This window comes from Pseudonocardia sp. HH130630-07, from assembly GCF_001698125.1.
Lineage (GTDB): Bacteria > Actinomycetota > Actinomycetes > Mycobacteriales > Pseudonocardiaceae > Pseudonocardia.
In genome coordinates this window covers 6088477-6145475 of record NZ_CP013854.1, presented here as the reverse complement: position 1 = coordinate 6145475, position 56999 = coordinate 6088477, and the positions used below count along the sequence as shown (strand labels likewise).

Below are 56999 nucleotides of genomic sequence, written 5' to 3'. Positions count from 1 at the left end.
TAGGCGTCCGCGGGATCGCGGTCGTGCCTGTCCGACCCGCCGAACCCGCGCAGGTCGGGGACGACGACGTCGTGCGTCCCGGCCAGTTCCGCGGCGACCGCGGCCATGTCGGTGCGGTCGCCCGGCCAGCCGTGCAGCAGCACGACCGGCGGTGCACCGGGCTCGCCGTGGCGGTCGTAGGCGAGCTGGAAGCCGTCGAGTGCGGCGGAGCGCGGCATGCCCGAGTTCTACCGCGGAACGACGGGTGCGGGCGACCTTCCGCGAACCCCCCCGATCCGGTTACTGTCCGACGATCGTCCGGAGCCACCCGAGGGGGTCCCGTGTCCCAGCACCCGGCCGGTCCGGCCACCGAGCGGCACCGGCTCCCGGTGCGGACCCTGGTCGCGGCGTCGATCGGGAACGCCGTCGAGTGGTACGACTGGACGATCTACGCGACGTTCAGCATCTACTTCGCGACCCAGATCTTCCCGCCGGTCAGCGGCGCGCTCATCGCCACGCTGGCGACCTACGCGCTGGCCTTCTTCTTCCGCCCGCTCGGCGGGCTGCTGCTCGGCCGGTTCGCCGACCTCTGGGGCAGGCGCACCGCCATGCTCATCACGATCCTGCTGATGGCGGGCGGGTCGCTGGTGATCGGGCTGCTCCCGACCTACGACATGGTCGGATGGCTGGCGCCGGTGCTGTTGCTGCTGGCCCGGATCGCGCAGGGGATGTCGCTCGGCGGGGAGGTGTCCAACGCCTCGGCGTACCTGGCCGAGATCGCGCCGCCGGACCGGCGCGGCCGCTACTCGTCGTTCTTCTACATCTCCACCGGCACCGCGGTGCTGGTGGCCTCGCTGATGGGCTTCGTGCTGGCCGCGACGCTGGAGAAGGCCCAGCTGGAGTCCTGGGGCTGGCGGATCCCGTTCCTCGTCGGCGGGGTGCTCGGCCTGATCGGGATGTGGATGCGCCGGCAGATGGCCGAGACCGAGCAGTTCGAGCAGAACAAGGAGACCGCGGCCCGGATCCGGAACCCGCTGCTGCTGACCCTGCGCGAGCACCCGCGGGCCGTGGCCCAGCTCATCGGCTTCACCGTGCTCAGCACGCTGTGCTACTACACGTTCTTCTCGTCGCTGACGCCGTTCGCGACCCAGTACCGGGGTGCCGACGCGACCGAGGTGTTCCTGGCGCTGTCGATCGCGACCCTGATCTTCGTCCTGCTGCAGTACCCGATGGGCGCGGCGGCCGACCGCTACGGACGGCGGCCGCAGCTGCTGATCTGGTCGGCGGCGACGGCCGTCCTCATCGTCCCGCTGTCCACGCTGATCGGGCCCGGCTTCGGGAACATGCTCGTGGTGTTCACCGTCGGTCTCGGGCTCTACACGATGATGACCTCCGTCGCGCCGGCGATCATGAGCGAGCTGTTCCCGACGTCGTTGCGCGGCCTCGGGATCGGGGCCTGGTACAACCTGACCGTCGCCGTGTTCGGCGGGACGGCGCCACTGCTGGCGACGTCGCTGCAGGCGGCCGGGCTGGGCACCTGGTTCTTCGTCTACGTCGCCGTCGGTGCGGCGATCGCCTTCGTGGCCGTGCTGACCCTGCCCGAGACGAAGGGCTCCGTGCTGCGCTGACGGCGCCGGCCGGGCCTTGACAGCGGTCTCCGGCGCCCGGCACCGTGTTGCGGACAGTCCTTCGCTGTTGCGCATCGGGCAACGTTTCGACATTCCGGGTGAGCCCATGACCGCATCCCCGCGCATCGTGATCATCGGGGCGGGTCTCGTCGGCTGCGCACTCGCCGACGCGCTGGCCCGCCGGGGCGGGGCCCGGGTGACCGTGCTCGACCGGGGCCCGCTCCCCGGCACCGGCGGGGCCACCGGGCACGACGCCGGGCTCGTCCGGCAGCTCGGCCCGGACCGGACGCACACCCGGCTCGCGACGGCGACCCGGTCGGCCTACGCCGCGCTGCGCGACGCCGGGCGTCCGGTCCTGACCCGCTCCGGTTCGCTGGAGGTGGCCGCCACCGCCGACGGGCTCGACGAGCTGCGCCACCGGCACGACCGGGCCACCGCGGCCGGCCTCGACTGCCGGCTCCTCGACCCGGAGGAGTGCGCGGCGCGGCACCCGCTGCTCGACCCGGCACGGGTGGCCGGCGGACTGCACGTCCCCGGTGACGGCACCGTCGATCCGGTCGCGGTCGCCCGGCTGTACGCGGCGGGGGCGGCCCGGCACGGGGCCGCCGTGCTGGGGCACCGCACGGTTACCGCGCTCGAGCGCAGCGGCGGCCGGGTCATCGCGGTGCGCTGCGCCGACGAGCGCCACCCGGCCGACGTCGTGGTGTGCTGCGCCGGGGTGTGGACTCCCGCGGTCACCGCGCCGGCCGGGGTCACGGTCCCGCTGGCCGCGGTGACCGGGCGGTACGCGAGGACCGATGCGCTCGGGGCGCTGGAGACGATCCACGCGCTGGAGGCCGCGTCGGGCCGCGCGGACCCGGCGCTGCCGGTGCTCGTCGACGCCGCGGCCGGCGTCGCGATCCGGACCCACGGGCACCGGATCGGGATCGCGGCCGCGCCGGACCGGCACCGGGGCACCGCGGTGTCCGGGGGTACCGCACCGGCCGCGCCGCGGTCCACCCCGGAGGACCTCGACCCCGCGTGGGACGTCGCGACGGCCCTGCTCCCGCTGCTGCGCGACGCCAAGGTCGCCGAGGGCGTCGACGGGCTCGTCGCCGCCACCCCGGACGGAGCGCCGCTGCTCGGCGAGCACCCGGACCTGCCCGGACTCTGGATCGCCGGGGCCGTCCCGACTGCGTGCGCGGCCGGTGCCGCCGAGGTGCTGGCGGAGTGGATCGGCACCGGTCGCCCGGCGCTGCACGGCGCACCGCTCGACCTGTCCGGGATGCACCTCGACCGGTTCGAGCCCGGATCCGTCGACCCGTCGACGGCGCTGCCACTCGCCGTCGGGTCGCCGTTCCACTCCCGCCAGGTCGAGCTGCGGGCCCGGTTCGCCCCGGCGCACGACCCGGCCCCGGCGTGGTTCGGCGCGAACGCCGCACTGCCCGAGGTGTGCGAGATCCCCCGGCCCGCGGGCGCCGGGGAGGGCGCACCGGTCGCGGGGGCCGAGGCGCTGATCGCCCGCCGTGCCGCGGGGATGACGGACCTGTCGGCCGGTCGCCGGGTCGAGGTGACCGGGCCGGGCGCCGCCGGGTTCCTGCAGCAGCGGACGACGGGCGACGTCGACCGCCCGGTCGGCGAGATCGTCGAGACCCTCCTGCTGGACGACGACGGCGGGTTGCTCGCCGCGCCGCGGGTGACCCGGCTCGGGGCGGACCGGTTCCTCGTCGGGCTCGCCGACCGTCTGCAGGTCGCCGAGCTGCGCCGGGCCGCGACCGGCCGGGCCGGGGACGTCGGGATCGTGGACGTCGGGATCGTCGACGTCAGCGCGGTCACCGCCTGCCTCGGCCTCCGGGGACCGCACGCCGGGGCGATCCTGGGGGCGCTCGCCGCTGGTGGGGCACCGGGCCCCGGCCGGGCCGGACCGCGCACGCTCGGCGCCGTCGCGACGACCGTTCTCCGGCCGCGCGACGGGTGCTGGGAGATCGTCTGTGCGGCCGCGGACGCCGAACGGCTCTGGGACGCGGTGCGCGCCGCGGGCGCCCCGTACGGCCTGGCCGCCGTCGGCCGTACGGCGGCCGACGCCCTGCGGGTCGAGGACGCGGACCCGCGGGCCGGCGCGGAGATCTCCGCGGAGCACGGCCCGGACGCGGTGGGTCTCGGGGACCGGGTCGATCCGGCGAAGCCCGCGTTCCCGGGCCGGGCCGCGGTGCTGGCGCTGCGTGCGGCGGGCGGGCCGGCCGAGCGACTCGTGACGCTGGTCCTCGACCACGCCGGTGCGCTGCTGCGCGGCGGCGAACCCGTGTACGACCTGCCGCGGGCCCGCCGCCACTCCCGCGACCCGGTGCTGCTCGACGGCGGTGCGGCCGGCGCGGCCGGTCCGGACCTGCGTCGCGGCCCGGTGATCGGCCGGGTCACCGCGGCCGTCTCCGGCCACACGACGGGCACCGCCCTCGCCAGGGCCTGGCTACCCGCCGTCCGGGCGGCCGCCGGGACCCGGGTCGGGATCGAGCTGGCGGGCCGCAGCCTGACCGCACGGGTGGCGGCGGGACCGCTCGACCGGCAGTACAGTCCGACGGCATGACGACGAGCGCCCCGGTCGACACGCTGCGCCACCTGGAGTACGGCGCCACCATCGAGGAGACGCTGGCCTTCTTCGACGCGCTGCCCCCGGTCGGCGTCGGCGATCTGCTGGGGGAGTGGTCCGGCGGGGAGATCCCGACCGGCAACCCGATGGACGGGCTGCTCGGCCGGTTCGGCTGGCACGGCAAGCGGTTCGACGGACCCGACGACGTCCATCCACTGGTGATGGACCACCCCCGCGGCGGCCGGTACAGCCTCAACCCCGCGCTGGTGCCGCTCCCGGCGCTGCTGCGCCACCCGGCCGCGCTGCGGAACGCGGCGGTGAGCCGGATCGCCGCCCGGACCGGCCCGGCGCTGGCCACCCGGTCGTCGCGGGCCCGGCTGCGGATGACCGAGTACCGCGGGGTCGTGAGCGCCACCATGTGCTACGACGACCTCCCGATCCACGACGTCTTCCACCGGGTCGACGAGGACACCGTCCTCGGCCTGATGGACATGCGCGGCCTGGAGCGGCCGTTCGTGTTCTTCCTGTGCCGGGAGTGAGTGCCGGGTGCGACCCGTGACCCCCACCCGGCGGTCGCGCCCCGGACCGCGTTAGCGACGATGGTGCGGTGACAGGCACGGCACCCCCGGACACCCGGCAGCACCGCTCCATCAACCAGCGCATCGCCGACGAGCTCGGCGCCCGGCCGGACCAGGTCGGGTCCGCGGTGGCCCTGCTGGACGAGGGCTCGACGGTCCCGTTCGTCGCCCGGTACCGCAAGGAGGCCACCGGCGGCCTCGACGACACCCAGCTGCGCACCCTCGAGGAACGCCTGCGTTACCTGCGTGAGCTGGAGGAACGCCGGGCCACCGTGCTCGACTCGATCCGCTCGCAGGGCAAGCTCGACGAGGCGCTCGAGGCCACGATCTGGGCCGCGGAGTCGAAGGCCCGGCTCGAGGACATCTACCTGCCCTACAAGCCCAAGCGCCGCACCAAGGCGATGATCGCGCGCGAGCAGGGCCTGGAGCCCCTCGCCGACGCACTGCTGGGCGACCCCTCGCTCGACCCGCACGCCACCGCGGCCGGTTACGTGACCGGTGAGGTCGCCGACGCCGGGGCCGCCCTGGAGGGCGCGCGGGCGATCCTGGTCGAGCGGATCGGGGAGAACGCCGACCTGGTCGGCGGTCTGCGCGAGCGCATGTGGGAGAACGGCCGGCTCGTCACCACGGTGCGCGACGGCAAGGAGAACGACCAGGCCGCGGCGAAGTTCTCGGACTACTTCGAGTTCTCCGAGAAGTTCACGACGCTCCCCTCGCACCGGATCCTCGCCGTGTTCCGCGGCGAGACCGAGGAGGCGCTCGACGTCACCCTGGATCCCGGGGCGTCGGAGGAGGAGCCGACCCCCTACGAGCGGGCGATCGCCGCCGAGTACGGCGTGGCCGAGAAGGGCCGCGCGGCGGACGCCTGGCTGCTCGGCGTCGTCCGCTGGGCCTGGCGGACCCGGCTGCAGACCGCACTGGGCATCGACATCCGCGTCCGGCTGCGGGCCGCCGCCGAGGAGGGCGCCATCGGCGTCTTCGCGGCGAACCTGCGTGACCTGCTGCTCGCCGCGCCGGCCGGGACCCGGGCGACCATCGGGCTCGACCCGGGGCTGCGCACCGGGGTGAAGGTCGCCGTCGTCGACGCGACCGGCAAGGTCGTCGACACCGCGGTGATCTACCCGCACGAGCCGCGCAACGACCACGCCGGTTCGCTGAAGGTCCTCGGTGCGTTGTGCGCCAAGCACTCCGTCGAGCTGGTGGCGATCGGCAACGGCACCGCGTCCCGGGAGACCGACGCCCTCGCCGGTGAGCTGATCAGGCAGAACCCCGGCCTCAAGCTGACCAAGGTGATGGTGTCCGAGGCGGGTGCCTCGGTGTACTCGGCGTCGGCCTACGCATCGGCCGAGCTGCCGGACATGGACGTCTCGCTGCGCGGCGCGGTGTCCATCGCCCGCCGGCTGCAGGACCCGCTGGCGGAGCTGGTCAAGATCGACCCGAAGTCGATCGGGGTCGGTCAGTACCAGCACGACCTCCCCGAGTCGTCGCTGTCGCGCTCGCTGGACTCCGTGGTCGAGGACTGCGTGAACGCCGTCGGGGTGGACCTCAACTCGGCGTCGGCGCCGCTGCTGCGCCGGGTCTCGGGGATCTCGGAGTCCCTGGCCGGGGCGATCGTGGCGCACCGCGACGCCAACGGGCCGTTCCGCTCCCGCACCGCGCTCACCGACGTGCCCCGGCTCGGGCCGAAGGCCTTCGAGCAGTGCGCGGGCTTCCTGCGGATCCGGGAGGGCGAGGAGCCGCTGGACGTCACCGGCGTGCACCCGGAGTCCTACCCGGTGGTCCGGAGGATGGTGGAACGCACCAAGATCGACGTCGCCGCGCTGATGGGCAACGCGGCGCGACTGCACCAGGTCAAGCCCAAGGACTACGTCGACGACACCGTCGGGCTCCCGACCGTCACCGACATCCTCGCCGAGCTGGAGAAGCCGGGCCGCGACCCGCGCCCGGCGTTCCGCACCGCGACGTTCGCGGAGGGTGTGCACAAGATCTCCGACCTGCGGGTCGGGATGCTGCTCGAGGGCGTGGTGACGAACGTGGCCGCGTTCGGTGCGTTCGTCGACGTCGGTGTGCACCAGGACGGCCTGGTGCACGTCTCGGCGATGAGCAAGGACTTCGTCTCCGACCCGCGCGACGTCGCCAAGTCCGGTGACGTCGTCAAGGTGAAGGTGCTGGAGGTCGACGAGGCCCGCAAGCGGATCTCGCTGACCCTGCGCCTGGACGACGAGCCGGGCGCCGGGAAGCAGGGTGGCGGCCGCCCCGAGCGCGGCGGTGGGCATCGCGGTGACGGGCAGCGTGGCGGCGCACAGCGCGGCGGTCCCCGTGGCGGCGGCCAGGGCGGCGGCGGTCGCGGAGCGGACCGCGGCCGCGGCGGCCGGGGCGGGAACCAGGGCGGCGGCCGGGCCGGGAACCAGGGCGGCGGCAAGCCCGCCCCCGCCAACGACGCCATGGCCGAGGCCCTGCGCCGGGCGGGCTTCGGCAAGAGCTGATCCCGGGTACCCCGCAGGACGGAACGCGACCTCGCAGCGGCTGCGGCTGCTGCGGGGCCGGGGGAGGGACTGCGAGGTCCGACGGGCCGGGCGGGTGGGGGTGATCACGTCCCACCCGCCCGACGCGTCCGGTTCGGACGTGGAAGAATGGTCAGTCGGTGGCCGGCGCGGAGTCGCGCGGCCACGAGCCCCGGAGGTCTGGGTTCACCGGCATCTGACTTCGATGTGCCGCGCGCGGGCCTGGCGGGCTGGGAGCGGGCGAGAGCCGCCCGCCGACGATGCGCATCCCGTGCGCGACCCTGAGGACCGAGTGAACACCCTGCTGGAACAGCACCCCGACCTGCACGCTCTCGAGAACGAGATCGACACCCCCGAACCCCGCGTGGACGACGCCACCCCGTCGTTCGCCGACCTCGGCCTGGCCCCGCAGCTGCTCGCCGCGCTGGCCGAGCTGGGCTACGAGACCCCGAGCCCGATCCAGGCCGCCGCGATCGGCCCGCTGATCGCCGGCCGCGACCTGCTCGGGCAGGCCGCCACCGGTACCGGCAAGACCGCCGCGTTCTCGCTGCCGATGCTGCAGCGCCTGGCCGACGGCCGCGGCACCCGCGAGCGCGGCTCCCGGCCCTTCGGCCTCGTGCTGGCGCCGACCCGCGAGCTGGCCATGCAGGTCGGCGAGGCGGTCACCCGCTACGGCGCCACCCTCGGCGCCACCGTCGCCTGCGTCTACGGCGGTGCCCCGATCGGCCCGCAGCTCGGTCAGCTGCGCCGCGGCGTCGACGTCGTCGTCGCCACCCCGGGCCGGGCGATCGACCTCATCAACCGTGGTGCGCTCGCGCTCGACGCGATCGAGGTCGCCGTCCTGGACGAGGCCGACGAGATGCTCGACATGGGCTTCGTCGAGGACATCGAGACCATCCTCGGCGCCACCCCCGCGGACCGGCAGACCGTGCTGTTCTCCGCGACCATGCCCGGCCGGATCCAGAGCCTGGCGCGCACCCACCTGACCGATCCGGCCGACATCCGGATCAAGCGCGAGGCCACGCCCGAGGGGGAGGCCCCGAAGGTCCGCCAGACCGCGTACCACGTGCCGCGCAGCCACGTCACGGTCGCGCTGGGCCGGGTGCTCGAGATGGAGCAGCCGACCGCGGCGATCGTCTTCTGCCGGACCCGCGCCGACGTCGACGCCGTGACCGAGACCCTCACCGCGCGCAGCCTGCGCGCCGAGGCGCTGCACGGCGGCATGGACCAGGAGCACCGGACCCGCGTCGTCGAGCGGCTGCGCTCCGGGCGCACGGAGCTCCTCGTCGCGACCGACGTCGCGGCCCGTGGGCTCGACATCGACACGCTGACCCACGTGGTCAACCACGACGTGCCGTCCTCGCCGGAGTCCTACGTGCACCGCATCGGCCGGGTCGGCCGGGCCGGTCGTGAGGGCGTCGCGATCACCCTGGTCACCCCGGGTTCGGTGCGGCACCTGCGCAACATCGAGCGGCTGGTCGGCGCCCCGGTGCCGAGTGCCCCGGTCCCCACCCCCGACGACCTGCGCAGCGTGCGGCTGGCCCGCACCGCGCTGGCACTGCGGGACCAGGCCGGGCAGGACGCCGACACCGCCGTCGAGGACGGTGTCGACGAGCTGGTGCTGGAGCTGGCCCGCGACCACGACCTCGCCTCGGTCGCCGCTGCGGCGATCCGGCTGGCCCGGTCCGACAACTCGGTGCCCGACGACGAGATCGAGATCCCGCAGGTCCGCCCGCGCGGTGGCCGGGAGCGCGGCGGTCCGTCCGACCGCGGCCCGCGCCGTGACCGCGACGGCGGTGGCCCGCGCGGCGCCCGCGGCCAGGGCTCGCGCCCGCCGAAGGCCGGCACCACCCGGCTGTTCGTCTCGGCCGGCCGGTCCTCCGGCATCCGCCCGCAGGACATCGTGGGTGCGCTGGCGAACGAGTCGCGGCTGTCCGGCCGGGACATCGGGGCGATCCAGATCCACGAGCGGCACGCGCTGGTCGAGGTCCCCGAGCACGCCGCGGAGGACGTCCTGCGCTCGCTGCGCGGCGCGACCACGCTGAAGGGCCGCAAGGCGAACGTCCGCCGCGACCGGGACGCCGCCGCCGACTCCCGCTGACCGGCACGACGAGGGGCCCGCACCGATCGGTGCGGGCCCCTCGTCGTGTGTGGCGTGCGTGGGCGAACCGGGTCAGCGCACCTCGACCCGGGCGTTCTGGTCGAGCTTGCCGAAGAACACCGTGGCGTCGTGGCTGCGGAGCTTCACACAGCCGGCGGAGGTGGAGTTGCGGTCACCCTCGTGGAACGCGATGCCACCCGGGGCGAAGAACACCGACCACGGCATCGGGGCGCCGTCGAACTCCGCGGAGTAGTGGTCGGCGTCCTTGTCGTAGACCGCGAAGTCACCGGTCGGGGTCTCGGTGCCCTGCCCGCCGTGGCTGATGTCGACCGGCCCGTAGGTGACGGCCCCGTTCTCGATGATCCAGGCCTGGTCGCTCGCCAGGTCGACGCAGGCCTGCGCGGCCTCCGAGCACGGGGTGCCGGGGACGGTGGTCGTGTCGGGGACGGCGAGCGCGGTGCCCGCGGCGCCCAGGCCGAGGAACAGTCCGGCCGCGGTCACGGCCAGGGCGCGGCGGCGACGGGTGCGGCGCGCGGTGCGGGAGTCGATCTCAGCCACTACGGGGTAGTCCTCTCACGGGTGAACGGCAGGCCTTGCCACAGTGATCAACGGTGACGGGGCGCAACGGTTACGGCCGTTCGGGCGCGAGATCTCACCCGGCCGGTGAGCGGCTCCTGCGGCAGGATCGCACGATGACCACACCGCCCGTCACCACACGGCAGAGCTCCGCCCGCAAGCCGCGCAGCCACCAGGTCACCGACGGTCTCGGCGCCACCGCCGCGCGCTCGATGCTGCGCGCGGTCGGGATGCGCGACGACGACTTCGCCAAGCCGCAGATCGGCATCGCGTCGTCGTGGAACGAGATCACCCCGTGCAACCTGTCGCTGCAGCGGCTCGCGACGGCGGCCAAGGAGGGGGTGCACGCCGCCGGGGGCTACCCGCTGGAGTTCGGCACGATCTCGGTGTCCGACGCGATCTCCATGGGGCACCGGGGCATGCACTACTCGCTGGTCAGCCGGGAGATCATCGCCGACTCGGTGGAGACCGTCGTCGAGGCCGAGCGGCTGGACGGGACCGTGCTGCTCGCGGGGTGCGACAAGTCGCTGCCCGGGATGCTGATGGCCGCCGCGCGCCTGGACCTGGCGGGCGTCTTCGTCTACGCGGGGTCGATCATGCCGGGCCGGGTGGGGGACCGGGAGGTCAACATCGGTGACGCGTTCGAGGCGATCGGGGCCTGCGCCCGCGGCCTGATCACGCCGGACGAGGTCGACGAGCTGGAACGGGCGATGTGCCCGGGCGAGGGCGCCTGCGGTGGCTTCTACACCGCGAACACCATGGCCGCCGCCGCCGAGGCGCTCGGCATGGCGCTGCCCGGATCGGCGAGCCCGCCCGCGGTCGACCGGCGCCGCGACGGCGTGGCCAGGGCGTCGGGCGAGGCGTCGGTCGGGATGATCGAGCGGGGGCTCACCGCCCGTGCGGTCCTGACCCGGGAGGCGTTCGAGAACGCGATCGCCGTCGTCATGGCGTTCGGCGGGTCCACCAACGCGGTGCTGCACCTGCTGGCCATCGCCCGGGAGGCCGGCGTCGAACTGGGGCTGGACGACTTCAACCGGGTCGGTGACCGGGTGCCGCACCTGGCGGACGTCAAGCCGTTCGGACGGCACCTGATGTACGCGGTGGACCAGGTCGGCGGCGTGCCCGTGGTGATGAAGGCGCTGCTCGACGCCGGGCTGATCCACGGCGACGCGCTCACCGTGACCGGCCGGACCGTCGCGGAGAACCTCGACGAGCTGGCCCCGCCCGGCCTGGACGGCTCGGTCATCCACGACCTCGGGAACCCCATCCACCCGACCGGCGGGCTCACGATCCTGCGCGGCTCGCTCGCCCCGGACGGCGCCGTGGTCAAGTCCGCCGGGTTCGACGCGGCGCGGTTCACCGGCACCGCCCGGGTGTTCGACGGCGAGCAGGGGGCGCTCGACGCCGTCGACGCCGGCGAGATCGCGGCCGGGACGATCGTCCTCATCCGGTACGAGGGTCCGCGCGGCGGGCCGGGCATGCGGGAGATGCTCGCGGTCACCGGGCGGATCAAGGGTGCCGGCCTCGGCAAGGACGTCCTGCTCGTGACCGACGGCCGGTTCTCCGGCGCGACGACCGGGCTCTGCGTCGGGCACGTCGCACCGGAGGCGGCGGACGGCGGCCCGATCGCGCTGGTCCGCGACGGCGACCCGATCACGCTCGACATGACCGCCCGCACGATCGACATCGACGTGGATCCCGCGGAGCTGGACCGCCGGCGCGCCGGGTGGGTCCGGCCGGAGCCGACGAACCGGCGTGGCGTGCTGGGCAAGTACGCGAAGCTGGTGTCCTCGGCCGCGGACGGGGCGTTCTGCGGCTGATCGGACCGTTGGTCGCGTCGAGCCTGCCTTTCGTCGCAAAATCGGGTGCGGGATGCATAGTTCCGATGGGACGCTCCCGACCGGGACGATCGAGAATGGGCAAGCAACGTCTCCTCCGGCCGGGCTTCCACGCCGCCGGGGAGGCGGAACCCACGGCCTCCGGCGGGCGTCCCCACTTCCTGCATCGTGCGTCGTGGAGGCCCGCATGGGTGAGCTGCTGTCCGGAAGCACCGTCGGAACGGGCGTCGGGGTCGTCGTGCCCTACGACTTCGCCCAGGACCGGGAGATGTGGCGCTGGGTCCCGGCGCCGGCGTCGTTGTACGTGACCCGCACCCCGTTCGTCGCGACCCCGGCCGACGCGGGCCAGGCGATGCTCGTGTCGGAGCCGGACACGGTCGCCCGGGCGGTGCAGGAGGTGCTGCTGCCCGGCCCGGGCGTCGTGGCGTACTCCTGCACGTCGGGCAGCTTCGTCGGCGGGGCCGCCGGCGAGCGCGCCCTGCGCGAGGTCGTCCGTGCGGCCGGTGCGCCGCGGGCCGTCACCACCGCCGGTGCCGTGGCCGCCGCCTGCGCCGCGCTCGGCGTCGAGCGGATCGCACTGGCCACGCCGTACGTCGAGGACCTCACCGACCGGCTGCAGGGCTTCCTGGCCGCGCACGGGGTGCGCACCGTCGGGCGGCACGGTCTCGGTCTGCTCGGCCGGATCTGGGACACCTCGCCGGCCGAGGTGATCGGCGCGGTCCGCGCCGCCGACCACCCGGACGCCCAGGCGGTCTTCGTGTCCTGCACCAACCTCCCGACCTACGACGTCATCGCGGGCCTGGAGGCCGAGCTCGGCAAGCCCGTGCTGACCGCCAACCAGGTGACGATGTGGGCCGCGCTGGACGCCGTCGGCGTGGCGGCCGTCGGCCCGGGGCAGGCGTTGATCGAGGGCGCGCGGACCGGCGGTGGCCGGGAGGCCCGGCCGACGCTGCACAAGGTGCGGGTCCGGTTGCCCGACGAGTCCGGCGCGCTGGCCCGGCTGACCGCGGCCGTCGCCGACGCCGGTGGCAACATCCTGGCGCTGTCGGTGCACGGCCAGGACTCCCGGTCGGTCGTGGACGAGATGCTGGTCGGCGGCACGGCACCGGCCGGCGAGCTGTCCCGGGTGATCCGCCGCCGGCTGCGCAGCACCGATCCGGACGCGGTGCAGGTCGTCGTGGCCGATCCGCACGAGCTCGTCGACGTGCCCACCCGGGCGCTGGACCTGGCCGCCGGGGCCGCGGCGCCGCAGGACGTGCTGCACGGGCTGCGGGACCTGCTGCACGCCGACGCGGTCGCGCCCGCGGACGCCGACCCCGATCCGGACGACGGGCACGCGCTCGCGGTGCCCGCACCACCCGGCGCGCCCCCGGTCGTCCTGCGCCGGGAGTGGGCGCCGTTCACCCTCACCGAGCGGGCCAGGGCCGAGGCGTTCCTGCGGGCCACCGCCGGGCCGCCGCAGCGGGAGGTGCACCACCTGATGCGCCAGGACGGCTCGACCCTCGTCGCCGGACCGGCCACCGGAGACGAGATCGTCGAGCTCGCGGCCCTGCTGGCGGCCTGCCGCGCCGATGGCTCCGGACCCGCCACCGAGCCGTCCGCGGCGGGCCTCTACGTGCTGCTCCGCCCGCGCGGCGGCACCTGCCTGCTCGCCCGCACCCCCGGCGGGACGCTGGTCGGTGCCGCCTCGCGCGGGCGTCCCGACGGTCCCGCACCGACGATCCTGGTGCACCCGGACCACCGCGACGACCGGCTCACCGGCTGGCTGCGGGACACGGTCGGCGCCGGCCGGGCCGCGGAGTGCAGCTAGCCACCCCGGTCACCGCCCGTCGGGCGACCGGCACGGCGGCGGCCACGGGTCAGCCGGCCCCGGGCACACCACACGAGCCGTCGTCCACGTCCCGGGCCGTCTGCTCCAGCCACGCCCAGAGCTCCTCCTCCCGGCCCGCGTCGTAGGACTCCCTCGACGACGAGGTGACCCGGGTGCGGTGGACGTAGGACCCGGTGGGCGCCGGGGTGACGCCGAGGACGACGTCGGCGAGCCTGCGGCCCGCGACCGGCGGGGTGTCGACCAGCGGGGTGAGCGCGAGCGCCGGGACCAGGTAGCGCATCAGGAACGCGGAGGCCCCGCCGGCCTCGCGGGCGAGGCCGGTCCCGATGACCAGGCTCGGGTTGTGGGCCACGACGTCGATGCCGGAGGGGAGCCGCCGTGCCCACTCGTGGACCAGGTGGATCCCGCCGAGCTTGCTGGTGGCGTACGCCCGCCGGCCGGCCCGTACCCGGGTGGGACGCGGGTAGGCGCCGGGCCGGAACAGCACGTCCGGCGACGTCCAGCCGGTGGCGGGGAACGCGCCCCCGGTGTGGCGGAGGTCCCCGAAGTGGGCGTCGCTCACGGTGACGACGACACGCGCCGGCGCCCGCAGGTGCGGGGGCAGCCCGCGCAGCAGCAGGTGGGTCGCGAGCACGTTGACCGCGAACGTCGTCTCGTAGCCGTCGACGGTGGTGTGCACGGCGCTGTCGAGGTGCACACCGGCGTTGAACACCATGCCACCCAGCGGGGGCAGCCCGCCCGCGTCGAGCAGGTCCTCCACCCGGGACGCGGCGGTGCCGGTGCTCGCGGTGCTCGCCAGGTCGGCCTCGATCGCGGACACGTGCGGCGAGGTGGCCCGCAGCCGCGGCAGCACCTGCGCGGCGGAGTCCGCCCGGGCGAGGACGACGAGATGGGTCTCCGGGCTGCGCCGCAGCAGTTCCTGCGCCGCTTCCAGGCCGATGCCGCGGGTGGCGCCGGTCATGACGATCGTGCGGGTGGTGGGGGTGGGCACGGCTCGTTCCTCCGTCGGTGTCGTCGGCGGACCTCGCCGTGATCGGGGTGGATCCGGTGTCCGCCGCGACGACCCTGCCGAGCGGCGCGACGGCGGGAGAAGGTCCCGCCGAGACCGGTCCCGGCAGGGCCAGTCTCCGGCGTGGCGGGCGCGGGCAGACTGGTGCCGTGCGGAGCGCGGGGAGTGCGGATCTCGGGACCTTCCTGCGGAGCCGGCGGGCGATGATGACCCCGCCGTCCGGTGCCGGCGGTTCCCGGCACTCGCGCCGCCGGGTGCCGGGACTGCGCCGCCAGGAGCTGGCGGAGATCGCGTCGATCTCGGTCGAGTACTACACGCGACTCGAGCAGGGGCGGGCGCCGCGGCCGTCCCGCGACGTCCTCGCCGCGCTGGCCCGCTCGTTCGAGCTCACCGTCGCCGAACGGGACCACCTGTTCCGGCTCGCGGGCGAGCCGCCGCCCCCGCCGTCCGAGCCGTCCGGCACCGTGCGCCCGGGGCTGCTGCGCCTGATGGACCATCTCGACGCGGCCGTCCCGATGACGGTCCACGACGGCCGGCTCGACGTGGTGGCCCTCAACGCCTCGGCCGCGACGCTCTTCGGACCGGTCGTCGGCGGCGGGGACTACGGCCGCAACATCGTGTACCGGGCGTTCACCTCGCCGGTCTTCGCGGAACTCCTGGACGGCGACGGCATCGAGGCGCTCCTGCGGGTGGCCGCGGCGGAGCTGCGCGCCGCGCTGGCCCGCTACCCCGCCGACCCCTACCTGCTCGGGCTGCTCCGGGACCTGACCGCCGGCAGCCCGGAGTTCCGGCAGCGCTGGGACCGCGGGGAGGTCGGTGCCTGGCGCTCGGCGTTCAAACGCATCCGGCACCCCGAGCGGGGCTGGCTGGACGTCGACACCGAGATGCTCCACGACCCGGAACGCGATCACTGGGTGATGCTCTACACCGTGCGGGCCGGCTCCCGGCCCCCCGCGATCTCACCCCTGGGTACCCCCTGCCGGATACCGGGGAGGGATGTCGCGCCGGGGACCTGTTCCTAGCATCGGGGACATGGACGCCCACCGACGACCTCGTGACCGAGCGATGAGATCGCCGACGCTGTGGCCGGGCCTGGCGGCGATGATCGCGGCGACGCTGCTGGGTACCGCGATCGGCACCGGGTACACCGACCCTCCGGCCGTCGACCGGTGGTGGAACGAGCTGCTCGCCGCGGACCGCGCGGACTGGATGCTGTCGCTCGCCCTCGCCCTCGACCACATCGGCGGTGGCTGGGTGGCGGTGCTGGTCGTCCCGGTGCTGATGGTCCTGTCGCTGCTGCTGGCCGGGCGGCGGCCCGGCGCGGTGTACGCCGCCGTGGCGCTCGCCGTGAGCGCGGGGGCCGTGCAGCTGTTCAAGCACCTGTACGGACGTGCCCGGCCCGAGGACATGCTCGTCGCGAGCGACTTCGGATCCTTCCCCTCGGGGCACGTCGCCAACGCGGCGACGATCGCGACCGTGCTGTTCGTGCTCTTCCCCCGCGCCTGGGTGGCGATCGCCGGCGCCGTCTGGACCGTGGCCATGGCGTTCTCCCGCACGCTGCTCGCCGTGCACTGGGCCACCGACACCGTGGGCGGGGTGCTCGTCGGAGCCGGTGCCGCACTCCTGCTCGCCGCGGTGCTGCTGCCGCGGGTCCGCACCACGGACCCCGCGGACGCCGTGCCGGCCGCGCACGGGGAGGACGGTGCGCCGTGAACGGGATGATCACGTCGCTGCTCGACACGGTGCAGGGCGTCGACCCGCTCCGGCGGACCCTGCTGGCGGGCCTCGCCGTCATGCTCGAGACGAGCGTGCTCGTGGGCCTCGTCGTCCCCGGCGACACCATCGTCGTCGTCGCGGGGACGGCCGTGTCGTCCTGGCCGGAGGGGGTGGCCCTCGCCGCCGTCGTCGTCGCGGGCTCGATCGTCGGCGAGAGCATCGGATTCGCCCTGGGGCGCTTCCTCGGCCCCCGGATCCGCGCATCGCGGGCCGGCAGACTCCTCGGCGAAGCCAACTGGGAGCGGGCGGAGGGCTATCTCCTCCGGCGCGGCGGACCGGCCGTCCTCCTGTCCCGGTTCCTTCCCGTCCTGCACTCGCTCGTGCCGCTCACGGTGGGCATGAGCGGGTTCGGGTACCGGCGTTTCCTGGCCTGGACGCTCCCCGCCTGTGTCGTCTGGGCCGGTCTGTACACCGGTGTCTCGGCGGTGGCCGCGGGGACCTTCCGCGAACTCGCCGACACCGTCTCCTACGCCGGCTACCTCTTCGTCGCGGTGATCGCCGTGTTCCTCGTGCTCGTGGTGATCGCGAAGAAGGGCATCGAGCGTGCCGAGCGGCGCCACCTCACCGGCGGTAGCAGGATCGGGCCGTGACCGGCCCCGGCAGTACGTCGCGGCCCGAGGGGCGTCATCTCCGGCACCGGTTGCTGCGGTGGGCGCGTCGCCGTCCCGACGCGGCCTCCCACGGTGCGGCGTCGACCGCTGCCGTCGCGCTCTACGCGGTGTTCGCGTCGCTGGAGGTGGCGCTCTACGGCGTGCCCGTCCCGGCCGGCCTGCTGCTGCCGGCCGCCCAGGTCGGGGCGCTGGTGCTGGCACTGCGGCACCGTGCTCTCGCGGTCGCGACGTTCACGGCGGCGACGGCGGCGCTGTCGCTGTGGACCCGGCCGTCCGTGGTCCCGTGGCCGTGGACGATGACCGGCATCATCTGCTTCGCACTGCTGGTCGGGACGGTCTGGACGGTCTCGGGGTGGCGTTCCGGAACGCTGTCGTACCTGGTTCCGGTACTGGTGCTGTCCGTGCCGGCCGTGCTGTCCACGGCGTGGTCGGATGCGGAGTGGGTGGCCAACACGGTGGTCGCTCTCGGCGTCGGTGCCGCGGCGGCGCTCGTGGGTGCGCTGCTGCGCGAATGGGCCCGGGTGTCCCGTCAGCTGGCATCGGAGCGCGAGCACGCCGCCACGGAGGTCGAGCGGCGCATGGTCGCCGAGGAGCGTCAGCGGATCGCCCGCGAGCTGCACGACGTCGTGGCGCACGGGTTGTCGTTGATCCAGGTGCAGGCCCAGTTCGCGCGCTACCGGATCCCGGACATCCCCGACGAGGTCGGGGCGGAGATGGACGACATCGCCCGGACGGCACGGGTGGCGCTGGGGGAGATGCGGCAGATGCTCGGCGCGCTCCGGGGCGACGGGCCCGCGGAGCGGACGCCCCAGGCCACGCTCGACGACCTCCCGGCGCTCGTCGAGGACACCGTGCGGGCCGGAGCGGCCGTCCGGCTGCTGTCCGGCGTCCCGGCCGGTACGCCGACGGCGGTGGGCATCGCCGCCTACCGGATCGCGCAGGAGGGGATCAGCAATGCGGTCAGGCACGCTCCCGGAGCACCGATCGAGGTGTCGGTGGAGGTACAGGGCGGAGAGCTGCACGTGGTGATCGAGAACGGCGCCGGGGACGGCGAGGGGCTGGACCGGAGCGGTCGCGGTCGCGGCCACGGGCTGATCGGCATGCGCGAACGCGCCTCGATGCTGCGCGGGACGCTGGCGGCGGGCCGCACGGCCTCCGGCGGCCACCGCGTCGTGGCCGTGCTCCCGCTCGGCGGCCGGAGCTGCACGGCCGATACCGCGGCGACGGCTCCGGACGCGGCGGCACGGGAGGCGGGCGGATGACGGCGGAGCAGGGGCACGCGGCCACGGACATCACCGTGATGATCGTGGACGACCAGGCCATGGTCCGGGGGAGCTTCGCGGCCCTCCTCGACGCGCAGCCGGACATCCGGGTCGTCGCACAGGCGGCCGACGGTGCCGAGGCGGTGCGGAGCGCGGGGGAGTCGAACCCGGACGTCGTCCTCATGGACGTTCGGATGCCGGTGATGGACGGCCTCGAGGCGACCCGCCGCATCCTGGGACCCGGGCGCCCGTCGCCGCACCTGCCGAAGGTGGTGATGGTGACGACGTTCGGCATCGACGACTACGTGCACGAGGCGTTGCGCGCGGGAGCCAGCGGGTTCCTGCTGAAGGACGCCTCACCCGAGGAGCTCACGCGCGCCGTGCGGGTGACCGCCGCCGGCGACGCGCTGCTGTCCCCCGGCGTCACGCGCCGGCTCCTGGAGCACTTCGCCGAGCGGCCCGGCCCGGCGCGCTCGTCCGCGGCCCCGGTACTGGACGACCTCACCGGCCGCGAGCGCGAGGTCCTCGTGCTGATCGGGCGCGGCCTGTCGAACCGCGAGATCGCCGGCGAGCTGTTCATCGGTGAGCAGACGGTCAAGACCCACGTCGGACGGCTGCTGCAGAAGGTCCCGGCCCGCGACCGGGTGCACCTGGTCATCACGGCGTACGACGCGGGACTCGTCGCGCCGGGCTGACCGCGTGGGAGCGCGCGTCCCGGCGGTTCCCTAGGCTCGGGTCCGTGCTGCCCGACGACTGGACGACCTGGAAGGACCGGGTCGACCTCGGTTCCTACGACGACCGCTGGGCGGCCATGGCCGCCGCGGGGGAGAACCCGCACGGCGAGGCCGATCTGGTGACCGCGCTGCTGGACCGGGGCCCGGTGCTCGACGGCGGGTGCGGCACCGGGCGGGTGGGGATCGAGCTGGACCGGCGCGGCATCGAGGTGGTCGGCGTCGACCCCGACCCGGACATGATCGCGGCCGCCCGGGCGAAGGCCCCGCACCTGCGCTGGGAGCACTGCGGGATCGAGGACCTCGACCTGGACGACCGGTTCGGCATGGTCGTCCTCGCCGGGAACGTCGTCCCCTACGCCACCGACCGGGCCGGCCTGCTCGCCGGGTGCGCCCGGCACCTGCGCCCGGGCGGCCTGCTGCTGGCCGGGTTCACGCTGCGACCCGGCTGGCCGGCCCCCGGCGACGTCGACGCCTGGTGCGCCGCCGCCGGGCTGGACGCCGTGCGGCGCTGGTCGGCCTGGGACCGTGCGCCCTGGGCGGAGGGCTCCGGCTACGCCGTCACGCTGCACGCCCGGCCCGGGGCCTGACGGGCCCGCCGGGTCTCAGAGCTTCGCCGCGATCGTCCGGGCGATCTCGGTCAGGGCGGTACGCACCACGTACTCGTGCTGCTGATCGAGCCGTGCGGAGTCCTCGCCCTCGAACGTCGTGATCCGGTCACCCTGCCGGAACCGGGCCCACCCGCCGTCCTGCGTGACGTTCCCGAGCATGTCCCGGACGTCGAACAGCATCCGGTCCGTCGCACAGGTCACCGCCGTGTCCGGGACGTCGGCCGAGCAGTCCGCGCCCGGTACGCCGCCGACCGGTCCGGTACGGCTCACCGACGCGTGGTTCTCCGCGACGAACCGGTCCGTGCCGACGGCCTGGACCTGGACCTGCAGGCGGTACCCGCTCGTGGTGTCCGCCGGGTCGACGAGCCGGCCGGGGAGCGAGTACCGGAACGTGCACCGCCCGCCGGTCACCGTGAACGAGCCCAGGCCGAACACCGTGAGCTGCACGTCCTGCGGCTCGCGGACGATGTCGGCCGCCTGGGGGAAGACGGCCCGGATGTCGGCGTCGGTGAGCAGGTCGCACGCCTGCGGCCAGCTGCCGACCGGTGACATCTCGACCGGTGCGGCCGGGGCGGCACCGAGGTCGATCCGTTCCGAGGGTGCGGCGGGCGCCGACCCGACGGCGATGGGCTCCGGATCGGCGGCACAGCCGGACACCGTGAGCGCGACCAGCAGGACGGCGAGACCGGCCACACGGGACACCGACGGACGGGAGATCGCCTGCGCAGCGGACACGCGGGGAGCATAGATGCGTTGTGCAACGATCGTCCACGGCCCGCCGTCCGGGGGCGCGGCACCGGGTGTGCACGTGCCCGGCCCCCACCGATCCCGCCTGCGGACTCGCCGTGCTCGTCCCGGCCTGACCCGCTGCCCCGCGGAAGGCCCCCGCACGCGTGTCCTCGGGTGCCGTTCGACCGTCGCTCCGCAGGCGCCGGTCAGGGGACCCGGCAGAGCACCTCGCCGTGCGGGACGAGGAACCAGCCGTCCGGGTGCGCGGTCCACTCCCGCCACGCCTGCGAGATCGCGTCCAGCTCGTCGGGCTCGGCGAGCCCGCGGGCCACGGCGGAGCGGCCGACCCCGGTGTGGATCCGGTCGGCCCACATCCCGCCCCAGGCCGCACGGTCCTCCGGGGTGGCGTGGCACCAGACCGAGGCGGACGGCGTCACCTCGGTGAACCCGGCGGCGTGTGCCCAGCCGAGCAGGCGGCGCCCGGCGTCGGGTTCGGCGTCGTTGCCGCGGGCCACCGCGCGGTACAGCTCCAGCCAGCGGTCCAGCCGCGGGTCGCGGGGCCACCACTGGAACCCGGCGTAGTCCGCGTCGCGGACGGCGACCAGGCCGCCGGGCCGGGCGACGCGGCGCATCTCGCGCAGCACCGCCACCGGGTCCGAGACGTGCTGGAGCACCTGGTGGGCGTGCACGACGTCCCAGGTGTCGTCCGGGTCGGACAGGGCGTAGCCGTCGTCGACGGCGAACTCCACCTGCACCCCGCGCGCCGCGGCGGCCGCCCTGGCCTGCTCCAGCGTGCTGTCCACGACCTCGATCCCGCGGACCCGGCCCGGGGCGACCCGGGCGGCGAGATCGGCGGTGATGCTGCCGGGGCCGCAGCCGACGTCGAGCAGGCTGGTGCCCGGGGTGAGGTGCTCCAGCAGGTAGCCGCAGGAGTTCCCGGCGGTGCGCGCCGCGTGCGAGCGGACGACGACCTCGGGGTGACCGTGGGTGTAGGTGTCGCGGGGCATGCGGTCAGCCTGCCCCAGATCAGCGGGTCCGGCGGATCCGGATCGGCCCCTTCGCCGTCGACGGGTCGACCACGGAGCCTTGCTGGACGATCTCCACCCGGCCCGCGTCGACCAGCCGGCGGGCGGCCATCCGGGCCGGTTCCATCAGGTCCCGCCAGCCCTCCGGATCGACCCGGCGGGCGGCCTCGGACGGGCAGATCGTCGCCCCGGTGCGCCGCTGGTCGAGCAGGTCGGTGACGGCCCGTTCGAGATCCCGGTCGACCGGCCGGACGCCGCGGCCCCGGCAGCGCGCGGAGCAGTAGCGGACCTGGTCCCAGTCCGCGGCCCACTTCCGCCGCCACTCGATCCGCCGCCCGCAGACCGCGCAGCTCTTCTCCGGCACCACCGGTCCATCCTCGCCCCGGCACGGCGTCCGTGCCCGGCGAGGACGAGCGGTCAGCTCCGGGCGGCGACCGCGGCGTCGAGCGCCTCCCGCATGGCCGCGACCGGCCCCGGCCGGCCGGTCATCAGCCGGACCTGGGCCACGGCCTGGAGCAGGAGCATCTCCAGGCCGGACACGATCGTCGCCCCGGACGCGGCGGCGCCCCCGGCGACGACGGTCGGCCACGGCGCGTAGACGGCGTCGAGGAGCACCGTCCCGGGCCGCCAGCGGGCCCCGGCCAGCGGGTCCGCCGCCCCGGCCGGCAGCGTCGAGACGACGATGTCGGCCCCCTCCAGGAGGGTCGCCGCCGCGACCGGGTCGGTCAGCACGCCGTGGATCCCCGGAGCGACGCCGAGCCGTTCCGCGGTCCCGCGCAGCGCGGCGGCCCGCCCGGTGTCGCGGACCAGGACGTCGACGTGGTCCACCCTCAGCTCCTGCAACGCCGCCAGCGCGGCCTGCGCGGTGCCGCCCGCCCCGAGCACCACGGCCCGGCCGGTGCCGGCACCCGCACCGCGCAGCGACTCCGCGATCCCGGCGACGTCGGTGTTGTACGCGACGCCGCCCTCCGGGCCCAGGACCAGCGTGTTCCCAGCGCCGATCGCCGCGGCGGCCGGGTCGACCCGGTCGGCGACGTCGAGCAGCACCCGCTTGAGCGGCATCGTCAGCGACAGCCCGGCCCACTCCGGCCCGAGCCCGGCGACGAACCCGGCCAGGTCCTGCTCGCCGGCCTCGATCCGGTCGTAGTGCCAGCCGTCCAGGCCGAGCGCGGCGTAGGCCGCGTGGTGCAGGGCGGGGGACAGCGAGTGCGCGATCGGCGACCCGAGGACGGCGGCGCGACGGACCGGGGAGTTCACCCCGGGAGTATGCGTGCTCAGGCCGCCCGGCTCGGCTCCGGCACCCCGGCCCCGACGGTCCGCCGTGCCCGCGACCAGCTCCACCAGCCGTGCAGCACCAGCCCGGCGAAGACGAGGTAGATCGCGGCCGAGAACCACAGCCCGGACGCGATCTGCAGCGGCACCCCGACCGCGTCCACCAGCAGCCAGATGATCCAGAACTCGATGAGCCGCAGCCCCTGGGCGAGGAAGGCCACCGCCGTCCCCACGAAGATCGCGGCGTCCGGCCACGGCGCCCAGGACGCGTCCAGCGCGTCGAGCACCAGCGCCGTCACGACGGTGCCGCCGACCAGCAGCCCGGCCAGCCCGATCCGCTGCCACGCGGTCCCGTGCCGGACCGCGAGCCCGTACACCGGGTCGCGGCGGCGCAACCAGGCGACCAGCCCGAACACCGAGATGGCGAACACCACCACCTGCCGGAACGCCAGTCCGCCCAGCTGCGCCGACGCGTACACCCCGAACAACAGCGCGCACGCGGCCATCTGCACCGGCCAGGTCGTGATGCTCCGGCGCCGGGCGAGGAAGACGACGGCGAGCGCACCGAGCTGACCGATCAGCTCCGCCCAGGACACGAACTGGCCGAACGCGGTCAGCCCGTGGTGCAGCAGCAGGTCCACGACGAGGTCCCCTCCCCGGGACGCCGGACACGCGCGTCCCCGTGCCAGGGGACAACGACGGGGCCGTCCCTGCCCATCCCGGGACCGGTGGTGTGAGCGGTCGCACAGCCCGGATGGACGTATGACGCAGTGTCACTACTGCGGCCGTCGCGGCTGCGGAATCGTCGGTCCGCATGAAGGCGCTGGACATCGTTCTCAACCTCGTGACCATCGTGGCCGTGACCGTCGTGATCGCCTACTTCGGGCTGCAGTTCGACACCGGGCTGTTCACGATCCTGCCCGCCGGGATCACCGGCTTCTTCCTGGCACGACCGGCACTGCAGTGGGTGGCCCTGACCGTCCTCGTGCTGGCCCTGCTGGCCAAGGCCCCGGTCGGCCGGGCCCTGCGCCGGCGCCGGGAGAATAGGGTCTGACCATCGACGACACGGGCGACACCGACGACACCGGATCCACCGGACCCACCGGATCCACCGGGCGCATCCGGCGGATCGCCGTGGTCACCGCGTTCGCGGCGATCGCCCCGCTGTGCCTGGTCGGGGTGGCGCTCACGGCCGCGTCGTGGTGGGAGGGCCTGATCATCGCGTCGGGGCTGCTGGTGGTCATCGGCGTGCTCCGGAAGTGGAGCGTGGACGGCTACCCGCGCAGCGTCGTGCTCGCGCTGGGGTTCACCGGCGTCAACTGGCTGGTCGGCGCGCTCGTCACCAGCAGCCCGCTCAACTTCGTGCCGTTCGCCCTGATCGGGGCGCTGCTCCTGGCGAGGCTGCCGGGCCGGCAGCCGGTCTGGATCACCCTGTTCGCGCTGGGGAACGCGCTGCTCGGGGCCACGGCGCTGCTCACCCACCCACCGACCTGGGCGCTCGCGGGCTCCTACGTCGGCCTCCCGTTCGCCGGGACGCTGTTCGTCGCGGGCGTCATCGTGGCGAGCGAGCAGGCGTGGCTCGTGGTGCACCGCCTCGAACGCGCGCAGGAGACGGAGGCGGAACTGGCCATCGCCCGCGAGCGGGTCCGGTTCGCCGGGGACCTGCACGACATCCAGGGACATTCGCTGCACGTGATCAAGCTGAAGACCGCCCACGCACGGACCATGGTCCGCACCGACCCTGACGGCGCCGACGCCGAGCTCGCCGAGATCCGGACGCTCGTCGACGAGGCGATCGGGAAGACCCGCGAGCTCGCCTACGCCCGCCACGTGCTGAACCTGGCCGGTGAGCTGGAGAACGCCCGGCGGATCTGCGAGGCCGCGGGGATCTCGGTCGAGGTCCGCACCGACGGCGCTGCCGGCACCGGCGGCACCGCGGACCCGTCGGGGCACCCGCTGCTGGCCCAGGTGCTGCGCGAGGCGACGACGAACCTGCTCCGCCACGCCCGCCCGACGACGGTGACGATCACCGTGTCCCCGGGGCGGCTGGAGGTCGCCAACGACGGGGTGGACCCCGGCCGGGACGCGGCGCCGGACCTGCGCGGGCTCGCCCGGCTGCGCGACCGGATCGAACGGGCCGGGGGAGCGCTGCGGATCACCCCGGCGCCCGGGCGCTTCGCCCTGCTCGTGGAGGTGGGTGACCGATGAGCGACGCCGCCCCGATCCGGATCGTCCTCGCCGACGACGAGAAGCTGTTGCGCACGGCGATGGCCTCGCTGCTGCCGCTGGACGGCACGATCGAGGTCGTCGCGGAGGCCGAGGACGGGGACGCCGCGGTCGCCGCGACCCTGCGGCACCGGCCGGACGTGCTCGTCGTCGACCTGGAGATGCCCGGGACGAACGGCCTGGAGGCGGTCGCGGCCATCGTGCAGGAGCACCCCGGTCAGACCGTCCTCATGCTCACCCGGCACGCCCGGCCCGGGGTGCTGCGCCGGGCGCTGAAACTGGGCGTGCAGGGGTTCATGAGCAAGAGCGCCGATCCGGAGGAGATCGTCGCGGTGCTGCACGAGCTGCACGCGGGCCGCCGCTGGATCGCCTACGAGGTGCTGGAGGCGTCCGTCGTCGACGACTGCCCGCTGACCGACCGCGAGCTCGACACGCTCGTCGAGACCCGGGAGGGCTACTCGGTGAAGCACATCGCGCGCCGGCTGCACCTCGCACCCGGGACGGTGCGCAACTATCTCTCCAGCGCCATGCAGAAGACCGGCACGAGCACCCGGCACGACGCCGCCCGGACGGCCAGGGAGCGCGGCTGGCTGTGACACCGTCGGAGCAGTACCGGGCGACGACCAGGAGGACCCCAGTGGACAGTGCCTACGATCTCGTCTGCGTCGGCTCCGGGATCGGTGGCTGCGTCGCCGCGGCGGCAGCGGCCGACACCGGGGCACGGGCGCTCGTGGTGGAGCGGGCCGACGTCGTCGGGGGAGTCACCGCAGTCTCCGGCGGGCAGGTCTGGGCGCCGGGGAACCGGTGGGCCCGGGCACTCGGCCTCGCCGACTCGGCCGCCGACGGGGCCGGCTACATCTCGGCGGTGGCCGGTGGGCACAACGACCCGCACCGCACGTCGGCGGTGCTCGGTGCGGCGGGGGAGGCACTCGGGTTCCTCGCCGGGCACGGCCTGGCGCTGCGGGTGATCCGCGGGCTGCCCGACTACTTCTACCCGGAGGCCGCGCACTCCACGGCGGAGGGGCGCTACCTCGAACCCGTGCCGCTCCCGGTGGACGCGCTCGGGGCGTGGGGCGGGCGCCTCCGCCGGACCTCGGTCTGGCGGATGGGTGCCGGGCTCGGTGCCGACCCGGCGCCTCCGGCCGACGACGCACCGGCGACGCTGACGTCGGGTCAGGCGCTGGCGGCCTACGTCCTGCGGGCGGCGCTCGGCAGCGGCGCTGAGGTCGTGACCGGGACGGCGGTGACCGGCCTGCTCACCGAGGGCGGCGCGGTGCGCGGCGTCGTGCTCGCGACGGGTGCCTACGACCGCAACCCGGAACTCGTCCACCGGTTCGAGGGCGTTCTCGACGACCACGGGACCGGCGCTCCGGAGGGGGTCGAGGGGGACCACTTCGGCCTGGCCGCGCCGCTCGGTGCGTCGATCTGGTCGCTGCCCGCGGCCCGCAACACCGTCCAGGTCAGCTTCCCGACCGGCGAGGTGGAGGACTCGGGCGGGCCCCGCTACCGCACCCACTGGGTGATGTACCCGCACGAGATCATCGTGAACGCCGCCGGGGAGCGGTTCGCCGACGAGAGCTTCTACCCCGCGATCAACGCCGCGCTGCAGCGGCTCGACGGCTCCTCGCAGCGGCTGGTCAACTGGCCGGCCTGGCTGGTCTTCGACGACGACCTCGCCCGCCGCGGTGTCGTGCAGGTCGACCCCGAGCGGGTGGTCAGCGCCCCGTCGCTGCCGGAGCTGGCCCGGCTCGCCGGTATCGACCCGGCGGGGCTGGCGGCCACGGTGGCCCGCTACAACGCGGCCTGCGAGCGCGGCCGTGACGAGGACTTCGGGCGGGGCGAACGGCCCTGGTCGGTGGCGATGGCCGGGATGCTCACCGGCGACACGGACGGCAATCCCATGCTCGGGCCGATCGCCCGGCCGCCGTTCCACGCCGCGCGGCTGGCCCGGGTGCTCGCCGGGCTGGGATCGGCGGGACTCGACGTGGACGCCTCGGCCCGCGTCCGCACCTGGGCCGGCGACCCGATCACCGGTCTCTACGCGGTGGGCAACGCGGCCGCGCGCAACGACATGGGCTTCTCCGCCCAGAGCGGGACGTCCAACCTCCGCGGGCTGGTGCAGGGCTATCTCGCCGGGCGGGACGCGGCCCGCGGCTGACCCGTCCCGCCGGGCCCCGGCCCGGTGACCGGTCAGCCGGTTCGCGAGGGGAACCCCAGCTCGCATTCGACTCTTTCCGGCATCCGCGCTCGACGGGAGCGACGTCCGGCGTTTGATCGGTCGCGCACGACCCACTCGGCCGGGACGCCGGCCGGACCGGCGGGAACGTGCGCCCGGCGCCCCGCACGCTCCCGGCCGGGCTCGTACACCGCGACGACGCGGAGACGTCCGCGCAGACCGGAGCTTCCCGGCCCCGGACGAGGAAGGTGGCCCCGCCCATGTCCGACACGCACCCGTTCGACGACGATCGCGACCTGCGCCAGCGGAACCGGGCGACCGTCGAGGAGTACCTGCGGGTCACCGAGGGCCCGCCCCGGCTCGAGCGGCACCGGCTGTTCACCGAGGACGCCCGGGGCGGCCTGTGGACCACCGACACCGGTGAGCCCGCGGCCGTGACCGGCCGGGAGAACCTCGCGAAGATGGCGGCCTGGTCGCTCGAGTGCTTCCCCGACTGGAAGTGGATCAACATCGAGGTCTTCGAGACCCAGGACCCGAACCGCTTCTGGGTCGAGTGCGACGGCGAGGGGCAGATCCTGTTCCCCGACTACGAGCCCGGCCACTACCGCAACCACTTCATCCACTCGTTCAAGCTGCGCGACGGCAAGGTCACCGAGATCCGCGAGTTCATGAACCCGTGTGACCAGATGCGCGCACTCGGCATCGACGTCCCCGTGGTCAGGCGTGGCGGGATCCCGAGCTGAGCCGGGACCGTCCCGGGAGGGCGGGGGAGGATCGGTGACGGCACCGGACGTCGTCGTGGTCGGCTCGGGTGCGGCCGGCCTGGCCGCCGCGCTCGCCGCCCGGCACCGCGGGGCCACGGTCACCGTGCTGGAGGCGACGTCGACACTCGGCGGGACCACCGCCCTGTCGAGCGGGGCGGTCTGGTTGCCGGGCACCCCGCACGCCGGGCCGGCCGACGGTGCCGGCCCGGCCCTGCGCTACCTCGACGCGGTCTGTGCCGGCGACGTCGACCGCGCGCTCGTGCGGCGGTTCGTCGCCGTCGCCCCCGGGGTCGCGGCCCGCCTGGAACGGGACACTCCGGTGCGCTGGGCGCCGGTCCCGTTCCCCGACTGCCACAGCGGGCAGCCCGGTGCGGCGCCGGGCGGCCGCTCCCTGGAACCGCTGCCGTTCCGGCCCGCCGCGGAGCGGGCCGCGATGGTGCGCCCCGGTCTCCCGTGGCGACCCCGCGCCACGCTCGCGGAGCTGGTCGCCGGTGTCGACCCGGCGACCGTCGAGGAGCGGGTGCGCGCCGGGATCGTCGTGGGCGGGCAGGCGCTGGTCGGCGCCCTGCTCACGGCGGCCGTCGACGCCGGGGTGCGGATCCGCACGTCCGCCCGGGTGTCGGGACTCGAGACGCGCGGCCCGGCGGTGGTCGGTGCCCGGGTGGACGGGGATGTCGTGCCCGGTGCCGTGGTGCTGGCGGCCGGCGGCTTCGAACGCGACACCGCCCTGACGGCCACGTTCCTCGGCGGCCCCGTGCACGGGCTGATCGGCGCGCCCGGCGCGCGCGGCGACGGTCTGCGGATGGCGATCGCCGCCGGCGCCGCGCTCGGCACGATGTCGGAGGCCTGGTGGTGCCCGACCATCAGCGTGCCCGGGGAGCGGATCGACGGTGCGGCGGCGCACCGGATGCTGCTGTTCGAACGGGCCCGGCCCGGGTCGCTGCTGGTGGACCGGCACGGTCGCCGCTTCGTCAACGAGGCCCAGAGCTACCACGAGGTCGGCCGGGCCCTGCGCACGTTCGACCCGGCGAGCTCCTCCTTCGACCGCGACCCGGCCTGGCTCCTGTTCGACGACACCCACCGCCGCAGCTACCCGGTCGGGCCGCTGCGGCCCGGTGAACCGGATCCGCCCTGGCTGCGCCGCGCGGACACCTGGCACGGTCTCGCCACCCGGCTGGACCTGCCCGGTGACGCCCTCGTCGAGACCGTCGGGGCCTTCGGCCGGGCGGCCGCACGGGGCTCCGACCGGCGCCACGGCCGCGGCGACTCCGCTTTCGACCGGGCGATGGGCGACCGGCGGGCGCCGCACCCCACGTTGCGCCCGCTCGACGACGGGCCGTACTACGCGCTCCCCGTGCACGCGGGCGTCGGCGGCACCAAGGGCGGCCCACGGACCGACGCCGACGGCCGGGTCCTGCGCGAGGACGGGCGGAGCGTCGCCGGCCTGTTCGCCGCGGGCAACGTGGCGGCGAGCCCGTTCGGCCTCGCCTATCCCGGGATGGGCGGAACCCTCGGCCCGGCCCTCGTGTTCGGCCATCTCGCAGGCGCCGCCGCCGCGACCCCATGACCCGTACCGTCACCCTGGAGACGTCCATGAACACACCGGCCCCACCGGCCATCCCGACGATCCCCGACTACCCGCTGCCCCGGCCCGACGAGCGCCCCGCCGACGTGGTCACGTGGACGGTCGATCCCGCCCGCGCCGCGTTGCTGATCCACGACATGCAGCGCTTCTTCCTGGCTCCCTTCGGCGCGGACAGCCCGCTGGTGTCCGCGCTGGTCACGGCCGTCGCCGAGCTCCGGTCGGCCTGCGTCGCGGCGGGCGTCCCGGTGCTCTACACGGCACAGCCGGGCCGGATGGAGCCGCAGGACCGGGGCCTGCTCGCCGACTTCTGGGGGCCGGGCATGGAGTCGAGCCCGCAGGACCGGGCGATCGTCGACGAGCTCGCACCGGGCGCGGACGACGTGGTGCTCACCAAGTGGCGCTACAGCGCGTTCCAGCGCACGGACCTGCTCGACCGGCTCCGCAGCCACGGGCGCGACCAGCTCGTCGTCTGCGGTGTGTACGCCCACGTCGGGTGCCTCATGACTTGTGTGGACGCGTTCTCCCACGACATCCAGCCGTTCCTCGTCGCCGACGCCGTCGCCGACTTCACCCACGAGCGGCACCGGATGGCGCTGTCCTACGCGGCGGAGCGGTGCGCGGCGACGCCGGACAGCGACACCGTCCGGGCGGCGCTGGGTCCGCGCCGGTGACCGCACGCCCGCGCCGCTACGTCGTCGCCGACGTCTTCACCACGGTCCCGCTGGCGGGCAACCCGGTCGCCGTCGTCACCGACGCCGAGGACCTGCCCGCCGAACGCATGCAACGGATCGCCCGCGAGTTCAACCTGTCCGAGACCGTCTTCGTGCTCCCGGCACGGGGCGGCGGCGACGTCCGGGTGCGGATCTTCACCCCGGTCAACGAGCTGCCGTTCGCCGGGCATCCCACCCTGGGGACCGCCGTCGTGCTGGGGGCGACCCGGCCCGGCGACACCGTCGTGCTGGAGACCGGTGCCGGGGACGTGCCCTTCACCCTGGAGTGCCGGTCCGGCGTGGTCACCGGGGCGCGGATGGTCCCGCCGCTCCCGACGTGGGAGCCCTACGAGCACGCCGACGTCCTGCTCGACGGCCTGGGGCTGCGCTCCTCCGACCCGCCGGTGACCGCGTACCGCTGCGGCCCGCGCCACGTCTACGTCGCCCTGCCCGGTCTCGCCGAGCTGTCGGCCGTGACACCGGACCTGCGCACGCTCGCCCGGCTCCCCGACATGGCCGCCATCTGCTTCGCCGGCGCCGGTGACCGGTGGCGGATCCGGATGTTCTCCCCCGCCTACGGCGTGGCCGAGGACGCCGCGACCGGATCGGCCGCGGGCCCCTGGCCGTGCACCTCGCACGGCACGGGCTGTGCCCGTACGGCACCCCGGTCGAGATCGAGCAGGGGGTGGAGATGGGCCGTCCGTCGCAGATGCGGGCGACGGCCCACGGCGACGGCGACACCGTCGGCCGGATCGAGGTGGCGGGTTCGGTCGTGGTCGTCGCACACGGCGAGATGACCGTCTGAGGACGATCCAGGAGGGCGGTTTCCGTGCACCTGCGGCTTCTTGACGAAATTGTGTCGCGACTCAAGGATCTGAATTCCTGCGACACATTCTTCGCATGATCCGGAGGCAATCGTGAAGAAGATCCTCTCGACCGCCGCGCTGCTGCTCAGCGTGACGGGAATGCTGACACTGAGGTGTTCTCAGTAGTGGTGGTCGTTCCGCTGCGACACGCCGAGGGAGTGGAGATGTCTAGGACATGGGGCAGGGCCCCGGTAGAGCAGTTGGTCGACCAAGATCAACGAACTCTCCGAGGCCCCGCATGTCCGATCCTGTCACCTACACCGCTGTCCTCCCGATCGGGGAGCACACCGTGGCCTACCTGGCTCGGCTTCTGGCCGCTCAACGCTGTCGCCGCGGTACCCGCCCCCGGCGGCGGGCGTTGACCCCGTTCGCCCAGGCAGTGCTGGTGATCCGCTGGTTCTGCGACGCCACCCGGGTCCGGCACCTGGCCCGCGACAACGCGATCAGTACCGCGACCACCTATCGCTACCTGCACGAAGGCATCGACGTCCTCGCCAGCGCCGCACCCGGGCTGCACGGTGCCCTGCTCGCCGCCCGCCTCGCCGGACACACCCACGTTCACCTGGACGGCACCCTGATCGCCACCGACCGCTGCCGCGCGCTCGGCCCCACCGCGGGGGTCGACCTGTGGTGGTCGGGTAAACACCACCGCCACGGCGGGAACGTCCAGGTCGTGTCCGCCCCGGATGGATGGCCGCTATGGACATCCCCGGGAAGACCCGGGCGCGAACACGACGTGACCTGTGCCCGAGCCCACCCCGGTCTGCTCGAAGACCTCGATCACTGGATCGATGATGACCACGCCGCGCTGGGCGATCTCGGCTACGAAGGTGAGGCCCACCGACTCACCGTGCCGATCAAACCCATCCCCGCCGGCGGCCGAACAGTCGATCAGCGCACCGTCAACAGCCTGCACTCAGCCACCCGAGCACTCGCCGAACGAGCAAACGCCCTGCTCAAGACCACCTTCGCAACGCTACAGCGAGTCACCCTCTGTCCCTGGCGCACCGGCGCGATCACCGCCGCCGCGCTCGTGTTACTCCACACCGAATACGACCGCACAACATGATCACCACGCTACTGAGAACACCTCACTGAGTTCGGTGGCCGCATCGGCCGTCGACACCGGGACCTCGACGTCCGCGGTGGCCTGGTGCGAACGCCCCGGCCAGCCCTGCTGGTAGGCCTGTCGCCGGCACGCGGCGTCGTCCGGGACGTGTGACGGGCTCACCGACCGGCAACGGGCTCCAGCGACCCACGACCCGCGAGGGCGGCGCGTACCCCGGCGGCGAACTCCGCGGTCGCGACCGGTAGCGAGAGCACACTGGGCAGGAACGACGCACGCGTGGCGACCGGACTCAGCCGGACGACCCGGCGGTCGCGTACCGGTCGCGACCGCCGGAACACCTCGATCCGGAGCAGGTCGTCGGTCTCGGCGACGAAGTCCTGGACGATCACGACGTCGGCCTCGTCGAGGCGGCCCAGCTCCTCGTCCGCGAGCGCTCCGGCAGGACCCGCGCCGGCATCGACGGCTGTCAGGCCGAGTTCGCCCAGCACCTCGGCGCTCCCCCCACCCGGTGGGTGGAACGTGCTGTCGATCCTGTTCACGCCGCCGTTGCGGTAGAGCACGACCACGCGAGTACCCGCGAGCGAGGAGAGTGCCGCTCGCTCGCGACCGAGCACCGCCCCGGTACGGGCGGCGGCTGCGGCTGCGGCGTCCTCACGTCCCAGCGCACGCCCGACCAGGGCACAGCTCGAGCGCCAGCCGTCCCGGCGCACGCCGACGGTGACCGTGGGTGCGATCGCGCCGAGCTGGTCGTACTTCCCGTCGAGCAGGTCGACCTGACCGACGATGAGGTCGGGGCGCTGGGCGGCGATCCGCTCCAGGGAGAACCCCGCGATGGGGCCCAGCAGTCGTTCGGCCGGTTCGGCGGTGACCGCCCACGGCGCCAGATCCGGAACCAGCCACGGGGAGAAGCCGAAAGCCACGGGCACGCATCCGGTGGAAAGAACGGCGTCGAGGTCGTCGTAGTCGGTGGTGCACACGACGCGCCGTGGTACCGCCGGGACCACGGTGCTGCCGGCGCCGTGCTGGACGGTGCGGGGAAAACCCTCCGCGGGCTCGGCGACCGGCAGCCCACGGTGCGGTGCTCCGGGCGGCCGTCGGCTGCAGCCACCGGTCAGCGCTCCGATGCCGAGCGCCGCCGTCGCCCGCAGCAGCGTGCGCCGCCGGTACGGGGACTCGTCCCGGTTCACTGTGGCACGGCTTCGAGCAGGGAGTAGCTGCCTGGTGCGTCCGGTAGCGGCCGGACGCGGAGGGCGAAACCGGCGCGTTCGAGCAACGAGCGGTATTCCGACTCGGTGCGCAACCGTCCGCCCAGGCTGACGATCGAGTTGACGTCGTCCACGTAGAGGCGAGCGGGGAGGGACCCGTCGACGACGTCGGGCAGCATCTGCTCGACCAGCAGGAGGCGTCCACCGGAGGAGAGGGCCCGCCGGCTGTTGGCCAGGATCGCCGACACGTCCGAGTCGTCCGGCCAGTTGAAGACGACGCTCTTGCACAGGTGCAGATCGGCCGGCGGGATACGCGCGAAGAAGTCACCGACCTCCGTCCGGCAGCGGTCGTCGACGGTCGCGGCCGCGAGGACGCCGTCGGCGTGGCGAAGCCCGTCCGCGAGGTCGTACACCACACCCCTGAGGTGCGGATGCGCGGACGCGACCGCGGCGAGCAACGGGCCGCTACCCCCGCCGATGTCGGTCACGCAGGTGAAAGGGGTGAAGTCGTACGCGGCGACGACCGCGGCGGCGACCGAGCGGGTCTCGTCGAGCATCGAGCGGTCGACCAGCTCCCGGTACTCCGAGCCGACCTGCCAGTCGACGGTCCCGTAGACCTGCTCGAAAGCCGTTCCGCCGGTGCGTACCGCCTCGTCGAGCACGGGCCATCCGCGCCACATCGTCTCGTGGAGCATCACCGCGGCCAGCGGGTACAGCGATCCGTCGACGCCCGGCTGTAGCCGTCGTCCCCGCGCGGTCAGCTCGAACGTGTCCGGGCGGACCTCCGAGGCCAGCCCGAGCGCCGCGAGCGCCCTCAGCAGGCGTCGCAAGGGATCGGGCCGATAGGTCGTGCGGGTGGCCAGGTCCTCGACGGTCACCGTCTCGGCGGCGATCGTGGCGGGCAGGTCGAGCCGGAGCGCGGCGGCGACGACGAGGGCGGGCATGTAGCCCGTGATCATGGTGAGGAAATCGTCGTCGGCGTGAACGGGGTGAGACACGGGACCTCGCGATCGATGGGCCGGGAGCGCCAGGCGTGAGCCAGGCAAGGCTCACCTTGCTCGCTCGTGTCGGCGTGATGTCAACTCCCTGCGTGAGCGACCACGTGACGATCGGGGCGGCGGCCGCGTTGTTCGGCCTGACACCGGCGACGCTGCGTTGGTGGGAGCGGCAGGGGCTGCTACCGGTCGCTGACCGTGTCGGTGGCCGCCGGGTGTACGACGGCACGGCGCTACGGCGCATCGGTCTGGCTTGTCTCTGCACCGTCGTCGGGGACATGCCGCTGCACCGGGCCGCCCTGGTGAGCAACGGATCGTCGACGAACACCAGGTGGCGACGGGCTGTGGTGACCGAGATCGAGCGTCTGGACCGAGACCTCGCCCGGCTCGCGCGGGCGGATCGCTACCTGCGTCATCTCGTGCAGTGCGTCGATGACGACCCGGTGGCCGACTGCGCCTACCTCGACGCGGAACTCGTCGACTGCACTCCGCGGGGCAGGTGCACCGAGTCCGATCTCGTCGCCGCCGCGCGGGCGGCACCGCGGCCCGGCCCGGCGGCGGATGGTCACGAAAAGCGGAGCCGCCGTGACGGAATCCGGTCGGCCGACGGGGCCCGGTGCCCGGCCTGCGACGGCTCGTTCACACCGCTCCGGCGAGGACGCCCGCGCACGTACTGCTCAGCGAGGTGTCGCCAGCGCGCCCACCGGACGCGCGGACGGATCAGTGCCGGTTAGCGCCGTAGGTCGGACCGGTGCACCTGGGTGACGGCCCGGCCGTCCACCAGTACGAGGACCGGATCGCCCGATCCGACCCCGTCGGCGTCGAGCCGCGTGAGTGCCTCGTCGAGGCCCTCCCCGTGCCCCACGGTCACCGGCGGCGGCCCGGCGTGCGCGCCGACCCGGTCGTCCGCGGCGAGCCCGGCCAGCTCGGCGACCCGCACGCAGCCGACGACGTCGGGTACCGCCCACGTCGTCGCGTCGGTCGTGCGGGGCTGCACCACCGGCACGAGGTCGGGCAGTGGGCCGTCGCCGAGCCCGGCGCGCACCTCGGCGACCGTCGCCGTGGCCGGGGCGACCCGCAGGCCCGGTTCGTACGGGCCGACGGCGTCACGGACCAGCGGGCCCTGCGGGGCGTCGAGGAAGCCGAGGGTGCGCAGCCGGGCGTCGTCGAAGTAGCGGGACAGGTAGATCCGGCCCGAGTCCGGGAGCACGGCGACGACCAGCCCGTCCGGGCCGGCCTGCGCGGAGACCCGCAGCGCGGCGGCGACGGCGAGGCCGCCCGATCCGCCGACCAGCAGTCCCTCCTCGCGGGCCAGCCGGCGCAGGGTCCGCAGCGACTCGCCGTCGTCGACCCGCTCGGTGCGGTTCGGGACCGCGGTGTCGTAGACGGCGGGCCAGGTGTCGGTCTCGGTCAGCGGGTGCAGGTAGTGGCCGACGGCCTCGACGGCGTACGGGCTGCCGTCCCCGCCGCCGTAGCGCGAGGTCCACGGGTCGGCCGCCACCACCTGCACGCCACGGGCGGACAGGTAGCGGCCCGCGCCGGTGACCGTCCCACCGGTACCGGCACCGGCGACGAGGTGGGTGACCCGCCCGCCGGTCTGGGTCCAGATCTCGGGTCCGGTGGTGTGCTCGTGGACGTCCGGGTTGGCCGGGTTGCCGTACTGGTCGGCCAGCCAGCCGCCGGGGGTCTCCGCGGCGATCCGGGCCGCCAGCTGCTGCACGTGCCGCGGGTCCTGTTTCGGGACCAGCCCGGGCGTCGTCACGACCTCGGCGCCGTAGGCGCGCAGCAGCGCGATCTTCTCCGGCGTGGTGCGGTCGGGGACCACCAGCACGGCCCGGTACCCGCGCGCCGCGGCGACCATGGCGAGCCCGACGCCGGTGTTGCCGGACGTGCCCTCCACGATCGTCCCGCCGTGGCGCAGCGCCCCGGACTCCTCGGCGGCGCGCACCATCGCCACGGCCGCCCGGTCCTTGACCGACCCGCCGGGGTTGGTGCCCTCGGTCTTCACCCAGACCGGGGCGCCGCCGTCGGGCACGATCCGGCCGAGCCGCACCAGCGGGGTCGCGCCGACGGCGTCGAGCACCGAGTCGTACACCGGACCGCCGGACGTCTGCGTCGCCATGTCGGGAGATGGTGCCGCACGGCGGGATGGCAGGCTGCCGGGGTGGGCGGAACGGTGCTGGTGCTGGGCGGTCGGAGCGAGATCGGGGTGGCGGTCGCGGAGCGGCTCGCCACCGACGCCGGGACGGTCGTGCTCGCCGCCCGCCGGTCCGGTGAGCTGGGGACGGAGACGGCCCGGGTGCGGGCCGCGGGCGCCGGGACCGACGTCGCCGAGTTCGACGCCGACGATCTGGCCACGCACCGTCCGCTGCTCGACGACGTCGTCGCCCGGCACGGGCCGATCGACGTCGCCGTCGTCGCGTTCGGGGTGCTCGGTGACCAGGCCCGCGCCGAGCGCGACGCCGCGCACGCGGCCGCGGTGGTGCACACCGACTATCTCGCCCAGGTGCACGTGCTCACCGAGCTGGCCCGGGTGCTGCGGGCGCAGGGGAGCGGCACCCTCGTCGTGTACTCCTCGGTGGCCGGGGTGCGGGCCCGGCGGGCGAACTACGTCTACGGCAGCGCCAAGGCCGGGCTCGACGCCTTCGCCTCCGGGCTCGCCGACGCGCTGCACGGTTCCGGGGTGCGGCTGGTGCTGATCCGCCCGGGCTTCGTGGTCGGCCGGATGACCGAGGGCATGAGTCCGGCACCGCTGTCCTCGACGCCCGAGCAGGTCGCCGACGCCACGGTCCGGGCGGTGCGCCGCGGCCGCGGGAACGCCGACGTCTGGGTGCCGGGTGCGCTGCGCCTGCTGTTCCTCGCGCTGCGGCTGCTCCCGCGTCCGGTCTGGCGGCGGATGCCGCGCTGACCCGACGGTCTACAGCGGGCCGACCCTCCTCTATCGGTGCGTGGCACTTCCGCGACCGTGACGCGCGTCATATCGTCGGGTGCGCATCCCCGACACCGACGACGAACGTCCAGGAGGACGCAGTGGTACACACCCGCGGAGCCGTGATCCGGAACGCGCCCGGCAAGTACGAGGTCGTCGATCTGGAGGTCGACGACCCGCGTCCGGGCGAGATCGAGGTCAAGATGGTGGCATCGGGCCTCTGTCACTCCGACGACCACATCGCCACCGGCGACATCCCGGCCGGCCGGTACCCGTTCGCCGGCGGTCACGAGGGCTCCGGCATCGTCACCCGTGCGGGGGCGAACACCAAGGGACTGGCCGAGGGCGACCACGTCGTCTTCTCCTTCCTGCCCTCCTGCGGGCACTGCCGGTGGTGTTCCAGCGGCATGCAGAACCTGTGCGACCTCGGGGCCGGGCTGCTCACCGGCGCCCGGTGGGGTGAGGACTCCACCCGGTTGAAGCTGGCCTCCGACGGCACGCCGGTCGGCCAGATGTGCGGGATCTCGACGTTCTGCGAGACCACGCTGGTCTCCCAGGACTCCTGCGTGAAGGTCCCCGACGACGTCCCGCTGGAGGTCGCCTGCCTGGTCGGCTGCGGTGTCGGGACCGGCTGGGGGTCCGCGGTGAACGCCGGTGGGGTCGAGCCGGGGCACACCACGATCGTCATGGGCGTCGGCGGGATCGGGATCAACGCGGTGCAGGGCGCCGCGCACGCCGGCGCCGGGAACGTGATCGCCGTCGACCCGGTCGCGCTGAAGCGCGACGCCGCGCTGCGGCTCGGTGCCACGCACGCGGTGGAGACGATGGAGGAGGCCACCGAGATCGCCCACCAGTTCACCAACGGGCAGGGCGCCGACCAGACCATCATCACGGTGGGCGTGCTCAAGCCCGACCACGTCGGTCAGGCGATGGCCTCGATCCGCAAGGCGGGCACCGTCGTCGTCACCGCGCTCGGGGACATCCAGTCCACCGAGCCGCTGCCGGTGTCGCTGGCCGACGTGACGCTGTTCCAGAAGCGGATCCAGGGCGCCATGTTCGGCATGTCCAACCCGAACTGGGACATCCTGCGTCAGCTGGAGCTCTACCGGTCCGGTGCGCTGAAGCTCGACGAGCTGGTCACGAACACCTACACCCTCGACCAGGTCGCGACGGCCTACGAGGACATGCACGCCGGTCGCAACGTCCGCGGGGTCGTCCGGTACTGATCGGGGTATGGACGACCTGCTGCTGCTCGACGGGCACAACGACCTCCCCTGGGCGTTGCGGATGCTGGACGGGCCCGAGCCCGACCTGCGGTCCGCCGAGCCACGGCTGCACACCGACCTCCCCCGGCTGCGGGCCGGGGGAGTGTCGGCGCAGTTCTGGTCGGTGTACGTGCCGGGCGAGACCGCCGACCCGGTCTCGGCGGTGCTGGAGCAGGTCGACCGGGTGTACCGGCTCGTCGCCCGCTACGGCGACGAGCTGGCCCTCGCCGGCGGCGCCGACGAGGTGCGGCAGGTCGTCGCGGGCGGCCGCATCGCGTCGCTGATGGGGGCCGAGGGCGGGCACTGCATCGCGAACTCGCTCGGCGTGCTGCGGATGCTGCGCACGCTGGGCGTGCGGTACCTGACGCTGACCCACAACCTCGCCAACGACTGGGCCGACTCCGCGACCGACGTCGCCCGGCACGGCGGGCTGACCGCGTTCGGCCGTGCGGTCGTCGGGGAGATGAACCGGATCGGCATGATCGTCGATCTGCCGCACGTCGCGGACACGACGATGCGCGACGCGCTCGCCGTCTCCGCCCGGCCGGTGCTGTTCACCCACTCCGGGGCCCGTGCCGTCACCGACCACCCGCGCAACGTGCCCGCCGACGTGCTGGAGTCGCTGCCGGGCAACGGCGGGGTGTGCATGGCGACGTTCGTGCCCCGGTTCGTCTCGGCCGCCGTCACCGGGTGGGACGACCGGTTGGCCGAGGCGATGGACGCCGCCGGGCGCGACCACCGCGATCTCACCGTCCGGGAGCGTTTCGCCGCGGGGTGGGACGGGCCGCCGGCCCCGCGCGCCCGGCTCGACGACGTCGTCGCACACGTCGAGCACCTGCGTGAGGCCGCGGGGATCGACCACGTCGGGATCGGCGGGGACTTCGACGGCACCGCCGATCTCCCGGACGGCCTCGACGACGTGGCCGGGTACCCGCGGCTGTTCGACGCCCTCGCCGATCGCGGCTGGTCCCGGGCCGACCTGCGCAAGCTCGCCGGGGAGAACGTGCTGCGGGTGCTACGCGCCGCCGACGTGCCGGGCTGAGGCCAGCTCGGCCAGCCGCCCGAGCTGGTCCGGGTCGGCCAGCGCGGACCCCACGGCGACCACCGACGCCCCGGCGCCGAGGTACTCCGGTGCGGTGGTCGCGTCCATCCCGCCGGTGGCGACGAACGAGACGTCCGGGAACGGCCCGCCGGTCATCCCGCGGAACCAGCGGAGACCGAGCGCGTCGGCCGGGAACGCCTTCACCCAGGTGCAGCCGAGTGCGACCGCCCGCTGGATCTCCGAGGCCGTGGCGACGCCGGGCAGGTGCGCGATGCCCCGCTCGGCGCACCCGGTGACGATCGCGGGATCGAGCCCCGGCGCGACGGTGAACCGCACGCCCAGCCGTGCGCAGCGCTCCAGCTGGTCGGGGTGCACGACGGTGCCGGCGCCGACCGGGAGACCGCGCTCGCGGCCCTCGGCGACGACGGCCTCCAGTGCGGCGAACGCGCTCGGCGACTGCACGGGGACCTCGACCAGCTCGATGCCCAGGTCCCAGGCGGTGCGGGCGAGCCGCAGGGTGTCGGCAACCGGCAGGTTGCGCAGGATCGCCATCACCCGCTGCCCGCCGAAGAGGTCGTCCGGTCCGGTCACAGGCGTGCCTCCAGTTCGGCCACCCCGCGGTCGAGGCGGGCGGTCCAGTCGTCCTCGGTGCCGGCGGCCAGCGCGTGGATGTGCCCGGCGGCGGGCAGCGGCGGCAGGTCGTCGACGTCGCGCAGGGTCAGCGCGGCCATGAGATGACCCAGCCGGGCGCGGTGGGCGGGATCGTGCCCGTCGAGCAGGCCGGTCAGGTAGCCGGCCGCGAACGCGTCGCCCGCCCCGACCGGCTCGATCACCTCGACCCGCAGCGCGGGTACGAAGACCTCGCCGGAGCCGGTGAACACGGTGGCGCCGCGGTCGTCGTCCTTCACCACGACCTGGGGCACGTCGGGGAGCAGCCGGCGGACGTCCGCGGCCCCGGCGGTCCCCCACAGCCGCTGCGCCTCGTCCCGGCCGACGATCGCGACGTCGGCCCGGCGGGTGAGGGCCAGCAACGGCTGCGCCGCGTCCGCCGCCGACCAGAGACCGGGCCGGTGGTTGACGTCGATGCTGACCAGGGGAGCGCCGGTGCCGCGGGCCCGGGCGTCGTCGCGGTCGGTGAGCACCCGGTCGACGAGCCCGGCGCAGGACGCCGAGAGCGCCGGGGTGATGCCGCTCAGATGCACCAGCCGTCGCTCGCCGGTCCGCAGCGGCGGCAGGTGCTCCGGCGACAGTGCCGAGGCCGCCGAGCCGCGCCGGTAGTAGTAGACCGGGCTGCCGGGCACCGCGGCGTCCTTGGCGAACAGGCCGGTCGGCCGGTCCGGGTCGGGTCGTACCCGGTCCACCCGCACCCCGCGTCCGCCGAGGAGCGCGAGCACCCGGCTGCCGAACGGGTCGGCGCCGAGCCCGCCGAACCACTCGACGTCCGCGCCGAGGTGGGCCATCCCGACGGCGACGTTGGACTCGGCCCCCGCCACCCGCACGTCGAGCGCCGGTGCGGTCGCCAGCGGGAGACCGCCGGGGGCGGTCAGCTGGACCATCGTCTCGCCCAGGCAGAGCGTGCCGGCGAGGGGGACCTCAGAGCTCAACACGGTCCCCCGTGTCCGGCGCGAACCATCCGGCGCCGGTGAGGTCGAGGTGCACCCGGCAGTCGCTGCCCGGCTCGATGCGCACGTCACCGGGCATCCGGGCCAGCGCGGTCGTGGTGTCGCCGTCCAGCCGGAACCCGATCACGGTCTCGGCGCCCAGGTGCTCGACCGAGACGACCTGCGCGGGCAGGCCCTCCGGGTGGTCGGCGGGGGAGACGGTGATCCGTTCGGCCCGGACCCCCATCCGGATCGCGGACCGGCCGAGTGCGGTCAGGGCCCTCGCGGCCGTGGTGGTGCCGGGGACGGGCACCCCGGCCACGGTCAGCCGTCCGTCGTCGGCGACGGCGTCGAACAGGTTCATCGGGGGTGATCCGATGAACCGGGCGACGAACTCGTTCGCCGGGCGCTCGTAGATCTCGCGGGGCTCGCCGTACTGCTGGACCACCCCGTCGTTGAGCACCACGATCCGGGTGCCCATGGTCATCGCCTCGACCTGGTCGTGGGTGACGTAGACGAAGGTCTTGCCGACCCGGGCGTGCAGCGCCGAGATCTCGGCCCGCATCTGGCTGCGCAGCTTCGCGTCGAGGTTCGACAGCGGTTCGTCGAGCAGGTAGACGTCCGGCTCCCGGACCAGCGACCGGGCCAGCGCGACCCGCTGCCGCTGCCCGCCGGAGAGCGCCTTGGGGCGCCGGTCGAGGTAGGCGGTCAGCTCCAGGGTGGCCGCGACCTCGTCGATCCGCGCGCTGACCGCGGGGTCGCGCAGGATCGCCCGCCGGGCGAGCCCGCCGAGCACCGGGATGTGGTGCCACCAGCGGGCCCGGTCCATGACCAGGGGGAACCCGATGTTGGCGCGCACCGTCATGTGCGGGTAGAGCGCGTAGCTCTGGAAGACGAACGCGATGTTGCGCTCGCGCGGGGTGAGGTCGTTGACGACCCGGTCACCGAACCGGATCTCGCCCGAGCTGAGCTCGGTGATCCCGGCGATCATCCGGAGCATCGTCGACTTGCCGCAGCCGGACGGCCCGAGCAGGACGAGGAAGTCCCGGTCGGAGACCTCGGCGTGGAAGTCGGAGATCACGGTGGTGTCCCGGAAGCTCTTGGAGACCCGGTCGAACGTGATGGACGGCATCGGCTTATCCCTTCACCGACCCGGCCGTCAGGCCGGAGACGATCCTGCGCTGCATGAGCAGGAAGAACACGATGGCGGGCAGGGTGAACACCAGCGCCGCGCTGAAGACGGTGTCGAGCGGGGTGAGGTACTCCCCGATGAACGAGGCGAGACCGGTCGAGGCGGTCCAGCTCTCCCGCTCGGACATGAACGTGGTGGCGAACAGGTACTCGTTCCACCCGTCGAAGAACACGATGACCGCGGCGGCCGCCATCGACGGCGCGACCAGCGGCACGAGCATGATCTGCAGGATGCCGAGCGAACCGGCGCCGTCGACCCTGGCGGACTCCTCGATCTCGTAGGGCACGCCGTCCATGGCCGCCTTGAGCAGGAACGTCGCCACCGGCATGGCGAAGGCGGTGTTCGCCAGCACCAGGCCGAACAGCTCGTTCAGCAGCCCGAGCGCGGCGAACATCGAGTACAGCGGCACGACCAGCAGCGCCTCGGGCAGCATCTGGGTGGCGAAGAACCCGAAGCCGAGCACGCCCTTGCCGGTGAACCGGTACCGGGACAGCGCGTAGGCGGTGAGCGTCGCCATCAGCAGGCTGAACAGCGTGGTGCCGAACGCGACGACCGCCGAGTTGCCCATCCACCGCAGGAACGGGCTGTCGGAGGTGAGGACGGAGAAGACCTCCAGCGACCGGGACAGGTCAGGCACCAGGGTCTGACCACCGCCGTAGAGCGTGTCGGTCGGGGTCATGGCGGTGTTGACGATCCAGAACAGCGGGAACCCGGCGAGCACGGCGAGCAGCACGGCCAGCAGCGTGCGCACCCCGATCCCGAGGTTGCGACGGCCGATCACGAGCCTGCCTCCAGTCGTGCGTTGCGTCGTTCGATCGCGAAGTAGACCGCCGTGACCAGCACCGACAGCAGCAGCCCGATGACCCCGACGGCGGCGCCGAGACCGAGCTGGCTGTTGGTGAACGCCTCCCGGTAGAGATTGATGACGACGGTGTTCGTCGCGTCCACCGGGCCGCCGCCGGTGAGCAGCCAGACGATCTCGAACCGGCGGAACGACCAGATCGTCATCAGCAGCCCGGCGATCTTCAGGGTGGGGGCGAGGAACGGCAGGACGACGAGCCGGAAGGTGCTCAGCGCGCTCGCGCCGTCCACCCGGGTGGCCTCGTAGAGCTCCTCGGGCACCGACTGCAGCGCGGCCAGCACCACGAGCATGACGAACGGGCTGACCTTCCAGACGGTCGCGAGCAGCACCGACACCATGCCGAGGTCGGGATCGGTCAGCCAGCCGGCCTGGCCGACGCCGAGCGCCCGCAGCCCGGTGTTGGCGACCCCGGCCGAGTCGTTGTAGATCCACCGGAACACCAGCGCGACGGCCACCGTCGGCACCGCCCACGGCATCACGATCACCGCACGGGCGAGCAGGCGGCCCGGGAACACCCGGTTGAGCACCACCGCCGACACCGTGCCGAGCAGCAGGGCCCCGGCGACGGTGGCACCGGAGTAGATCAGCGTCGTCAGCACCGACCGGAACAGCGCGCTGCCCGCGACGAGCTGGGCGTAGTTCTCCAGGCCGACGAACGAGCCGCCGTTGGGCCGCAGCAGCCGGGTGTCGGTGAAGCTCAGGCCGATCCCCCACAGCAGCGGGATCCCGGCGAAGACCAGCAGGAACGCCGCTCCGAGACCGGCGTAGCCGTACGGGACGAGGGACTGCCGCCGGGCGCTCACCGCAGCGCCTCGGCGTCGCGCTGGGCCTCGGCGAGCGCCTCGGCCGCGCTCGTGTCCGAGGTCAGCACCTGCTGCACCCGGGTGAGGACGATGTTGCGGATCTGCGGGGTCTCGATCTCGAAGCCCGGGACGACCAGCCCCTGGGAGTCCTCGAGCTGGGTGTAGAAGGAGTCCACCCAGCGGTTCGCCGCGACCTTGTCCGCGGGCGGCGGCACCGTGGTGCCGTTCCCGGCCGGGAACTGGGCGTCGGCCAGCGCGCGCTGCGGGCCCTCGGTGTACATCCAGCGCAGGAAGTCCTTGGCCAGCGCCTGGTTCGGCGAGTTCGCGTTGATCGCGATCACGTTCGACTGCGCCCCGGAGGAGCCGCTGGGGAAGGGCAGCACGGTGGAGCCGACGTCGGCCGGGGTGAGGTCGGCGCTGTTGGCGAGCGCGCTGCTCACCACGGTGGCGTTGTCCAGCACGAAGGCCACCTCACCGGCGCCGAACTTGCTGCGGAAGGTGGACGCGTCGTCGCCGACGGCGAACGCCCCGGAGGCGTAGATCCGCGCGAACGCCTCCACGGCGGCCACGTTCTGCGGGCTGTCGATGGTCAGCCGGCCGTCGGTGGCCCAGCCGCCCCCGAAGCCGTACACCCAGCTGGCGAAGTCGTCCCACCACGCCTCCTCCTCGTTGAGCTGGTGGCGGGTGGCGAAGCCGATCCGGCCGGTGCGCTCGTGCACCTGCACCGCGGCGGTCAGCAGCTCGTCGACGGTGCGCGGCGGGGTCGTGACGCCGGCCTCGTCGAGGATGCGCCGGTTCCAGAACAACGCGTACGGCGCGACGCCCCACACCAGGCCGAGCCGGGTCCCGTCGATGCGCAGCTCGGCGTTGTTGGGCCGCAGCGCGGCCTCCTGCTCCGGGCCGAGCACCCCGTCCAGGCCGACGAGCACGTCCGCGTCGGCCATCGTGTGGAAGAACGGCGCCGGGCTGGCCAGCAGGTCCGGCCCGCCGCCGGACCCGATCTGGGTGCTGATCGTCTTCTCGTAGTCGGCCCGGGTGATCGCCACGGGCTCCACCCGGGCGGCGGGATTGGCCTGGTTGTAGGCCTGCACCGCGGCCAGGATCTGCTCGCCCCGGCCGGGCTCGTTCCACTGCCAGTTGGCGAAGGTGAGCGTCCCGCCCGCCTCCGGTGGCGCTCCCGCCCCGCCGGCCGGTGCGGAACCGCACCCGGCGAGCAGGGCGGTCGCGACCACGGCCGCGACCAGCGCGACTCGGTTCCGACGCACCTCGTACCCCTCCTTGGGTCCTGTCCGAGATTGCAAATAATGCAACTGCTTATGCAATATTCGGAGCGAGGCTCACTGTAGACACGCTCGGCCGTCAGCGGAAGGCGGCCTTCCACGGCGCCGTGGTGAGTGCGCTGTGCGCGCGCCAGCGGGACACGGCGGTGAGCAGGTCCCGGCGGACCGGATCGTGGGCCGGGTCGTCCCAGAGGTCGTGTTCCTCGTGCGGGTCGGCCTCGAGGTCGAACAGCTGCCCGCGGTCGTCGTCGACGAACTCGACGAGCTTGTAGCGCTCGTCGCGCACCATCGTCATCAGTGCCGTCCCGGTCAGCACCTTGTCCCGGGCGTGCTCGGAGAACGCGTGCTCCCGTCCGGGCCACGGCTCGCCGCGCAGCGCGGGCAGCAGCGACCGGGCCTCCATCCAGCCGGGCGGCTCGACGCCGGCCAGCTCCAGCACGGTCGGGCCGATGTCCATCAGCGCGGTCAGCCCGTCCACCCGCCGGTCGGCGGCGACCCGGCCGGGACCCCAGGCGATGAGCGGGACCCGCACGCTCGGCTCGTACATCGTCCACTTCTGGATGTGACCGTGGTCGTTGAGGCAGTCGCCGTGGTCGGAGGTGAACACGATGACCGTGTCGTCGAGCACCCCGCGCCGGCGCAGCGCCTCGACGATCGCCGCGACCTGGTCGTCGATCATCGAGACGTTCGCCATGTAGTGCCGGCGCTGGCGGTCGATCTGGGCGGCGGTCGGGTCGGCGGGGTGGACGACCGAGTCGTGGTCGATCTCCTGGTTGTGCCGGCGCAGCTCCTGCAGTGCGGCGGGCTGGGCGGCGAGATCGGGGGCGCTGCGGTTCGCGGGCGGCATGGGTACGCCGTCGTAGCGCTGCAGCGCCTCGGCCGTGGGGTCGTACGGCGGGTGCGGTCCGGGGAACCCGACCTGCAGGAAGAACGGCTCGTCGCCGGTGTAGCGGTCGAGCCACATCTCGGCCAGGCCGCCGACGAACGTGTCGGAGTGCAGGTCGTCCGGCGCCTCCCAGACGAACGCCCCCATGGCGTCGGGATAGTCCGCGCGCTCGCGGTAGACGGCGCGGCCGGGCTTGGTCACCCCGCGCGTCCAGAACGCCTTGTCCCACTGGTCGAGGTAGTGCGGGTTGGTCAGCGGGAAGCGGTCCTTGTTCTCGACGACGTGCCGCTCGTGGAACCCCGCGGAGGTCTCGTAGGGGTAGGTGTGCATCTTGCCGACGTTCACGCACCGGTAGCCGGTGCCGGCGAGCTGCTCCACCCAGCTGTGGTGCCACGGGTCCTCGTTGCGCAGCACCCCGGTGGAGTGCGGGTACATGCCGGTGAACAGGCTGGCCCGCGACGGTGCGCAGGACGGCGACGTCACGTAGGTCCTGGTGAACGTCGTCCCCTCGTCGACGAGGCGGTCCAGTGTCGGGGTGAGGGCGTGCCCGTGGCCGAGCGCGCCGATCGTGTCGAACCGCTGCTGGTCGGTGATGATGAGGACGATGTTGGGTGCGTCGGACACGCTGCTCCTCAGTCGCTTGCAATAAATGCAATGGTCATTGAGAATGTTGCACGCCGAGCGTAGACGTTCGGGTCAAGAGCGCCGTCGTCCCGAGAAGGGCCCCATGTCCTCGACCGTCCTCCGGGCCACCCAGATCATCGAGCTGATCTCGGAGGGCCCGCGGACCACCGCGCAGGTGGCCGAGCACTTCCAGGTGCACCCGTCGACGATCTTCCGGCAGCTGCAGACCCTGGAGCGGGTCAGCTTCCTGATCCGGTACTCCGACGGGACGTACGGGATCGGGCCGCGGATCATCGCGATCGCCCAGCGGGCGCTGGACAAGATCGACCTGCGCCGGATCGCGCACGAGACGCTGCGCGGCCTGCACACCCGCACCGGGCACACGCTGCACCTCGCGCAGCTCGTCGAGAGCCAGGTGCTCTACGTCGACAAGGTCGAGGACGCGTCCGGCATCCGGATGTACTCCCAGGTCGGCCTGCCGGTTCGGCTGAACTGCACCGGCGTCGGCAAGGTGGTGCTGGCCCAGCTCCCGGCGGCCCGCCGGGCGGAGCTGCTCGCCGGCGCGGACTGGACCCGGCACACGGCCACCACGCTGGCGCCGGCCGAGCTGGACGCCGAGCTGGACCGGATCGCCGAGCGCGGATGGGGGGTCGACGACGGCGAGCACGAGGAGTTCGTCAACTGCCTGGCCGTACCGGTCGGGGACTCGGCGGGGGCCGTCGTGGGGGCGCTGTCGCTGACGTCGCTGCGGATGATCGCCGATCTCGACGCGTTGCGCGCACACCTGGACGACCTGCTGGCCGCGGCCCGGACGATCTCCGCCGCTCTGGGGTGACGGCGGCCCGCCGCTCGCACCTGGTCCGCCCGGCCCGCGGGCCGGCTCACCCCTCGGGTCCTCGGCCCGGCTCGTCCGGGTCCACCGCCAGCGCCGCGCCGACCGCTGCGGCCGTGCGGAGCGACCCGAGCGCGGTCGGGTGGAACGGGTCGGGGCGGTCCAGTCCCTGCAGGTCCGGTCCCATCCCGTCCGGTGCCGGTGCGCAGAGCGGGGTGAGGTTCGGGGCCGCGGTGGTGAAGCCGAACCGGGCGGCGCCGTCGGCGAGGACGTCGTTGAGCCTGCGGTTCCGCTCGGCCAGCAGATCGATCTTGGCCTGGTCGAGCCCCGGCGCACCGGCAGGCCCGCGCATGTCGGCACAGGCCGGGTCGAACCGGTCGGGGAACGGGTCGTAGGACAGCGTGACGACGACCCGGGGCCGGTCCGCCAACGCGTCCAGGTCGGAGAACAGCGCGCCGACGTCCCGGGCGAACGTCGCCAGCCGGGCCTCGAACTCGCCGTCGGAGAGCCGGTCGTCGCAGGTCGCGAGGCCGTAGCAGTAGAGCAGGAAGTCCGACCACGCCAGGTCGTTCGGCCCGATCTCCACGACCACCCACTGCAGGCCCTGCACCTGCTTGAGCCGGCCGACCTGGGGTGCCACGGTGACCCCGGACCGCTGCTGCGGCCCGCGCAGCCCGGCGGGGACGCTCGCCCCGGCGCAGGCGAGGTTGAGCACCCGTTCCCCGCGCAGCAGCGACAGCTGGGCCGCGGTGGAGTCGACGCTGCGTGCGCACACGCCGTCGGCGGGGTCGGCCGGCCCGCCGGGGACCGGCCCGGCGGGACCGCCGATCCGGGCGGCCCGCGAGTCCCCGACGACGGCCCCGGGCACCCCGCTGATCGCGGGCCCGGTGGGGGAGGGGCTGACCTGCGTCGCGCCGACCAGGTCGGTCAGCGAGGTGATCGTCGCGAGCCCGGCCGAGGTGCCCTGCACGGCGGCGGCCCCCGCCGCGCCCCAGAGGACGAGTGACGCGGTCAGGGCCACGACCGTCATCCGGGCGATCGGCCCCGCGTGGTCGTCCCAGTGCACCGGGCGCCGTCCCCGGCTGCGGGCCCGTCGCAGGGCGAGCACCAGCCGGGCCCACGCCATGAGGACGCTGCCCAGGACCGCGGCGAGCACCATCCCGGCCGCGCCCCAGAGGTACCAGGTCACGAAGCCGTCGGTGAGCTCCCGGACGGCGTGCCCGGCGTCCCCGGCGGTCTGCGGCCCGAGCAGCGGCCCGTTGTCGGCGGGGCGCTGCAACGGCCCGATCGACAGTCGCGGCCGGATCGGGCCGTACACCTCGACCCGGGTGAGATCGAAGGCGGTGTTGCCGAGCTGGACGATCTGGGCCGGCCCGGACAGCGACGGGGGCGGCACCCGGGCGCCGACCCCGACGTCCTGGCCGAACACCTCGACGTGCTGCTCCGGGGTCAGCGCGACGACCAGCGGCACCCCGGCGACCGCGATCAGCGCGAGCAGCAGCAGCGTGGGCAGGGACCGGGCCTCGCGCAGCAGGGCGCGCAGCCGCACCGCCGGCGAACGACGTTCCGGCACCGTCAGGCGGGCCGTTCGCCCCGGAGCCGCGGGCTCAGCCGTCCGGCGTCGGTGGCGCGGTGCACGCCGTCCCGCTCGATGTCGTCGGCGAGGGCGTCGCCGTGGGTCACGAGCGCGTCGAGGTCCAGCCCGGCCGGTGGCGCAGTGTCCATCACCCGCCACAACCGGATGCCCTCGGTGCCGCGGCGCAGCAGGGACACCGCGCCGCGGGCGTTGCCGCGCTGGGCGTGGGTGAGCCCCACCGCGAACTGGGCCAGTGCCCGCCAGAGATCACGGGTGTCGTCGTCGGCGCCCTTCCAGGAGCCCTCCAGGATCTCGTGGGCCTGGAACGGGAGACCGTCGTCGAGCAGTCGCTGGGCCTCGGTCACGGCGGCCTCCGGTGGGAGCACCAGGTCCTCCGGCACCCGTTCGACGCCGTCCGCCCCGCGGTCCAGCGGGCGTCCGGCGGCGTCGCGCGGGCGGGAGTTGCGGGCCCGGCCCTGCTCGTCACGGTCGCGGGAACGCGTCATGCCCCCGACGATGCCATCCGATCGGTTAGCGTGCGCCCCATGCACCAGGGGCTGTTCGACGTCGAGGGCAAGGTCGCGCTGGTCACCGGCGGTACCAGCGGGATCGGTGAGATGATCGCGCGCGGACTGGCCGAGGCCGGCGCCCGGGTGTACGTGGCCGGGCGCAAGGCCGCGGCGTGCGCCGCCGCCGAGGCGGACTACGGCGCCACCGGGATCCCCGCCGACCTGTCCTCGGAACAGGAGTGCCTGCGCCTCGCCGCCGAGATCGCCGAACGCGAGGACGGGCTCGATCTGCTCGTCAACAACGCCGGTGCCACCTGGGGCGCGCCGCTGGAGGAGTTCCCCGCGCACGCCTGGGACAAGGTCCTCGACCTCAACGTGAAGGCCCCGTTCTTCCTCACCCGCGCGCTGCTCCCGCTGCTGGAGGGCGCGGCCACGCCCGACGACCCGGCGCGCGTGATCAACATCGGCAGCATCGACGGGCTGCGCGTGCCCCGGCTGCCGACCTACAGCTACTCGGCGAGCAAGGCCGCCGTGCACCAGCTGACCCGGGTGCTCGCCCGCGATCTCGGGCCGCGCGGCATCACGGTGAACGCGATCGCGCCCGGCCCGTTCCCGTCCCGGATGATGCGGGCGACCCTGGCGGACGCGGGCGAGGAGATCGCCGCGGCCTCCCCGCTGGGGCGGATCGGCCGGGCGTCCGACGTCGTCGGGGCGACGCTGTTCCTCGCCGGGGCCGCCGGGTCCTACGTGACGGGCGCGGTCATCCCGGTGGACGGCGGGATCTCGACGACCGGCTGAACGCCCGGCCGCGCCGGCTCAGCCCGACTCCAGCGGCCCCAGCTCGGCGGAGAACCGGTCGAGATAGGCGAACCAGTCCGGGATCGGCGCCGACGGCCGGACGACGAACTTGGTCAGCCCGCCCTCGACGTGCCGCCGGATCAGCTCGGCGGTGCCCTCCCAGCCGATCCCGACGATCTCCCGCGGGTCGATGTCGGGTCGCTGCTGCGCCGCGCGCTCCAGGGCGGCGTCGAGGTCGGTGCCGGGCAGAGCGGCCCAGATGTTGGTCCCGTAGTGGTCGTCGTCGATCGTGCGGCCGGCGTCCCCGGCGGCCTTCTCGATGACGGTGCGGCCGCGCGCGGTCTCCGCGGGGGTCAGGAAGCTGGCCAGCCAGCCGTCCGCGAGCCGCCCGGCCCGGCGCAGCCCGACGTCGGCGCGGCCGCCGAGCCAGATGTCCGGCGGCCGTGGCGGCCGGGGGAGGACCGTGGCCCCGTCGAGGGTGAAGAACTCGCCGTGGTGGGTCACCGAGTCCTCGCTCAGCAGCCGGCGGAGCACGACGAGCGACTCCTCGAACACGTCGGCCAGGCGCCCCGGGACCGGGTGCAGCTGCCGGTCCTCCGGTGACGCCGCCCGGATCCCGAACACCGGCAGGATCCGCTTCGGGGCGAGGACGGTCAGCGTGGCGAGCTCGGCGGCCAGCAGCATCGGGTTGCGGCCGGAGAGCACGGTGACACCGGTGCCGACCTTGAGCCGCCGGGTCCGGGCGGCCGCCCAGGTGCTCCCGACCATCGGGTCGACCACCGACTTGGACGCCAGGTCGGCCAGCCACAGGGAGTCCACCGTGGACCGGTCGAGCGCGTCGACCAGCTCCTCGAACTCCGTGCCGAACTCGTCGGTGCTGCGGGCACCGACCAGGCCGACGCCGATCCGGACCTTGCCGTGCGGGGAGTGAACCACTCACAGCACGCTACGCCGCGGTCACCGTGCGGTCACGACTCGTTGTGATTCGACACCCGGTAGAAGATCGGGCCCGGGATACGGCAGAGTGGACGGCATGGTCGCTCCCGCCGCCCCCGTCGTCGCCCCGGTCACGGCCCGCGCGTTCCGGATCGTCGCGGTCGCCGAGGCCGCGTCCTGGACCGGCTTGCTCGTGGGGATGTTCGTGAAGTGGGTGCTGGGCACCAGCGAGCTGGGGGTCCAGGTGTTCGGGCCGATCCACGGCGCGCTGTTCGTCGCCTACGTGATCGTCACCCTGTGGACCGCCCGGACCTTCCGCTGGGACCTGCGGACGACGGTCGTCGGGCTGCTCGCCAGCATCCCGCCGCTGACCACGATCGCCTTCGAGCGCCACGTCACGCGGACCGGTCGCCTCGGAGCGGTTGACAGTCAGGTAAGCCTACGCTAATTTTCACGTGTCGCTTCGTGGTGGGAGCGGCGCGTCAGTTCGGGAATCACGGCCCGGCCGCCAGACCACAGCGGCCGGGCCGTCCCGCGTCGGGGGCCGGGTCATACTGGCGGTCGTGACCGCAGAGCTGCCCGAGGTCGACGTCGACCGGCCGAACGCCGCCCGTATCTACGACTACATGCTGGGCGGGTCGCACAACTTCGCGTCCGACCGCGCGGCGGGTGACGCCATGCTGGCCCGCTTCCCGGACGCCGCCAAGGCCGGTCACGCCAACCGTGAGTTCCTGCACCGGGCGGTCGAGCACTGCTGCAGCCTCGGGATCACCCAGTTCCTCGATCTCGGCTCCGGCATCCCGACCCGCGGCGGGGTCCACGAGTTCGTCGAGCGCCGGGCTCCCGGTGCCCGGGTGGTCTACGTCGACATCGAGCCGGTCGCGGTGGCCTGCTGCCGGGCCCTGGTGGAGGGGAACCCGCGGGTCCGGGTCGCCCTGGCCGACCTGCGTGACCCGGCCGCGGTGCTGTCCGCGCCGGAGGTGCGTGACGTGCTCGACCTCGGCGCACCCGTCGCCGTCCTGGCGGTGGCGTCGCTGCACTACGTGGCCCCGGCCGACGACCTGTCCGCGGTCGTGGCGGCGTACCGCGCCGCGCTGGCCCCCGGCAGCGCACTGGTGATCTCGCACGGCAGCGACGATCTGGACGACGAGGTCGCGGCCGGCCACATGCGGGACCTGGCCGCGGTGATGGCCACCAGCGCGACGCCCGCGTACCTGCGCGACCGCGCCGAGCTGCGCGCGGCGCTGGCGGGTTTCCGGCTCGTCGATCCCGGGCTGGTGGACATCCGCCGCTGGCGGGACCGGTCCGATCTCCCGGACGCCGCCGTCTACGGCGCACTGGGGGTGCTGGACGCCGCCCCGGCGACGGCGCCGTGACGTCGCCGTGAGATCGCACCGGCATCCGCACCCGGTGTCGCCGCGACGGTGCGGCCGACAGGTCAGGACGACCGGGTGCCGGGCTCGGCGATCGCCCGGTACACCGGCCGCAGCACGTCGGTGAGGCGCTCCCGCCCGGCGCGCAGTGGCGGCTCCGGGACCTGGTCGAGGACGGCATCGGGCTCGGTGCCGGGCGACCGGGGCACGACGGTGGCCGCGGGCGCGGTCCAGAAGTCGGCGAGCAGGTCGGCCAGGGCCGGTGCCCCGGACGCGGCGCCGGCCCCGGACGCCAGGTCCCGCTGCTCGCGCACCCGGTCGAGCAGCGTCGCCCGGTCCCGGCCCCGCAGGGTCAGCAGCGTGAACGGGTCGGTGTCGCACTGCTGCGCCAGCACGTAGAAGACCGCCGCGAGATGCTTGCACGGCACCGTCGCGTCCGGGCAGGAGCAGTCCTGTGCGAGGTCGTCGGCCGAGGTCGGGAACAGCGACAGCCCCAGCCCGCCGAGCAGCTCCTCGATCTCCGGCGGCACGGTCCCGGCCAGCAGCGCTGCGGCGTACCAGGCGTCGGCGGCCAGTTCCTGCTCGACCCGGCGCCACTCGGTCTTGTCCCACACCCGCAGGCCGATCCGCACCCGGTACGGCTGCGGCCTGGTCCCCTGCACGAGCGCGACGACCGCCCCCGCGTCGACGTCGAGCGACACGATCTGGCCGGACCGGGCGTAGGTGCGCCCGCGGGAGAGCCTGCCGCCGACCCCGACCTGTTCGAGCACGGTGAGGAAGCGGGCCGACCACCAGGTCCGCGCGACCGGTCCGGTCGCACCGTGGATCCGGATGCCGCCCTCGACGCGGATGGGGCGGCCACCGGGGTAGTCCTCGGCGGCCCAGAACGGACGGTCACTCATCGCTGTCCCCCAGGTCGTCGGCGACCGCGTCCGACCCGAGCGCGAAGACCTCACGCAGCTCGGTGGTCGACAGCGAGGTCAGCCAGTCCTCCCCGCCGGTCACCACCATGTCCGACAGCGACCGCTTCGACGCCACGAGCTCGTCGATCCGCTCCTCGACGGTGCCCGGGCAGACGAACCGGCGGACCTGGACCGACCGGGTCTGGCCGATCCGGAACGCCCGGTCGGTCCCCTGGTCCTCGACGGCCGGGTTCCACCAGCGGTCCAGGTGGATCACCTGGTTGGCCGCGGTCAGCGTCAGCCCGGTGCCGCCGGCCTTGAGCGAGAGCAGGAACAGTGCCGGCCCGCCCTCGCCCTGGAACCGGGCGACCATCTCGTCCCGGCGCTTCTTCGGGGTGCCCCCGTGCAGGTAGAGCACCTCGGTGTCGAACCGCGCCGACAGGTGCGGGCGCAGCATCGCCGCGAACTCGGTGTACTGGGTGAACAGCAACGCCCGGTCGCCGGCGGCGAGCACCGACTCCAGGATCTCCTCCAGCCGGGCGACCTTGCCGGAGCGGTGCCGGCCGCCCGCCCGGTGGATGGGGGAGCCGTCGTGCAGGAGCTGCGCCGGGTGGTTGCAGACCTGCTTGAGCTTGCTCATGGCGGCCAGCACGTTGCCGCGCCGCTCGATCCCGTCGGTGCCCTCGATCTTCTCCATCATGTCGTCGACGACCGTGCGGTACAGCGACGCCTGCTCGCGGGTGAGCCGGTGGTCGGCCACCATCTCGATCTTCTCCGGCAGGTCGTCGATGACCTGGGGGTCGGTCTTGAGCCTGCGCAGCAGGTACGGGCGGGTGATCCGGCGCAGCGTGCGGGCGGCCCCGGCGTCCCGGTGGCGTTCGACCGGCACCGCGAACCGCTGCCGGAACACCTCGGCCGTGCCGAGGACACCCGGGTTCAGGAAGTCCATCACCGACCACAGCTCGGCGAGCCGGTTCTCCATCGGGGTGCCGGTCAGCGCGATCCGGTGCGCCGCGTCGAGGGAACGCATCGACCGGGCCGCCGCGGACCGGCTGTTCTTGATCATCTGGGCCTCGTCGAGCACCAGCCGGTGGAACCGCCACTGCCGCAGGTCCTCCGCGTCCCTGGTGGCGGTGGCGTAGGTGGTGACGACGAGATCGGCCCCGCCGAGCACCCGGTGCAGCCCGCCGCCCCGCGGACGACCGGCGCCGTGGTGGGCGTGCACCCGCAGGCCCGGGGCGAACCGCTCGGCCTCCCGGGCCCAGGTGCCGACCATCGACATGGGGCACACGATCAGCGTGGGCGCCGTGCCCTCGGCTCCGGCCCCGCCGCCCGCCCGGTCGTGCGCCTCCAGGGCGAGCAGCTGCACGGTCTTGCCGAGGCCCATGTCGTCGGCCAGGCAGGCGCCCAGCCCCAGCGACGACAGGAACGCCAGCCACGCGACCCCGCGCTCCTGGTAGGGGCGCAGCGTGGCGGTGAACCCCGGTGGCGCCGGCAGCGGCTGCAGCTCCCGGTCGGCGGTGCCCGCCAGCAGGGCACCGAGCCGGCCGCGGGCCGAGACGTCGGTGACCGGCAACGGTGCGTCGACGTCGCCCCGGGCGGCGGCCAGCACGTCCGGCACGGTCGGTGCGCGGTCCCGTGAGCGGCGCAGGAAGTCCAGGCCGCGGGCCAGCGCGTCGGCGTCGATCGCGACCCAGCGCCCGCGCAGCCGCACCAGCGGGGCCTTGGCCGCCACCAGCGCGGTGATCTCGTCCTCGCCCAGCTCCTCGTCGCCCACGGCGAGCGACCAGCGGAACCGCGCCAGCTCGTCACGGCCCAGCCCGCCCCGGGTGACGACGCCGGGCGCCGCCTCCGCCGACGCCGAGAGCTTCAGCCCGAGCGCGCGCTGCCCGTCCCACCCCCGGGGCAGTGCCACCCCGAAGCCGGCCGCGAGCAACGCCGACGCGTCCCGGGTCAGGAACCGGTGCGCACCGGTCACGTCGAGCGCCAGCGCCGTCGGCCGGGCCTCGCGCAGCGCCCGGACGAGGTCGGGCAGTACCTGGGCGGCGCGGCCGAGCTCGGCCAGCAGCACGTCCTGCGCGCCGTCGACCAGGCCGTCGGCGGCGCCGGCCCAGACGTCCGCCGCGGGGAGCTGCAGGCTCGGGTCCTCGGTGGACTGCAGGGCGAACCCCAGCTCCCAGCGGGTGCCCTCGCCGGTCTGGTCCAGCGGGTCCGGGCCGGGATCGGCCGGGTCGTGCATCGAGGACACCTCGGTCAACCGGAACAGCGCCGTGCCCGCCCCGGGCTGCTCGCGCCCGATCTCCTCCCAGACGGTGAGGCCCTCCCGCAGCACCTGCAGCTCGCGGCCCTCGACCGGTAGCTGCGGGGCCGGGCCGGTCAGCGCGTGCAGCAGGGAGCCGACGACGCCGGAGGGCGCCGGCGGCGGGTCCACCGCGCGGCCGAGCCGGTCCCGGACCGCCGCGTCGACGAAGCGAGCCAGCGCGCCGTCGACCAGCTCGCCCGGATCCTGACCGGCGACGTCGCCCGGTCGCCGCTGCTCCGCCCTGGCCACCGCGGGCACCCGCCGGACCAGATCGGTGCGGGCCACCGCGTCGAGCCCCTGCACGACCGGGCGCCAGCGCGCCGCGGGCCGGCCGGACTCGGTGGTGAGCACCGGCAGCACCCGGCCGCGCGCCGCCAGCTCGTCGGCGAAGCGGACCAGCTCGGCGAGGTGCGTGACGTCGGCTCCGTAGCGCACCTCGGGGCACGGGTCGGTCAGCTCGGAGGGATCGACCAGCAGCGCGGGCACCGTCCACGGGGCGAGCGTGACCGCGCTGCGGCCCGGTGCGCGCGGCGTGGTGCGCACGAGCCCGGGGGAGTCCTGCGGCGCCGACGGGTACGACGGCAGCAGTACCGTGACCGAGGCCGGCTTCCCCGGGTGGACGGCGCTCAGCTCGTCGGACGGGACCGCGAACGGGTGCGGCCGCGCCGTGCGCAGCGAGCGCCGGCCGGACCGGGCCGGGCGCTCGCCGTCCTCCGCCCAGAGCAGCACGCCGCGGGCCGGAGAGTGGAGGGCGTGGACGACGAGCACGGACCCACGGTAATGGGGCCCACCGACAGTCCCGCCGCTACCGGGCGCCGGTGGCGAGCAGCTCGTCCAGCTGCTCGTAGCCCTCCTGCACGCCGACCTCCATGCCGGAGGCCAGCATCGCGTCGCGCGCCGCCATCGAGTCCGCGACCGAGACCCCGACCAGCCGGGTACGGCCGCCGGGCAGGGCGGTGAAGGTCGCCGTCTCCAGGCAGACGCCGTCCGGTACGCCCTCGAAGGTGAAGGTCTGCACGATCCGCTCGGCCGGGCGCACCTCGTGGAACGACCCGTAGAACCGG

General features: G+C 74.4%; 53 protein-coding genes and 1 pseudogene (2 of these 54 only partly in view). 30 read left to right on the top strand and 24 right to left on the bottom strand.

What is annotated here, in order from left to right; genetic code table 11:
* Positions 1–218 carry the 5' portion of an alpha/beta fold hydrolase gene (locus AFB00_RS28965; RefSeq protein WP_068799809.1) on the bottom strand. Its footprint begins 652 nt before the window's first position, so 218 of the gene's 870 nt are visible here — the first part of the coding sequence; it begins with the start codon at positions 216–218; the stop codon falls past the left edge of the window.
* 102 nt (positions 219–320) lie between these two features.
* Here AFB00_RS28965 and AFB00_RS28960 point away from each other — a divergent pair, with 102 nt between their 5' ends.
* From AFB00_RS28960 to AFB00_RS28940, 5 genes are all read left to right on the top strand, one after another.
* The gene (locus tag AFB00_RS28960; protein ID WP_068799808.1) at positions 321–1607 is read left to right on the top strand and encodes an MFS transporter; all 1287 of its coding nucleotides are present in this window, start codon (positions 321–323) and stop codon (positions 1605–1607) included.
* Positions 1608–1713: 106 nt separating this feature from the next.
* Positions 1714–4170, top strand: coding sequence for an FAD-dependent oxidoreductase (locus tag AFB00_RS28955; protein WP_068799807.1), 2457 nt, complete (start codon positions 1714–1716; stop codon positions 4168–4170).
* The gene (locus AFB00_RS28950) at positions 4167–4712 is read left to right on the top strand and encodes a DUF4334 domain-containing protein (RefSeq protein ID WP_068799806.1); all 546 of its coding nucleotides are present in this window, start codon (positions 4167–4169) and stop codon (positions 4710–4712) included. The genes AFB00_RS28955 and AFB00_RS28950 overlap by 4 nt, the downstream gene beginning before the upstream one ends.
* Before the next feature lie 68 nt (positions 4713–4780).
* Positions 4781–7237: a Tex family protein gene (locus tag AFB00_RS28945; protein ID WP_068799805.1), complete on the top strand. Its 2457-nt coding sequence runs from the start codon at positions 4781–4783 to the stop codon at positions 7235–7237.
* 310 nt (positions 7238–7547) lie between these two features.
* Positions 7548–9356: a DEAD/DEAH box helicase gene (locus AFB00_RS28940; RefSeq protein ID WP_335726550.1), complete on the top strand. Its 1809-nt coding sequence runs from the start codon at positions 7548–7550 to the stop codon at positions 9354–9356.
* A gap of 72 nt (positions 9357–9428) precedes the next feature.
* Here AFB00_RS28940 and AFB00_RS28935 read toward each other — a convergent pair whose 3' ends face one another.
* Entirely contained in the window at positions 9429–9914 is a 486-nt protein-coding gene (locus AFB00_RS28935; RefSeq protein WP_083275910.1) for a L,D-transpeptidase, read from the bottom strand.
* Between the two features lie 134 nt (positions 9915–10048).
* On the opposite strand from AFB00_RS28935, the gene ilvD reads away from it, so the two are divergent.
* Both ilvD and AFB00_RS35905 read left to right on the top strand, forming a co-directional pair.
* Positions 10049–11752, top strand: a complete 1704-nt coding sequence (gene ilvD / locus AFB00_RS28930) for a dihydroxy-acid dehydratase (protein WP_068799804.1) — start codon at positions 10049–10051, stop codon at positions 11750–11752.
* Positions 11753–11957: 205 nt separating this feature from the next.
* Positions 11958–13580 carry an ACT domain-containing protein gene (locus AFB00_RS35905; RefSeq protein WP_068799803.1) on the top strand — a complete coding sequence of 541 codons (1623 nt, stop codon included), beginning with the start codon at positions 11958–11960 and terminating at the stop codon, positions 13578–13580.
* 49 nt (positions 13581–13629) lie between these two features.
* On the opposite strand, the gene AFB00_RS28920 is transcribed toward AFB00_RS35905, so the two are convergent.
* Positions 13630–14592 carry an SDR family NAD(P)-dependent oxidoreductase gene (locus AFB00_RS28920; protein WP_083275909.1) on the bottom strand — a complete coding sequence of 321 codons (963 nt, stop codon included), beginning with the start codon at positions 14590–14592 and terminating at the stop codon, positions 13630–13632.
* A 167-nt stretch (positions 14593–14759) separates the two neighbouring features.
* Here AFB00_RS28920 and AFB00_RS28915 point away from each other — a divergent pair, with 167 nt between their 5' ends.
* From AFB00_RS28915 to AFB00_RS28890, 6 genes are read left to right on the top strand one after another with little or no spacing between them, the layout of a single operon-like run.
* The gene (locus tag AFB00_RS28915; RefSeq protein ID WP_231974125.1) at positions 14760–15632 is read left to right on the top strand and encodes a helix-turn-helix transcriptional regulator; all 873 of its coding nucleotides are present in this window, start codon (positions 14760–14762) and stop codon (positions 15630–15632) included.
* A 43-nt stretch (positions 15633–15675) separates the two neighbouring features.
* Positions 15676–16323, top strand: coding sequence for a phosphatase PAP2 family protein (locus tag AFB00_RS28910; RefSeq protein ID WP_083275908.1), 648 nt, complete (start codon positions 15676–15678; stop codon positions 16321–16323).
* Between the two features lie 5 nt (positions 16324–16328).
* The gene (locus AFB00_RS28905) at positions 16329–16976 is read left to right on the top strand and encodes a DedA family protein (protein WP_231974513.1); all 648 of its coding nucleotides are present in this window, start codon (positions 16329–16331) and stop codon (positions 16974–16976) included.
* Entirely contained in the window at positions 16973–18259 is a 1287-nt protein-coding gene (locus tag AFB00_RS28900; protein WP_068799800.1) for a sensor histidine kinase, read from the top strand. The genes AFB00_RS28905 and AFB00_RS28900 overlap by 4 nt, the downstream gene beginning before the upstream one ends.
* On the top strand, positions 18256–18954 hold the full coding sequence (locus tag AFB00_RS28895) for a response regulator (RefSeq protein WP_068799799.1): 699 nt from the start codon (positions 18256–18258) through the stop codon (positions 18952–18954). Before AFB00_RS28900 ends, AFB00_RS28895 begins: the two co-directional genes overlap by 4 nt.
* A 44-nt stretch (positions 18955–18998) precedes the next feature.
* Positions 18999–19580: a class I SAM-dependent methyltransferase gene (locus AFB00_RS28890; protein WP_231974124.1), complete on the top strand. Its 582-nt coding sequence runs from the start codon at positions 18999–19001 to the stop codon at positions 19578–19580.
* Positions 19581–19595: 15 nt separating this feature from the next.
* Here the strand turns inward: AFB00_RS28890 and AFB00_RS28885 are convergent, their stop codons facing one another.
* The 5 genes from AFB00_RS28885 to AFB00_RS33635 form a co-directional block, all read right to left on the bottom strand.
* Positions 19596–20336, bottom strand: coding sequence for a hypothetical protein (locus AFB00_RS28885; protein WP_068799798.1), 741 nt, complete (start codon positions 20334–20336; stop codon positions 19596–19598).
* A 200-nt stretch (positions 20337–20536) separates the two neighbouring features.
* Positions 20537–21337, bottom strand: coding sequence for a methyltransferase domain-containing protein (locus AFB00_RS28880; RefSeq protein ID WP_068799797.1), 801 nt, complete (start codon positions 21335–21337; stop codon positions 20537–20539).
* Between the two features lie 19 nt (positions 21338–21356).
* Positions 21357–21719 (bottom strand): DUF2256 and DUF3253 domain-containing protein, encoded by a 363-nt coding sequence (locus tag AFB00_RS28875; protein ID WP_083276190.1) that lies wholly within the window; start codon positions 21717–21719, stop codon positions 21357–21359.
* Positions 21720–21772: 53 nt separating this feature from the next.
* On the bottom strand, positions 21773–22612 hold the full coding sequence (locus tag AFB00_RS33640; RefSeq protein ID WP_068800787.1) for a shikimate dehydrogenase: 840 nt from the start codon (positions 22610–22612) through the stop codon (positions 21773–21775).
* Positions 22613–22629: 17 nt separating this feature from the next.
* The gene (locus AFB00_RS33635) at positions 22630–23268 is read right to left on the bottom strand and encodes a nicotinamide mononucleotide transporter family protein (RefSeq protein ID WP_068799795.1); all 639 of its coding nucleotides are present in this window, start codon (positions 23266–23268) and stop codon (positions 22630–22632) included.
* 173 nt (positions 23269–23441) lie between these two features.
* Here AFB00_RS33635 and AFB00_RS28860 point away from each other — a divergent pair, with 173 nt between their 5' ends.
* The 9 genes and pseudogenes from AFB00_RS28860 (at position 23442) to AFB00_RS28820 (ending at position 32023) form a co-directional block, all read left to right on the top strand.
* Positions 23442–23681 (top strand): hypothetical protein, encoded by a 240-nt coding sequence (locus tag AFB00_RS28860; RefSeq protein ID WP_068799794.1) that lies wholly within the window; start codon positions 23442–23444, stop codon positions 23679–23681.
* 80 nt (positions 23682–23761) lie between these two features.
* Positions 23762–24835, top strand: coding sequence for a sensor histidine kinase (locus AFB00_RS28855; RefSeq protein WP_083275907.1), 1074 nt, complete (start codon positions 23762–23764; stop codon positions 24833–24835).
* Positions 24832–25449: a response regulator transcription factor gene (locus tag AFB00_RS28850; RefSeq protein ID WP_068799792.1), complete on the top strand. Its 618-nt coding sequence runs from the start codon at positions 24832–24834 to the stop codon at positions 25447–25449. The genes AFB00_RS28855 and AFB00_RS28850 overlap by 4 nt, the downstream gene beginning before the upstream one ends.
* Before the next feature lie 41 nt (positions 25450–25490).
* Positions 25491–27011: an FAD-binding protein gene (locus AFB00_RS28845; protein ID WP_068799791.1), complete on the top strand. Its 1521-nt coding sequence runs from the start codon at positions 25491–25493 to the stop codon at positions 27009–27011.
* A 278-nt stretch (positions 27012–27289) separates the two neighbouring features.
* A complete protein-coding gene (locus AFB00_RS28840; protein ID WP_068799790.1) occupies positions 27290–27772 on the top strand; it encodes a PhzA/PhzB family protein in 483 nt (160 codons plus the stop codon).
* A gap of 34 nt (positions 27773–27806) precedes the next feature.
* The gene (locus tag AFB00_RS28835) at positions 27807–29360 is read left to right on the top strand and encodes an FAD-dependent oxidoreductase (protein ID WP_068799789.1); all 1554 of its coding nucleotides are present in this window, start codon (positions 27807–27809) and stop codon (positions 29358–29360) included.
* Between the two features lie 26 nt (positions 29361–29386).
* Positions 29387–30049: an isochorismatase family protein gene (locus AFB00_RS28830; protein WP_068800786.1), complete on the top strand. Its 663-nt coding sequence runs from the start codon at positions 29387–29389 to the stop codon at positions 30047–30049.
* A pseudogene (locus tag AFB00_RS28825) lies at positions 29992–30893 on the top strand (PhzF family phenazine biosynthesis protein). Before AFB00_RS28830 ends, AFB00_RS28825 begins: the two are co-directional and overlap by 58 nt.
* A 299-nt stretch (positions 30894–31192) precedes the next feature.
* Positions 31193–32023, top strand: a complete 831-nt coding sequence (locus tag AFB00_RS28820; protein ID WP_068796054.1) for an HARBI1 family protein — start codon at positions 31193–31195, stop codon at positions 32021–32023.
* A gap of 158 nt (positions 32024–32181) precedes the next feature.
* On the opposite strand, the gene AFB00_RS34340 is transcribed toward AFB00_RS28820, so the two are convergent.
* Entirely contained in the window at positions 32182–33000 is an 819-nt protein-coding gene (locus AFB00_RS34340) for an ABC transporter substrate-binding protein (protein WP_197519699.1), read from the bottom strand.
* 206 nt (positions 33001–33206) lie between these two features.
* Positions 33207–34187: a methyltransferase gene (locus tag AFB00_RS28810; protein WP_068799787.1), complete on the bottom strand. Its 981-nt coding sequence runs from the start codon at positions 34185–34187 to the stop codon at positions 33207–33209.
* Positions 34188–34318: 131 nt separating this feature from the next.
* Between AFB00_RS28810 and AFB00_RS28805 the strand changes: the two genes are divergently transcribed.
* Positions 34319–34957: a MerR family DNA-binding transcriptional regulator gene (locus tag AFB00_RS28805; protein WP_197519698.1), complete on the top strand. Its 639-nt coding sequence runs from the start codon at positions 34319–34321 to the stop codon at positions 34955–34957.
* Here the strand turns inward: AFB00_RS28805 and AFB00_RS28800 are convergent.
* The gene (locus AFB00_RS28800; RefSeq protein ID WP_068799786.1) at positions 34954–36345 is read right to left on the bottom strand and encodes a PLP-dependent cysteine synthase family protein; all 1392 of its coding nucleotides are present in this window, start codon (positions 36343–36345) and stop codon (positions 34954–34956) included. The two genes, AFB00_RS28805 and AFB00_RS28800, sit on opposite strands and share 4 nt — an antisense overlap.
* A gap of 42 nt (positions 36346–36387) precedes the next feature.
* On the opposite strand from AFB00_RS28800, the gene AFB00_RS28795 reads away from it, so the two are divergent.
* The 3 genes from AFB00_RS28795 to AFB00_RS28785 all read left to right on the top strand — a co-directional run bounded on the left by AFB00_RS28795 (position 36388) and on the right by AFB00_RS28785 (position 39459).
* Positions 36388–37131, top strand: a complete 744-nt coding sequence (locus AFB00_RS28795) for an SDR family NAD(P)-dependent oxidoreductase (protein ID WP_068799785.1) — start codon at positions 36388–36390, stop codon at positions 37129–37131.
* Positions 37132–37253: 122 nt separating this feature from the next.
* On the top strand, positions 37254–38378 hold the full coding sequence (locus AFB00_RS28790) for an NDMA-dependent alcohol dehydrogenase (protein ID WP_068799784.1): 1125 nt from the start codon (positions 37254–37256) through the stop codon (positions 38376–38378).
* 7 nt (positions 38379–38385) lie between these two features.
* Entirely contained in the window at positions 38386–39459 is a 1074-nt protein-coding gene (locus tag AFB00_RS28785; RefSeq protein ID WP_068799783.1) for a dipeptidase, read from the top strand.
* On the opposite strand, the gene AFB00_RS28780 is transcribed toward AFB00_RS28785, so the two are convergent.
* From AFB00_RS28780 to AFB00_RS28750, 7 genes are all read right to left on the bottom strand, one after another.
* Entirely contained in the window at positions 39433–40050 is a 618-nt protein-coding gene (locus tag AFB00_RS28780; protein WP_197519697.1) for a bifunctional 4-hydroxy-2-oxoglutarate aldolase/2-dehydro-3-deoxy-phosphogluconate aldolase, read from the bottom strand. The two genes, AFB00_RS28785 and AFB00_RS28780, sit on opposite strands and share 27 nt — an antisense overlap.
* Positions 40047–41066 carry a sugar kinase gene (locus AFB00_RS28775; protein WP_231974123.1) on the bottom strand — a complete coding sequence of 340 codons (1020 nt, stop codon included), beginning with the start codon at positions 41064–41066 and terminating at the stop codon, positions 40047–40049. Before AFB00_RS28775 ends, AFB00_RS28780 begins: the two co-directional genes overlap by 4 nt.
* On the bottom strand, positions 41053–42192 hold the full coding sequence (locus tag AFB00_RS28770) for an ABC transporter ATP-binding protein (RefSeq protein ID WP_068799781.1): 1140 nt from the start codon (positions 42190–42192) through the stop codon (positions 41053–41055). Before AFB00_RS28770 ends, AFB00_RS28775 begins: the two co-directional genes overlap by 14 nt.
* A 4-nt stretch (positions 42193–42196) precedes the next feature.
* Positions 42197–43033, bottom strand: coding sequence for a carbohydrate ABC transporter permease (locus AFB00_RS28765; protein WP_068799780.1), 837 nt, complete (start codon positions 43031–43033; stop codon positions 42197–42199).
* Positions 43030–43917, bottom strand: a complete 888-nt coding sequence (locus tag AFB00_RS28760; RefSeq protein ID WP_068799779.1) for a carbohydrate ABC transporter permease — start codon at positions 43915–43917, stop codon at positions 43030–43032. The genes AFB00_RS28765 and AFB00_RS28760 overlap by 4 nt, the downstream gene beginning before the upstream one ends.
* On the bottom strand, positions 43914–45182 hold the full coding sequence (locus tag AFB00_RS28755) for an extracellular solute-binding protein (protein WP_068799778.1): 1269 nt from the start codon (positions 45180–45182) through the stop codon (positions 43914–43916). The genes AFB00_RS28760 and AFB00_RS28755 overlap by 4 nt, the downstream gene beginning before the upstream one ends.
* Before the next feature lie 94 nt (positions 45183–45276).
* Positions 45277–46707: a sulfatase family protein gene (locus AFB00_RS28750; RefSeq protein WP_068799777.1), complete on the bottom strand. Its 1431-nt coding sequence runs from the start codon at positions 46705–46707 to the stop codon at positions 45277–45279.
* Positions 46708–46810: 103 nt separating this feature from the next.
* Between AFB00_RS28750 and AFB00_RS28745 the strand changes: the two genes are divergently transcribed.
* Positions 46811–47542 (top strand): IclR family transcriptional regulator, encoded by a 732-nt coding sequence (locus AFB00_RS28745; protein WP_068799776.1) that lies wholly within the window; start codon positions 46811–46813, stop codon positions 47540–47542.
* 46 nt (positions 47543–47588) lie between these two features.
* On the opposite strand, the gene AFB00_RS28740 is transcribed toward AFB00_RS28745, so the two are convergent.
* Both AFB00_RS28740 and AFB00_RS28735 read right to left on the bottom strand, forming a co-directional pair.
* The gene (locus tag AFB00_RS28740; protein WP_231974122.1) at positions 47589–49112 is read right to left on the bottom strand and encodes a GDSL-type esterase/lipase family protein; all 1524 of its coding nucleotides are present in this window, start codon (positions 49110–49112) and stop codon (positions 47589–47591) included.
* Positions 49113–49114: 2 nt separating this feature from the next.
* A complete protein-coding gene (locus tag AFB00_RS28735; protein ID WP_068800782.1) occupies positions 49115–49621 on the bottom strand; it encodes a DUF309 domain-containing protein in 507 nt (168 codons plus the stop codon).
* A 39-nt stretch (positions 49622–49660) separates the two neighbouring features.
* On the opposite strand from AFB00_RS28735, the gene AFB00_RS28730 reads away from it, so the two are divergent.
* The gene (locus AFB00_RS28730; protein WP_068800781.1) at positions 49661–50422 is read left to right on the top strand and encodes an SDR family oxidoreductase; all 762 of its coding nucleotides are present in this window, start codon (positions 49661–49663) and stop codon (positions 50420–50422) included.
* An 18-nt stretch (positions 50423–50440) separates the two neighbouring features.
* On the opposite strand, the gene AFB00_RS28725 is transcribed toward AFB00_RS28730, so the two are convergent.
* Positions 50441–51358 carry a TIGR03854 family LLM class F420-dependent oxidoreductase gene (locus AFB00_RS28725; protein WP_068799775.1) on the bottom strand — a complete coding sequence of 306 codons (918 nt, stop codon included), beginning with the start codon at positions 51356–51358 and terminating at the stop codon, positions 50441–50443.
* A gap of 97 nt (positions 51359–51455) precedes the next feature.
* On the opposite strand from AFB00_RS28725, the gene AFB00_RS28720 reads away from it, so the two are divergent.
* On the top strand, positions 51456–51806 hold the full coding sequence (locus AFB00_RS28720; RefSeq protein WP_068800780.1) for a DUF3817 domain-containing protein: 351 nt from the start codon (positions 51456–51458) through the stop codon (positions 51804–51806).
* A gap of 115 nt (positions 51807–51921) precedes the next feature.
* On the top strand, positions 51922–52734 hold the full coding sequence (locus tag AFB00_RS28715) for an SAM-dependent methyltransferase (protein ID WP_197519696.1): 813 nt from the start codon (positions 51922–51924) through the stop codon (positions 52732–52734).
* A 62-nt stretch (positions 52735–52796) separates the two neighbouring features.
* Here AFB00_RS28715 and AFB00_RS28710 read toward each other — a convergent pair whose 3' ends face one another.
* The 3 genes in view from AFB00_RS28710 to AFB00_RS28700 are tightly spaced (at most 37 nt apart) and all read right to left on the bottom strand, a layout consistent with a single transcriptional unit that may run on beyond the window.
* Complete coding sequence (locus tag AFB00_RS28710; RefSeq protein ID WP_068799774.1) at positions 52797–53633, bottom strand: SWIM zinc finger family protein; 837 nt, start codon at positions 53631–53633, stop codon at positions 52797–52799.
* Positions 53626–56703: a DEAD/DEAH box helicase gene (locus AFB00_RS28705; protein WP_068799773.1), complete on the bottom strand. Its 3078-nt coding sequence runs from the start codon at positions 56701–56703 to the stop codon at positions 53626–53628. The genes AFB00_RS28710 and AFB00_RS28705 overlap by 8 nt, the downstream gene beginning before the upstream one ends.
* Before the next feature lie 37 nt (positions 56704–56740).
* Positions 56741–56999 carry the 3' portion of an SRPBCC family protein gene (locus tag AFB00_RS28700; RefSeq protein ID WP_068799772.1) on the bottom strand. The gene runs 227 nt beyond the window's last position, so the window shows 259 of its 486 coding nt (coding positions 228–486); the start codon falls outside the window, past its right edge — the gene reads right to left on this strand; the stop codon is at positions 56741–56743.

Excerpts from the sequence above, each read along its gene's own strand:
- AFB00_RS28820 (WP_068796054.1), top strand. The coding sequence starts at position 31,193 with ATGTCCGATCCTGTCACCTACACCGCTGTCCTCCCGATCGGGGAGCAC.
- AFB00_RS28880 (WP_068799797.1), bottom strand. The coding sequence starts at position 21,337 with ATGCCCCGCGACACCTACACCCACGGTCACCCCGAGGTCGTCGTCCGC.
- AFB00_RS28730 (WP_068800781.1), top strand. The coding sequence starts at position 49,661 with ATGCACCAGGGGCTGTTCGACGTCGAGGGCAAGGTCGCGCTGGTCACC.
- AFB00_RS28745 (WP_068799776.1), top strand. The coding sequence starts at position 46,811 with ATGTCCTCGACCGTCCTCCGGGCCACCCAGATCATCGAGCTGATCTCG.
- AFB00_RS28850 (WP_068799792.1), top strand. The coding sequence starts at position 24,832 with ATGAGCGACGCCGCCCCGATCCGGATCGTCCTCGCCGACGACGAGAAG.
- AFB00_RS28785 (WP_068799783.1), top strand. The coding sequence starts at position 38,386 with ATGGACGACCTGCTGCTGCTCGACGGGCACAACGACCTCCCCTGGGCG.
- AFB00_RS28800 (WP_068799786.1), bottom strand. The coding sequence starts at position 36,345 with ATGGCGACGCAGACGTCCGGCGGTCCGGTGTACGACTCGGTGCTCGAC.
- AFB00_RS28770 (WP_068799781.1), bottom strand. The coding sequence starts at position 42,192 with ATGCCGTCCATCACGTTCGACCGGGTCTCCAAGAGCTTCCGGGACACC.
- AFB00_RS28840 (WP_068799790.1), top strand. The coding sequence starts at position 27,290 with ATGTCCGACACGCACCCGTTCGACGACGATCGCGACCTGCGCCAGCGG.
- AFB00_RS28735 (WP_068800782.1), bottom strand. The coding sequence starts at position 49,621 with ATGACGCGTTCCCGCGACCGTGACGAGCAGGGCCGGGCCCGCAACTCC.
- AFB00_RS28720 (WP_068800780.1), top strand. The coding sequence starts at position 51,456 with ATGGTCGCTCCCGCCGCCCCCGTCGTCGCCCCGGTCACGGCCCGCGCG.
- AFB00_RS28910 (WP_083275908.1), top strand. The coding sequence starts at position 15,676 with ATGAGATCGCCGACGCTGTGGCCGGGCCTGGCGGCGATGATCGCGGCG.
- AFB00_RS28810 (WP_068799787.1), bottom strand. The coding sequence starts at position 34,187 with ATGATCACGGGCTACATGCCCGCCCTCGTCGTCGCCGCCGCGCTCCGG.
- ilvD (WP_068799804.1), top strand. The coding sequence starts at position 10,049 with ATGACCACACCGCCCGTCACCACACGGCAGAGCTCCGCCCGCAAGCCG.
- AFB00_RS28905 (WP_231974513.1), top strand. The coding sequence starts at position 16,329 with ATGATCACGTCGCTGCTCGACACGGTGCAGGGCGTCGACCCGCTCCGG.
- AFB00_RS28950 (WP_068799806.1), top strand. The coding sequence starts at position 4,167 with ATGACGACGAGCGCCCCGGTCGACACGCTGCGCCACCTGGAGTACGGC.
- AFB00_RS28955 (WP_068799807.1), top strand. The coding sequence starts at position 1,714 with ATGACCGCATCCCCGCGCATCGTGATCATCGGGGCGGGTCTCGTCGGC.
- AFB00_RS28860 (WP_068799794.1), top strand. The coding sequence starts at position 23,442 with ATGAAGGCGCTGGACATCGTTCTCAACCTCGTGACCATCGTGGCCGTG.
- AFB00_RS28830 (WP_068800786.1), top strand. The coding sequence starts at position 29,387 with ATGAACACACCGGCCCCACCGGCCATCCCGACGATCCCCGACTACCCG.
- AFB00_RS28895 (WP_068799799.1), top strand. The coding sequence starts at position 18,256 with ATGACGGCGGAGCAGGGGCACGCGGCCACGGACATCACCGTGATGATC.
- AFB00_RS35905 (WP_068799803.1), top strand. The coding sequence starts at position 11,958 with ATGGGTGAGCTGCTGTCCGGAAGCACCGTCGGAACGGGCGTCGGGGTC.
- AFB00_RS28710 (WP_068799774.1), bottom strand. The coding sequence starts at position 53,633 with ATGAGTGACCGTCCGTTCTGGGCCGCCGAGGACTACCCCGGTGGCCGC.